We start from the raw sequence: 47619 nt of genomic DNA, 5'->3' as shown, positions 1-47619 counted from the left end.
ATCGGACGGCGTGCGACTGGTCCCGGCGGTCATCGTCGGCACGATCCTGTCGATCGGGCACATCAACCACGCGATCGTTGCATCGCTGGTGTGCTTCGCGGCTCTCGTCGCCGGCGCGCCGTTCGGCTACGCCGACTGGGGAGGGATGGTCGCCCTGGCCATCGCCGGAAACATGGTGGGAGGGTTGGCGCTGGTGACCCTGTTGCGGCTACTGCAGCTCCCGCACAAGGTGAAAGAGGCTCGCGGTTCCTGAGCGCCACGTGTTGCCGGGGGTTCAGGCCGGGTACCGGAACACCGGGCTCGTCATGGATGCATGGTCCCTGTCTGGAACTGCGTGTGTCAGATCACCGTCGAACCGCGAAACAGGACGCGCCCAGTCGCGGCCCATATGATCAGCAACGCAATGGGAGCCATGAGCCGGCGTCTGCCGCCAAGAGCAGCAGCAGCGCTGCGATCTGCCGCCGCCGCGGTTGGATCAACGGTGGCACCTTTCCTGCCGCCGGCAACGCCGCGCTTTCTGCCGGGGCCCGATGACGGGCGCACCCATCGGCTGCTCGCCGCTGCCGCCGTCGGTGTCTGCTTCCTCGCTTTCGGCGGTGCGGCCTCAAGCGTGGACACCGCCGCTGTGGCGAGCAGCCCCGCACCGCCGTCTCGCGGCGCGATGACCCCGCTCGACGGACTGCTGCTCAGCCCATCGGAGATCAACGCCGCGCTGGGCGCCACCGGCATGACCATCGACCACAGCACCGACACACCGTCGGGCGATGAGATCGACGACGGCGACGAGGATTGCCTGGCAATATCGAGCCCCGCGCAGGGCAAGGTCTATGCCGGTAGCGGATGGACCGCCCTTCGCGCTCAACAGCTCAGTGAACCCGGCGCACTCCCCCACTCGGAGCACCTGGCCGTTGAGGCGGTCGTGGGTTTCGGCTCCGCACATGAGGCCGCGGACTTTTTCAGCGCATCGACACGCAGCTGGCCGGCCTGCGCCGAGCAGCCCTTCACTGTGCGGGAAGCCGGCGAGGACGTGGCCTGGAACGCCGAGCCGGCATTGACGGCCGACGGCACCCTGTCAGGGGCGAAAACCCTGGCAGACAACGTAGATTGGATCTGCCAGCGGGCGCTGACCGTTGCCCGTAACGTCGCGGTCGACGTGGAAACGTGCAGTGTGAACCCCACCGACCCGGCGGCGGCGGCGATCGCACACCAAATCGCCGCCAAGGTGGGACATGACACGTATCAGGCGGCAGCGGTCACATGGTCCGGGCTGCCTTTCACGGCCTACCAGATGCCGATTCCGCCGGACTCCTGAGTCGGGCCCATGGGGCGACGTGACCGTGAACGACGCGCTACGCTCGCCGCAAGCCGGGATAGCGGCCCATACAGGAGAGAACGGCACCCACTTATGACTGAGCCGCAGCGCACGGCCCTCATTACTTCAGCGATCCAGGTGGCCAGGATCGCCTTCGCCGGCGCCATCATCGGAGGGTGCGCGGTGGGCCTGGCGGCCCAGGCGGACGCGTCCTCCGGCAGTGACTGCAATCCGTTTTACCTATCAATGACACCACAACCCGTGCTGGGGTGTCCCGGTCCCGATGCGGCGCCGCCGGCCGATGGGCCGCCCGCGCCCGGCCCCCTCAACGACGTCGCCGGCCCACCGACCCCGGGTGCGCTGCCTGCCCCGGGCCAACCGCCAGCCGCCAGCTCGACCGGGTAGACGCGGTGGGTGCCGCTGAATCCCTTCAACTCGACTTCGCGAACCGCTCCGAACGCGAAGTCGTCACCGACGGCGTCGTGCACCGACTCGCTCACCAGGATCTCGCCGCCATGGGCCTCGGTCGCCACGCGGGCGGCCATCGCGACGTTGCGCCCCAACAGGTCCTCACCGCGGCGCACGGACTTGCCCATATGGATGCCAATGCGCACGCGAACGTTCCCGTTGCGCGTGCGGTTCACGCCGCCACTGAGCGCGCGCTGGACGGCGATGCTGCAGCGCACGGCCTCATCCGGGTGCGCGAAGGCGACCATGAACCCGTCACCCTGGCTCTTGACGACGTGACCGGAGTGATCGTTGACTAACTTCCGGATCAGTTTGTCGTGTCGCTCGATCAGCTTCACCCACGCGCGGTCACCCATCCGCTCGTTCAGCGCGGTCGACTCCTCGATGTCGGAGAACAGGATCACCACGTTGCCGTCCGGGGTGAGCCGGGCCAGATCGGCGACCTTGGCCCAGTCCCAAGTGAGCCGGGCCAGATCGGGCCGCTCGACCTTGGCCCACTCCGAGGTGTGCCGGGCCAGATCGGCGACCTTCGCCCAATCCGAGGTGAGCCGGGCCAGATCGGGCCGCTCGACCTCGGCCCAGTCCGCCAGTTCCTCGATAGAGCTGCGCACCGCGGCGCCGAATCCCTCGTTGCGGACCAGGTTTGCGGTCTCCAGCGCCCTTTTGACCGCGGGGGAGGCGGTCAACAGGGTCTCCCACCCTGCGTGTGCGGTACGCACGATGTTGTAGAGGGACGGGTGGAAGGTCCAGCGCAGGTCGGCCGCCGCTTCTTGAAAGCCCGCGCTCGCGATCGCCTCGTTGAATTCCTCAGCGCTACGCCAGTGCGCGATGTTGACGAACTGGAAGTCGGCTGAGTCCGCGATCGCCTGGTGTAGCGCTGTGTCGAGATGGCCCGGGTATTGCTTCAGATAGTCCCGGGTTTTTCCCCACGCCCGGATGAACTCGTCCGCCTCGGCGGCAGGCACCTCAAAAACGTTGATCAACACGACCGGCCCCGCCACAACGCTCCAATCTCGACCGATGTCCACCGTTTCGCTACGAAGCTGACAGACTACGCCTTCCTGACTCGTGATGCGGTGAGGGCTGGCCTGAATCGGCGCCGGCTTTGCAGCCTGGCTGAAAGCCTCCCCGGCGGCGCGCTATATGCCGAGCAAATTGGCGCCTTGATTCGTCATTTGCGGGCCGCATGTCCTCGCGTTGTCCCAAACTGCGCTGTTGTTCCAGGAGCGGTCGTAGAAGGTTGACCGGCACGCTGGGTTTCGACATTGTTTGAGTCGCTGCCATGTCCCGGCGTGCTGACTCAGCAGAACCTCACTCCAGATCGCACTGGAAAACCAGCGCCATCCGTGGCCGGTCGGCATCGTGCAGATGTCGCCGCGGTCGTCAAGCGCGAGCTCGACGGCCCCGACAACGTGGCGCTGCCCCACCACGTGCCCGGTGAGCAGGCCGTCGAGGGTATCGCGTAAGTCCCTGAGTCTGGCCGCATCGTGGTTCGTCAGCGTGGGTGGACTGATGTTTGTCCCTCGCAGCGCCGACCAAGCCGGTGCGACGTGTGCGGCCCACGATTGGGCGCGAGCCCCGTCGCCGAGCAGGTCCGGTCCGTGTTGGGCACTGGTCCTGGTATTGAGAAACTCTCGCACCAGCGCCAGTCCGCCCGGTGCGGGCCGGAACCCATAGCGCTCGGTTGCCGGGCACAACGACCCCGGGTCGCGGGATTGAGATGCTCTGCCCACCGACGGGCCGAGTTTCGACTGCTGTTTCATGTCCGTGCCTTTCTCGTGCTCGCTGCGTTGCGCTGATGTGCCGCGACTGGGGCGTAGATTCTGTCGCCGTGAATCCTGAGCTCGACCAGCCTGTTGATGCCAATCGCTGTGGAAACGGCGCGTTGAGGCCGCTGCGCTAAGAGGCCCGAACGATTGTGCTTTCGACGAGCCGCAGCGACGCCTATTGAACGGCGCTGTCGGGTGCATAGCCGAGAATGCCCTTGATTTCCAGATATTCGTGGAAGCCGAATTCGCTCCACTCGCGGCCATTGCCGCTGCGTTTATAGCCGCCGAATGGCGCGTGGAAGTCGAAGGCATCGTTGATCGCCACCCAGCCCGCGCGAATCCTGCGGGCCACGGCACGTGCCTTTTCCAGGTCGGCCGACGCAACATAGCCGGCCAGACCATATTCGCTGTCGTTGGCTATCTCGACGGCCTGATCGATGTCGTCATAACCCAGCATGCACAGTACCGGCCCGAAGATCTCCTCTCGGGCGATAATCATGTCGTTGGTGACGTCGGCAAAGACCGTCGGCTTGACGTAATAGCCTGTCTCCAGTCCGTCCGGCCGGCCGGTGCCGCCCGTGATCAGGGTGGCGCCCTCGTCGATGCCTTTCTGGATGAGGCGCTGGATCTTGTCGAACTGTGCCTTCGAAACCACGGGCCCGATGGCGACCTCCCCGTTGGGATCTCCTACAGTCACTTGTTCGGCGGCCGCCCGTGCGACGGCGATAGCTTCGTCGACGCGGCTGTTCGGCACGAGCATGCGCGACGGCGCGCTGCAGCTCTGACCAGAATTGCTCATCATGGTGGCCACGCCGGCGCCGACGTTCTTGGCGAAATCCGAATCATCGAGGATGATGTTCGCGCTCTTGCCGCCCAGCTCCTGCGTCACCCGCTTGACGGTGGGAGCGGCATTCTTCGCTATGTCGACGCCGGCTCGAGTCGAACCGGTGAAGGAGACCATGTCGATGTCGGGATGGGTCGAAAGAGTCACGCCCACGGTCGGACCGTCGCCGTACACGAGGTTGTAGACGCCGGCCGGCGCGCCGGCGGCGTGAACGATCTCGGTGAGTATCTGGGCCGAGTACGGCGCGAGCTCCGACGGCTTCAGGACCACGGTGCAGCCGGTCGCCAATGCCGGAAAGACTTTCACGGCGATCTGATTGAGCGGCCAGTTCCAGGGCGTGATCAGGGCGCAGACGCCGACCGGCTCCTTCACCACCAGCGTTGCCCCGTGCTGTTCTTCGAAGTTGAAATTCTTCAGCACGTCGATGGCCGTCGACAGGTGGCCGAGGCCGAGGCCGACCTGCGGGCCCGACGCCAGCGAGGCCGGCGCGCCCATCTCCTCGGTCACCGCCTCGGCGAGGTCACCGGCGCGCCGCTCGTATTCGGCAAGAATCGCCTGCAGCAGGTCCAAGCGCTCCTCCCGGCCGCTCTGCGACCAACTCGCGAATGCCCTTCGTGCCGCTTTGACCGCCTTGTCGACGTCCGCTGCCGAACCCAGCGAGATCTTGCCGGAAACCTGTTCGGTAGCTGGGTTTTCGACATCGAGAGTTCTCGGCTCCACCGGATCGACCCACCGGCCGTCGATGTAGATCTTGAGGTATTCACGCATCACATAACCTCCGCTTACTGTGTGCCTTCGGCGTACCAGGTCCTGAATTCGCCGTAGTTGGGCATTTCCTCCGAGTTCGCTTTCGGATCGATGCAGACATGGATGACAGCGGTCCTGCCGCTGGCGTAGGCGCGCTTGATCGCCGGACCGATCTCTTCTTCCCGTTCGACATATTCGCCATGGCAGCCGAGGCCCTCGGCGATCTTGTCGAAGCGCACATTGTTGCTCCAGTGCACGCCGGTTTCCGCAGACCCTGCACCGAACGTGCGTTTATAGACACCGACTTCGAGTCCCCACTGGTGGTCGACGCCCACGACGCACACCAGCGGCAGTTTCTGACGCGCGGCGGTCTCCAGTTCGGCGATGTGGAACAGGAATGACGAGTCGCTCGTCAGCAGCATGACGGGCCGCTTGCCGCCGTCGGCGACGGAAGCACCGACTGCATAGGGCAAGCCCGTGCCGAGGTGGCCGAAGTTTTGGTTCCAGATGACGTCGCGCGGCTTCGCCTGAGAATAGGTCCACTGGAAGATGACGGTCGCGCCGCCGTCGCGCACCATGATGCCGTCCGCGGGGAACGCCTTGGTCGCCTCCACCACGAACCGGGCGGGATGGACGCGCGCCGTACCGCTGGGTGCTGTCTCCGCCAATTGGGCCAGCTGGTCGGCGTCCTCCTTGATCCAGCGTTCAAGATCAGCCGAGGGCGAACGGGGACTGTCTTTGAGCGCTTCGACGAGTTGCGGCACGACACCACGCAGGTCTCCCACCAACGCCACGTCGACCGGCCGGTTCACACCGATCGCCGCCGGGTCCTGTTCGACATAGATCCACTTGCGGGTTGAGTCGTTCTCGGCCCAGTGCCGGGTCCTGCCATAGTGGACCGGCTCGCCGAGTTCGGTGCCCAGCGCGATGCACAGGTCCGACGTGACGACCGCTTCCACGGCCGCGGACGAGAAGCCGTACGGGAAGGTGCGCTCCTGGAGCCCGGGGATGAACGACGTGCCGCCCGATGTTTGGATCACTGGGCATTGCATCAGCTCAGCCAGCGCCTTGACGGAGTCTGCGGTGCGCGAGGTGTGCACGCCGTGGCCGACCAACAGGATCGGACTGTTCGCCTCGCGGATCAGCGTTGCCGCTTCGGCAATCTCCCGCGCGCCCGCACCCTGGTTGACAAGACGATAGCTGCTGGGTTCGACCGGCGCCGGCACATCCAGTTCTTCGAGGAGCACATGCGCGGGGTACTCGATGTAGGCGGGGCCCGGGGTTCCCGACATCGCGCGCCGGATTGCCTCCCGGACGATTTCGTCGGTCTGATCGGCATATTCGATCGACGCGCTGTACTTTACCGACGGCGCGAACAGCGCTTCCTGGCGGACGAACTGAATGCGCCCGCGCCGCACGCGCCGTTCGGTGATGCGTGCCCGCTGGCCGCCGAGGTAGATGATCGGCGAGTTTTCGACCTTGGCGCACATCATCGCGCCGGCAAGGTTGGCGACGCCGGGGCCAAGCGTGCCGATGCACAGCCCCGGCTTGCCCGTCATCCGCGAAGCCGCCTCTGCCATGAAGCCGGCGCTTTCCTCATGATGCGGCGCCACCACCGTCCAGCCGCGCTTCTCCGCCTCCAGGAACATGTGGACGAAATTCGGGTCCGGGATACCGAAGAGCGTGTTGACGCCCTCGGCCTCGAAGAGTTCCAGAATGCGTTGGTAAACAGGTACGCCCATGTCAAACTCCTGATTCTGATAGGTACCGTTGAGCGAGTTGTTTTCGGTGCGTCGCGGGCGAACCGAAGATCGAACGATTCAACGCGGCGCGTTTGAGATACACGTGAATGCCGCTTTCCCAGGTATATCCGATGCCGCCGTGTAACTGCATGGCCTTGCCGACGACATCAACCGCAGCGCTGCAGGCATACGACTTGGCCATCGCGGCAGCGACATTGGCATCGGATCGGTCTTCGGCGATGGCTTCGACTGCGGCGCTGACGAGCTGGCAGGAGACCGAAATCTGCACGAGCATGTCGGCGCAGGCATGCTTGACGGCCTGGAATGAACCGATTGGCCGACCGAACTGATGACGCGTCGACGCGTACGACACCGTCGCGGAGAGCATCGCCTCGCTGAGCCCCAGGCTGTCGCAGGCAACGGCGACCGCCGCCCGATCGAGCAGGCGACGAACATGCGCGCGCGGTTCGCCGCCGAACCGCCACACCGCCGATTCGTCGATCGCTACGCCGTCGGCAATCACGGCGGCGAACCGACGAGTTTCATCGAGCACCGGCTCTCGGGTGATGGTCAGTCCGGGGGATTGCGCCGCGACGCTGACGATCACCGGTGTTCCGGACGGCTCGTCGGCGAGGAGCAGTATCCGCGTCGCGGCGTCGGCATCCGGCACGAAATCGGCGCGGCCGTGCACGCGCAAACCACCTGCCGACTCGTCGATTGTGAACGGCACCGCGACCGCGCCGATGTCGGCGTCGGCGCCAAGTGCCACCGCAATCGTCACGGCTCCGGTCACCACGTCCTTGAGGAGATCGTCCCGGCAAGCGTTCGCCCCCAGTTGATTCAGCGTGCCGACGCCCAGAACGGCGCCCCCAAGATAGGAGCTTCGGGTGGCGGCACGACCCATCTCCTCGAGGATGACCGCCACCTCTCGGAACGTTGCACCCGCGCCCTCGACGTTTTCGGGTGCCTCGAGCCCCACCCATCCAGCGCGGGTCAGTAGGGACCACCCGATCTCGGTCTCGGCGGGACGATCCTTCGTCAACACATCGCCCGCCACGGACCTGAGTTCGTCGTGGATGTCTTCGTACCCCTGCGCCATCAGATCGCCGCCGGTTCTCGCGGTAGGCCGAGGCCACGCTCGCCGATGATGGTGCGCTGGATCTCACTGGCCCCGCCGGGAATCGTCCATTCCCATGAGGAGATGAAGTCGATCACCCACGCGCCGGACTCCCAGCCGCTGGACATCGGTTTGGTTAATTGGGTGTGAGCGGCAAGTCCACCGATCTGCGCGCCGAAATCCATCATTCTCTGCAGCAACTCGCTGTAGTACAGCTTCACGATCGAGGCGTCGGCCGGCCCGGCCTTGCCGGCATCGGTGTCTTCGGCCAATTTCCGACAAAGCCCCCGCAGGCCGCTGATCTCGATCTCGAACTGCGCCAACCGCTCCTGCACCATCGCATCCTCGATCAAGCGTCGTCCGTCCCGCTGCGATCGACCGCACGATTGCAGCAGCCACCGGAACCCCGCATTGCCAAGGCGCTCCGCCAGTTCAAGCATGGTCAGGCCACGCTCGGCGCCCAACGTTGCCTGAGCCACCTGCCATCCCTGGTTCACCGCTCCGACCAGGTTCGTCGCCGGGATCGCCACGTCATCGAGGAAGATCTCACAGAAGTGCGAGTCGCCGATGGCATTACGGATCGGCCGCACGTCGACGCCCGGTGTTGTCATGTCGAGCAGGAAATACGAAATGCCCTTGCGCTTAGGCGCATCCGGATCGGTGCGGGCCAGCAGCAGGCACCAGTCGGCGTGCATGCCGCCGCTCGCCCAGAGCTTCTGGCCGGTGACGATGTACGAGTCGCCGTCCTTGCGGGCTGACGTCCGCAAGGATGCCAAATCCGACCCCGCCTCCGGCTCAGAGAAACCCTGCACCCAGATTTCGCCGTCAAGGATCGCCGGGAGGTGTCGCCGACGCTGCTCTTCGGTACCCGCGGCGAGCAGTGTCGCTGCGGCATGGTGAATTCCGACGAAGGCCAGCACCAGCCGGGGTGCATCGTGTGCGGCCAGTTCCTGGTACAAGACGATCTGCTCGGCGACCGTCATCCCGCCGCCCCATTCACGTGGCCAGTGCGGAACGGCGAATCCCGCCCTGTGCAGCTCGGCGAACCACCACTTCTGGAAACTCACGAACGTGTCGTCGCCGACGCCGGTTTGCGAGTGACGCCAGTCCGCGGGAATATGCTCCTCGCACCAGGCTCGCACGGTGGCACGGAACTGTCCGAGCTCATCCGCCGACGTCATGTCCGTTTCGACTTCGTCTGGAACTCAAGAAGTCTTTGCCGATGCTCCTCCGTCTGCATCATGACTCGCTCCGCCGCGAAGCCTGGCTGCGGCGGCCCACCGAGCACTTGCGACAAATACCGGTTCAGGGTCACCGTGAGAACCGGGCCGTCGGCGTCGACGGTCAGCTCGTCGGGAAGGTCGCATTTCATCCGAAGAGTCCCGTAAGCCCGTGTCGACCCACCTGGCGGGTCAACGTGTCCCGCGTGGCCGACAGCCCGAGCGGCAGTCGTCGCAGCGGTTGGCTGTAGCGCGACAGCCACGACAGCGTGGTTTCGTCACAGAATCCGACCGCACCGTGTAATTGGTGACACACCCGGAACACGACTTCGGCCGCCTCGATCGCGGCCAGCCGGAGCGCCAGTGCATCGTCGAGCGCATCGTCGCGCGCGGTCCCGACACTCCACAGGGCGTATTTCGCAAGCATGTCAACACCGCTGCGCTCGACTTCGGCATCGGTCAACTGGAACTGGACACCCTGGAACGACGAGAGCGGCTGACCGAACTGCTTGCGCAGGCGCACGTGCGCGATGGTCAGTTCCAGGGCGCGATCGAGCATGCCCAGCAGGGTCCAGCACGGCAACACCAGTCCGAGCGCGACATCGCCGGCTCCGTTGTCGTCGATCTCGGACAGCGTCAATGCGGCCACGAAGGCCGTCCCGGTGGGGGAGTTACCAACCACCTTACTGCGACTACCGTCCAGGCTCACTGTGGCCCAGCGGTTGTCAAGGCCCGCGACAGCAGCTTCGGGCGTGCCGTTCGCGACCACGATCAGGCCGTCGACGTCGAGATCGGTCGGCCGCGCCAGGCGCTCGGCCACCGGGTATGGCAGCGCCCAGTACCCCGCACTGCGGCACAATGCGGCGGCGGCCTCGAGGGCATCAGGATCGGTGCGGGTGTCCAGCTCCCAGGCGCCCAGACCGGCCAGTACCGGCGCGACGAGCGCCTCACGGGCGTCGGGCTTGGCTCCGGCCTGCTGCGCCAACTGATCGCCACCGGCGCTCCCGAACGCGCGAAGGGCCTCCCGTCCGAACTCTTTGGCTTCATCGCCCAGCTCGAGAATCATGACGCCGCCAGCAGCGCCCGCGACAGCAGGATGCGTTGCATTTCAATGCTGCCCGAGGCGACGGTCGATGCCTGCGAATAGCGCCAGTGATCTTCGACTTCGGCACGGAAATACTCAGTTTCCGCATCGCCGCGCGGTACCACCGCGATGATCTCCATCAGCACTTCCGCGCTGTCCTGGTCCAGCTTCGTCACGGCGATCCGGTAGCCCGCCGCATCGGCCGGTTGCACCCGCCCCGCGCTCTGCAGCCCCACCACCCGGTAGGCGAGCAGCCGCGCGCGCCGGCAGTGCGTCAGCATTCGGGCCCACCGTCCCCGCAGTTCCGCGGGCAGATCTTCCCACCGGTCGCCGAGCACGGCCGGCGCGGCGGAAAGCAACCGTTCACAGCGGGCATAGCGCGCGATGCCGACGCGTTCGAAGGACAGCACGTCGGCGACTATCGACCAGCCCCCGTCCACCTGGCCAAGAACGTCTGCCTCGGTGACCTTCAGGCCGTCGAAGAACACCTCATTGAGGTGATGCGGACCCAACATGGCTCGGATCGGCCTGACCCGGATCGCCGGATCGTCCATGGGCACCAGGAAGATCGTCAGGCCGTGTTGTTTCTTCTCCCCCTTGGAGGTTCGGGCGAGCAGGAAGCACCACTGCGCCATCGTCGCGTAGGACGTCCAGATCTTCTGCCCGCTGATCCGCCAGCCGTCACCGTCGCGTCGCGCCGCCGTCCGCAACGACGCGAGATCCGAGCCGGCCTCCGGCTCGGAAAAGCCCTGGCACCAGATCACCTCGCCGCGCGCGATCAGCGGCAGGTGCTTGCGCCGCTGGTCGGGGGTGCCATAGCGCATCAATGTGGGCCCGACCCAGTTGACTCCCATATATTGCGCGCCGCGCGGCTCGTGGTGCGCCCACATCTCCTCGCGCACGACCGTTTGTTCCCACACCGACGCTCCGCCGCCGCCGAACTCCTTCGGCCACGACAGACACAGCAGGCCGCGCTCGGCAAGCAACCGGCAGAACCGCTGTGCCACTTCCAAATCGGCGGGATCATCCGTGAACGCTCCGAGAAAGCCCTCGGGCACATGCGAGCGCACCAACTCCCGCAGCTCGCCGCGCAGTTGCGTTGCCTTTGCCCCCATCTCGAAATCCACGATCGCTCCTATCCAGAGCCCAGCACCGGTTCGGCGTCCGCGACAGTCAGTCCAAGCTCCTCGAGCACCCCTTCTGTGTCGGCACCCAACTCGGGGGCGGGGCCGGCGACCCGGCCCGGTGTGCGGGAGAACCAGGTCGGAACGCCAGGAAATCGCACGGGGCCATGGGGCGTTTGCACGGTCTCGAACAGGCCAACCGCATTCAAATGGGGATTGTCGAACAGCGCATCGGGTGTGTTGATGGCGGCAGCGGGTATCTCGAGCCCGCGGAACAGCGCCAGCCATTCGTCGGTCGTACGCTCTTTCATCGTTTGGGCCACAAGTCCATACACGGTGTCGATCTGGCGTGCTCGCCGCTCGAGTGTGGCGTACAGGTCGCTGGCCCACGGCGGCCGCACGGCGTCGATGAACGCCGACCAGTGCTTGTCGTTGTAGATCAGTGCGGCGATGTAACCGTCGCTGGTGCGGTAAGGCCGGCGGTTGGGGGCCACCGTCCGAGGATAGACGGCCGGACCGAGCGGAGGATCGAACATGGCGCCGTTGGCATGCTCGACCAAGATGAATGACGCCATGGTTTCGAACATGCTGACCTCGACTTCTTGCCCTTCGCCGGTGCGCTCGCGGTGGAACAGCGCCATCATCGTGGCGTAGAGCGCCGTCAATCCGGCGACCTTGTCGGCCAGGATCGTGCCGACATAGTTCGCTTCGCCGGTCAGCTGTTCCTGCACTGCCGGTAATCCGCATTCGGCCTGGATGGTGTCGTCGTATGCGGGACGGTCTCGGTCAGGTCCACGCCGTCCGTATCCGTAGCAGTTCGTGTAGATGATCGCCGGGTTGATCGCGGCGACCTCGTCGTAGCTGAAGCCGAGCTTGGTGATCGCCTTGGACCGCATCGAGTGGATGAAGACGTCGGCGGTTTCAATGAGTCTGCGCAGCGCGGTATTACCGGCTTCGGACCGCAGATCGAGAACGACGCTGCGTTTGCCGCGGTTCACATTCACGAAGACGCCGCTCATCCCCGGCGCAGGGCCGACTGAGATATACCGGGTGTTGTCGCCTTCGGGCGGCTCGATCTTGATCACGTCGGCGCCCATGTCGGCCATGATCTGGGTGCAGTACGGCCCCATCACCATTGCGGTGAGATCGACGACCCGCACGCCGCTCAGCGGGCCAGTCCCGTTGCTACCCATGAAGTGCTCCTTTTTGGGTTGCGCCTCTGGCCATTTCGAAGCTGTAGCGGATGTGTTCGTTATGGCCGTCGGGAACAACCGGAAAGACCAGCGGCCCGGCGGTGTCACGGATCGCGTCGATCTGTTCGCCCACCTCCTCGATCGTCCATGACGGCCGGTAAATGCCAGGTGTTTCGGCAACGACGGCCTTGGCGACCCGGCCGGCGATGGCGACGAGCATCTCGCCGGTGATCGAGCAGGTTTCATGAGCAAGCCAGCCGACCACGGGCGCGACCAGCTCAGCGCCCATCGGGGGATACGTCGACGTGTCAAGGCCCTCCGCCATTCTGGTCACCGCCCCGGGGATGATGACGTTGCACTTCACGCCGTCAGCAACGCCTTCCAGCGCAACGACATTGGACAGGCCGATGATGCCCGCCTTTGCGACGGCGTAGTTCACGACGCCGCGATTTCCGTAGAGCCCGCCAATGGACGAAGTCAGCACGATCCGGCCGTACCGTGCCCGGCACATGAGGGGGAAGGCGGCTCGTACGACATGGAAGCCGCCCCGAAGATGGACGTCGAGCACGTTTTCGAAGTCGTCACAGGCCATGTCTTTCAACGACCCACGCCGGACATTGCCGGCGTTGTGGACGAGGATGTCGATCCGGCCGTACGCGTCGATGGCTGACTGGATGATCGCCTCACCACCCGCTGGCGTCGCCACCGACTCGGTGCACGGGACGGCTGCGCCTCCAGCGGCCCGGATTTCCGCCACTACCTCTTCTGCAGGACCGGCGTCGACACCTTCCCCCGTCAGGCCGCCGCCGGGATCATTGACGACAACTTTCGCCCCGCGCGAGGCGAGTAACAGGGCGTAGCTGCGGCCCAGCCCCCTTCCGGCGCCGGTGACGACGGCGACGCGATCATCGAATCTCAGTTCACCCATTGGTGATTCCCGCGCTCAAGCGAATGTTTCGCCGGCATGGTTGCCACTGAGCAGAGACCGCGTGGCAAGGCGCGCGGTTTCGGGCAACGAATATCGCGAGTGTCATTGCACGGCCTCTCGTCAGGTTCCGAGCACAAGGCCGTTGAGATCACCTTTGTCCCGCCATACCGTCAACAGATCGCCGAAGGCATAAAAGCCTGGCCCGTACGGCTCGCCCAGGTGGGACCGGATCCCTTCTCCCCCGCCACCGCCTTCGTTGTTGTAGTAGCCGGGCGTGCATTCGCGGTCGAACGCCGAGTTGTCGACCGCGGTTTCCCGGATCGTCTTGCACCACTCGTTCTGCGCCCCCAGGCTGGGCTCCACCGTGGTGGCACCCCGCGCCAAAGCTTCGGAGATGATGTAGGCGATGTGCTCACCCTGCAGCTCGTAGTTGGAGGCGATGTTTGCGGAGATACCGACCTGGGTGAAGCCCGTAAAGAACTGGTTCGGGAACCCTCGGCTCGTCATACCGTGGAACGTCTTGTAGCCGTCGTGCCAGTAGTCGAAAAGCGACAACCCGTCGCGGCCCACGATCGAGTCGATCGAATAGCGGCGGCTGATCTCAGTCGTGATCTCGAAGCCGCTGGCATAGATGATGCAGTCGACCTCGTACTCGGCACCGTCGGCGATAAGTCCCTTCTCCGTGGCCCGTTCGACGCCCTTCGATGACGAGACGTCGACCAGGGTGACATTCGGCCGGTTGAACGTGGTCAGATAATCGTCGTTCGAACAGGGCCGCTTGCATAGGAATCGGTAGTAGGGCTTGAGCGCCTCGGCGGTCTGCGGGTCCTTGACGGTGCTGTCGACGCGGCGCCGCAACCGCTCCATCACCTTGTAGTCCTCTTCCTCGCGTATCGCCATGAATTGCTCGGGAGACAGCGACGCGGGATCGTCCAGGGCGAGCACCCTGGCGGCCGTGTTGCGGCCGAGCTCGGTCCAGAAGTCACAGACCAGGTCCGGCTGGCCCAGCGCCATGCCCTCGAATGTCCAGGCGTGGAAGTTGCGCTGCCGTTCTTTCTGCCATCCCGGCTTCAGCGATTTCACCCACTCGGGATCGGTCGGCTTGTTGCCACGCTCGTCGACGGTTGACGGCGTGCGCTGAAACACGTACACGTGCTTGGCATACCGGCCCAGGAAAGGCGCGATCTGAACACCCGTGGCGCCCGTGCCGACGACGGCGACCCGCTTGTCGGCCAGCTTGTCCAGCCCGCCGGTGGCATCACCGCCGGTGTAAGAGTAATCCCACCGCGACGAGTGGAAGCTGTGGCCTTTGAAGTCCCTGATCCCCGGGATGCCGGGCAGCTTTGGCCGGTGGAAGGGTCCCGAGCCCATGACGACGAAACGGGCGCGGATGTCATCGTCGCGGTTCGTGCTGATCCGCCACCGCTTGATTTCCTCGTCCCAGCGCAGGGCCCGGACCTGGGTCGAGAAGATCGACCCGTCGTAGAGGCCGAAATGCTTGCCGATGCGCCGGCAGTGTTCGTAGATCTCCGCGCCGTCGGCGAATTTCTTGCTCGGCATGAAGTCGAGCTCTTCGAGCAGTGGTATGTAGCAGTAGGATTCGTTGTCGCATTGGATGCCGGGATAGCGGTTCCAGTACCAGACACCGCCGAAATCCCCGCCGAGCTCGATGATCCGGACATCGTCGACCCCGGCCTTCTTCAGGTGGGCCGCGGACAGCAGACCCGCGAAGCCGCCACCCAGAACGGCCACGTCGATGTCCTCGGAGATCGGATCGCGGGGCGTTACCGGCGTGTGCGGGTCGGTCTCGTAGTATCCGGCGAAGTCATCCGACAGCTCGACGTACTGCTTCGAGCCCTCTTCACGGAGTCGCTTGGCGCGCTCCCGGCGATACTTCTCCCGCAGCGCCGGGATATCGATGTCGTCGGGTGTCTGCGTGGGTCCGCAGGGTGGGTTGGATGCATCAAACGCGGTCATGCGGTGCCGTCTCCTTACTCAAAGCTCACGTGGTTCGCCGGTACCCATGTACTTCGACAGTTGGTAATGAAGATTGACGGTGCTGCGTTCCCTGTAGGGGTTGGGCTTGGTGCCCGGAAAACCAGCCGATTTCATGCCCTGCTGAACCGCGGCCATGTTGGAGAAGTCCTGCGGCAGCACCGAGCGCCAGTTGGGGTCGCCCGCCGGGGTGTAGACCCATTCCGTCTGTGGCTCTTCACCTTTCGGGAACAGTTCGAGCACGGCGACCTCGAAGATGCACTTGTTGGGGTCGTAGCTGGGGTCGGGGCGGGCGCTGTAGCACAGTGCGCTGGTCAGCCCCTGTCCGATCTGGAAATTCGGGAAGATCTGCCACGCGGTGCCGCTCTGCCCCAGGATCTCGGGCGGAATCGCCGGCCAGATCACCCCGCGGGCGGCGTCGTCGCGACGAGCGGATGTCAGCCAGTGCTCGAGGACCTTGTCGGCCGGGGTGTCTTCGGGCAACTCGTCGACCAGCCGCAGCGCCGCGTTCACCAGCGTCTGAGTCGTCGTCGCGTTGGTCTCCTCCATCGTGTAGACCTGCATCTCAGCGGTCGAGATCCGCGGATCGCCGGTGCCGAGCCGGATCTTCGACTTGGTCTCTTCCAGGTCGTCCGGAGCGTCGTAGCCGATGTTGCTGTGCTTGCCCTGTGCCTTGGCCCAGCCCTTGAATTCACCGAACTTGTTGAACTCCGGGTGGGTCGTATAGACGTGGTAGGTCTCGTTGAAGGCCTCCAATGCGACCTTCCAGTTGCAGTCGAAGTGCAGCCACTTGCGCCACTTGTAGCGCATGTTCTCCAAGCCGAAGGGGTCGAGGATCTTCGCCGCGGGGAAGAGGTAGTCCATCAGCGGCTCGCAGTCGGGATCCATGTTGATCCACAGCCAGCCGCCCCAGGTGTCCACCTTGACAGGGGCGAGGTGCGTGCGCTCGGGGGTCAGTGCGCCCTGCCAGTCGTCCTGCTCACGAATGTGAGTGCATGCGCCGTCCAATCCGTAGGTCCAGCCGTGGAAGCCGCACACGAACGACTTTCTTGTTCGGCCGCAGGCGTTCTTCGCGCCTTCGGGGGTGTCGATCAACCGGCGGCCGCGATGCATGCAGACGTTGTGGTGGGCTTTGAATTCATTGGGCCCGGTGCGCACCACGATGATCGAGTCGTCGAGGATGTCATAGGTGTGGTAACTGCCCACCTCGGCAAGCTCCTCGACACGACCGACCTGCTGCCACACTTTTCGCCACAGCTTGTCGCGCTCGGCGCGGGCATAGTCCTCCGAGATGTAGGCCGCCACGCCGATCGTCACCGGCTCCGAAAGTTCCTCTGCGGGCTGGGCTTCCGGACGGTTGTCGATGTCGGTCATCGGATCCTCGCTTTCCGAATCGGTCGCATATCAGGTTTCGTCCCAGCGTTGTATCGCTGCGCGGAATGTTTCGTCCTTGAGGAACAGTGAGGTGTTGTCCGCGCCGAGATGGCTCCATTTCAGGCTGAGGCCGCCGTCGACCAGCAGAGTCTGGCCGGTGAGGTAGCTCGCCAGGTCGGACAGCAAGAAGAGGATCACGCCCGCCTGCTCCTCGGGTCGCCCGCGCCGCCCCATCGCAATGGCTTGACGATCGCGGTCGGGGTCGTCGTCGACATAGGTGCGCGACGCGGCTGTCTCGGTGACTCCCGGCGCCACGGCGTTCACGCGGATATTGTCCAGCGCCAGTTCGACCGCCATGGTGCGAGTCATCGCCGCGACCGCGGCCTTCGCGGTCCCGTAAGCGATGTGGAACGGCGCGGTGTTCATGCCGCTGATCGAGGAGATCGAGACGATCGAACCGGGCTTGCCCTGGTTCTTGAGCTCCGCGGCGACGGCCTGGCTCATGAAGAAGGTGGTCTCCAGGTTCGCCGCGAACAGCTCACGCCAGTCGTTCCTGCTTACCCGGGTCGACGGCATCCAGGTCGACGGCGCCGCGCCCCCCGCGACATTGACGAGCCCGTACAGGTCGCCGTCGGTGTTCCGCGCCTGGTCGATGACCGCGCCGATCCCGTCGTCGGTCGACGCGTCGGCGGCCACTGGTACGACCGACAGACCTTGCTGCGCCAGCGGAGCGACGTGTTCGTCGAGGTTCTCCTTCGAGCGGCCGACCGCGATGACGGTGGCTCCCGCCTCGGCCGCCATCCGGGTCACCGTGGTGCCGATGCCGCCGCCGCCGGCGCCCGACACGACGACCACGCGGCCGGTCAGCCTCAGGAGATCCCCGGCAGTCATATTATTTTGTCCGGACAGTATATGGTGCTCTGCATATTGCAGAACACTATTCCGCAGCGGGTATCGCGCCGTCAAGGCCACCAGGACTGCCTTCGACGACTATTGTCTGGACTAGCAGCACTTGGTAACGTCCAGCGAAATGGCGGACGGAAGGATTTCAGCAAGACGATGACCACGCCGCTGCGAGAAGCCCGGTACACGGCTGCGCAACCGCCCGGGGTCGCCGAAGGGTGGCGGCTCCAACGGGTGACCGGGCCCAGCCGGTTGTTCGGCGCCAACGGTCTGCGCACCGGTCCCGACGGGCGGGTGTACGTGGCGCAGGTCACCGGCAGTCAGATCAGCGCTCTGGATCTCGAAACCGGGGGCCTGCAGACCGTGAGCCCCAAGGGCGGCGACATCATCGCGCCCGACGACGTCGCGTTCGATCCGGACGGCAACCTGTACGCCACCGAGGTCATGGACGGCCGGGTCAGCGTCCTGGATACAGCCGGCCGGACCCGCGTGCTGCGCGACGACGTCCCGTCCGCGAACGGCATCACGTTCCACCGTGGCCGGCTGTTCATCGGCGAGTGCCGCGAAGGCGGCCGCCTTCTCGAAATGGACCTGAACGGCGGCGTTCCCCGCGTGCTGCTGGACAACGTCCCGTCGCCCAACGCCATGGAGGTCGGTCCCGACGGCCAGCTGTATTTCCCGGTGATGGGTGCGAACGAGGTCTGGCGGATCGACCCCGAAGGCGGTGAACCGCAGCGCGTCGCAGGCGACCTGGGTGTACCGGACTCGGTGAAGTTCGACTCGGAAGGCTTCATCGTTTCCACACAGGTGGCCAGTGGACAGGTGCTGCGCATCGATCCGCGCAGCGGCCAGCGAATGGTCGTCGCCCAACTCACGCCTGGCCTGGACAATCTCACCTTTGCGGGCAATCGGCTGCTCGTCTCCAACTTCACGGGCGAGATCACCGAGATTTTGCGCGGCGGCGAAACCCGAACGGTCTTGCCCGGCGGGTTGAATTGGCCGCTGGATCTGGCGGTCGGCGACGACGGGAATCTCTACGTCGCCGACGGGACCTATTTCTATGTGGTGCGGTCGGACGGGGCATTACAGACGGTCGGCATGCTGTTCTCTCCGGGCTACCCCGGGTTCCTGCGCGGCCTGGCGCCGGCCGGGGCCGGCGAGTTCGTGGTGACGACGTCCGGTGGCCAAGTCACCCGCTACCGACCCGCCGTTAGCGAAAGCGAACTGCTGGCAGACGGCTTCGACCAGCTCTATGGTGTGGCGATCGCACGGCGCGGAGCCGTGGTCGCCGAACTCGGCACCGGACGAGTGCTGTCGGTCAACGCAGGCAATGTCGAAGTGCTGGCGTCCGACCTGCGTGACCCGGTGGGCCTGGCGGCGGCCCCCGACGGCGCCGTGCTTGTTGCCGAATCGGGAGCCGGGCGGGTGGTCCGGGTGACGGGATCGGACGTCGAGACCGTGGTCGACGAATTGCACTGCCCCCAGGGGATTGCGCTGGCCGACGGGCAGCTCTACATCGTCGACGCCGGCGCCAGGGAACTCGTCCAGTTCGACCTGAACAACCGGGTATGCAACAGGATCGCCTCCGGGTTGCCGGTCGGTCCCCCGCCCGGTGTGGTTCCCAAGCCGCTGAAGGGGATGCCACCGTTCTCGGGGCCGCAGGGCCCATTCGCGGGCATCACGGTCGGGTGGGACGGCACCCTGTTCGTTTCGGCCGACGGCGAGGGCAGTGTTCTCGCGTTCCACCGGGTCGGACGGCACGCAGCTCCCGAGGACCGCTCGCAATGACTGTCACCCCCGCCGATCACCTCTACCTTCAGATAGCGCGCACCCTGCGGAAAGAGATTGTCGAGGGCGTGTATCCCGTCGGCTCGCAACTGCCCACCGAACACGAATTGTGTGAGCGATTTGCCGTCAGCCGCTACACCGTTCGGGAAGCTCTGCGCCGGCTGCGAGACGACAACCTCGTCTCGTCACGCCCGCGAGCGGGAACGCTCGTCGTTTCCCGGCCGGCGGCGAACTCATACGCCCGGGACGTGATGTCGATCAACGACCTGTTAGCCTTTGCGGCCGGCGCACAGTTCACCATCGATTCCAATGCCATGGTGACGGTCGACGACGACCTCGCCGCGCGGGCCGGGCTGGCGGTCGGCACGGAATGGCTGGCCGTCCGGGGATACCGGCAGGCCGCGGGCGCTTCGGCGCCGATCTGCCGAACGGAGTACTACATCAACCGCGCCTTCGCGGCGGTCGGCAGGCTTCTACCGCGCCACACCGGCCCGATCTTCCCACTCATTGAGGACTTGTTCGGGGTGAGCATCGTGGAGGTGCATCAGGAGATATCCGCGGTATTGATCTCCCGGGAGTTGGCGGACGGCCTCACGATCGAGTCGGGAACCGCGGCACTGGAGATGCACCGTACGTACAAGACGTCTGATGGGGAGGTTGCGCAGGTCACCATCAATACCCACCCGTCCTCCCGTTTCCGGCACGCGATGACCATGCGCCGGGTCAAGGGTCAGGTCCCGGGGTGAGGGTCCGCCTCGATGCCGACGGCGAAACCGACGCGTACACGCGCGGATTGTGGGTCCGCACGACGCTGGCCGACTCGCTGCGTGAGGCCGCGCTGCTGACGCCGCAGCGAACGGTATTGATCGACGGCCACATTCGCGTGAACTGCCAGCGGCTGAACAGCCAGGGAACGGCGCTGGCCCAGGCACTCATGGCGCGCATGCCACCAGGCAGTGTGGTGTCGTTCATGCTGCCGAACTGGCACGAGGCCGCTGTCATCTACCTTGCGGCAACATTCGCCGGCATGGTGGTGAATCCCATACTGCCCTCGCTGCGGGATCGTGAACTGCGTTTCATCCTCGATGATGCGCAGAGCCGGATGATCTTCGTGCCCTCTCACTTTGGTCGGCAGGACTATGCGTCGATGCTCAGCCGTGTGACGGCACAAATGCATACGCCACCGGAAGTCGTTGTGCTGCGTGGTGAACCCGGTGGTCACACGGCCTACGAGTCGCTGTTCTCGGCTCATCAGGCGGCGAAGCAACTGCCGGCGGTGCTGGATCCGGACGCAGCGCGGATGATTCTCTACACGTCGGGGACGACGGGCCATCCGAAAGGCGTGCTGCACAGCCATAACTCGATCCATGCGCTCATCTGGCAGATTCGCGAGTATTGGCGTGTCGAGCCCGAGGACCGGTTCCTGGTGCCGTCGCCGATCGCCCACATCGGCGGGTCGATCTATGCATTCGAGTGTCCGCTGTTGTTGGGCACAACTGCGGTGCTGATGGACCGGTGGAACGCAGACGATGCCGTCAAGCTGATGACAGCGGAGCGGTGCACCCACATGGCCGGAGCGACGCCGTTTCTGGAGCAGCTGCTCGCCTCCGCCGAGCGGGCGGGCACGCACCTGCCTGACTTGAAGGTGTTCATCTGCGGCGGCGCCTCGGTGTCACCGTCGTTGATCCGCAGCGCAACCTCTTATTTCGAGCGGGCGGTTGTCAGCCGCGTGTACGGCTCCACAGAGGTGCCTGTCACGACCGTGGGCGCGATGCGACGCGGCGACGCCGATCACGCGGCGGAGACGGATGGTCGCGCCGGCATTGCCGACATCAAACTAGTTGGGCACGCGGCCGACACCTCAGGGGTGGGCGAGATCTGTGCCCGCGGGCCGCAGATGCTGATCGGCTACCTGCATGCCGAAGACGAGGCCGAATCCTTCGACGCTCGAGGTTACTTCCGCACCGGAGATCTCGGTCGCTGGGTTGACGGCGAATACCTCGTGGTGACGGGCCGGGCCAAGGACATCATCGTCCGCAATGGCGAGAACATCTCGCCGAAGGAAGTCGAGGACATCCTGGTCGGCCATCCCGGCATCGCCGAGGTGGCGGTCGTAGGTCTGCCCGATGCCCGTACCGGTGAGCGGGCGTGCGCTGCCATCGTGCCCAACGCTTCGCGGGCTCCGGACGTCACCGGGTTGCGCGAGTTTCTCGAGGACCAAGGTGTTGCGAAATTCAAAGCGCCTGAGCAGGTGGTGATCTTGGATGCGTTGCCGAAGAACGACGCCGGAAAAGTCTTGAAGCATCAGATCCGAGCGGAACTCATGAAGGCGGACGGATGACATGCAGGTAGCGATTGTGACAGGGGCCAGCGGTGGTATCGGCTTCGGTTGCGCGACGAAGCTCGCGGACATGGGAATGGCGGTCCTCGGCACGGGGCGGGACGTGGGCAGGCTCGCCGAGTTGGAGAAAGCGATCGACGATCCCGATCGCGTTGCGACGCTCGCCGTCGATCTGACCGATGACGACGCGCCGAAACGAATCGTCGGCACCGCCGTGGATCGATGGGGTCAGATCGACTTCCTGGTCAACAATGCTGGGGTGGGCAGTCCCAAGCCGCTTCACGAGACCGACGACGAGACACTGGATTACTTCCTCGCCGTGATGCTGCGCGCGCCGTTCCGTGTGGCGCGCGAGGCGCTGCCGCACATGAAACCCGGCTCGGCGATCATCAACATGACGTCAACGTTCGCGGTGGTGGGAGGTCTTCGCGGCGGCGCGTACAGTGCGGCAAAAGGCGGCCTGACAGCGCTCACCACCCACATCGCGTGCCAGTACGGGGCACACGGAATACGGTGCAACGCCGTGGCTCCCGGTGTGACGCGAACGCCGATGGTGGAGCAACGCCTGCAGGACGAGCGCTTTCGCAAGATCAACGTGGAGATGACACCGCATCAGCGCCTCGGCACGGTCGACGACATCGCGAGCACCGTGGCGTTCCTGTGTTCGCCCGGCGGAAGTTTCATCAACGGGCAGACGATTGTGGTCGACGGTGGCTGGAGTTCCACCAAGTATCTGTCGGACTTCGCGCTGAATTCTGAGTGGACGGCCCGTTGAACCTGTTCAGCTTCCTCGACCAGGCCGCGGCGCGGTTTGCCGATCGCGGCGCGGTCTTCCACGGGCAGCGTCAGTACTGCACGTGGGCCCAGCTGCGTGAGCGTGCGCTGCGCCTCGCGGCTTCGATTCGGCAGCAGTGCCCTTCGGGGGCGCGGGTCGCGATCGCCAGCGGGAATCGCCCCGAGATCGTCGAGTTGCTGTTCGCGATCTGGGCCGCCGAGTGTGTCGCCGTGCCGATCAACTACAAACTGCATCCCCGGGAGATGGCACAGATACTCGACGATGCCGGTGCATCGCAGGTCTTCGCGTCCAAGAAGATCGCCGACGACCTCGTCCCGCTCGTCGGCGTTCCGATCGAAACGCCTGGCGCCGAGGGATACGCATCCCGGCTCGCCGTCGCACCCGCAGTTCCACCGTGCACCGATCCGTCGACGCTGGCCTGGTTGTTCTACACCAGCGGGACGACCGGCCGGTCGAAGGGCGCGATGCTCACCCATCGCAACCTGACGGCAATGACGGTTGCCCACCTGGCCGACATCGACAACCCCGACGAGGACTGCAGCCTCATCCACGGCGCTCCGATGTCTCACGGCTCGGGGCTGTACATCGCGCCGTACGTGCTGCGCGGCGCCCGCCAGGTGGTGCCCGAATCAGGCGCATTCGATCCGGTTGAATTCCTGGGTCTCTGCGAGCACCATCCAGGCGCCAGCGCCTTCCTAGCCCCGACGATGGTGCAGCGGCTGGTTGACACCCGCCGCGGCCGGCCGCGCAACTTGCGTGCGATCATTTACGGCGGCGGCCCAATGTATGTCGAAAGCCTCAAGAAGGCCATGGCGGCGTTCGGCACGCTGTTCGCCCAGATCTACGGCCAGGGCGAATCCCCCATGACGATCACCGGATTGCGGCGCGCCGACCATGAACTGGCCGACGACGCGATACTCGGGTCCGTCGGCTATGCGCGTTCGGGCATGGAGGTCGCCGTGCTGCGCGACGACGGCAGTCGCGCGGACACTGGCGAGGTCGGTGAAATCGTTTGCCGCGGCGATGTCGTCATGTCGGGGTACTGGAACAACCCCGGCGCCACCGCCGACACCTTCAAGAACGGCTGGATGTACACCGGCGACATGGGGTCGTTCGACGCGCGTGGCTACCTCACGCTGCGGGACCGCTCAAAGGACGTGGTGATCAGCGGCGGCAGCAACATCTACCCCCGTGAGGTCGAGGAAGCGTTGCTCGGGCACCCGGGTGTCTCGGAGGCCTGCGTCGTGGGCGCGCCCGATGCGCAGTGGGGTGAGGTGGTGGTCGCGTTCGTCGTCGGCTCCGCCGACGAGGACGAGCTGGACGAGCATCTGCTGCAACGCATTGCCCGGTTCAAACGCCCCAAACGCTACGAGTTCATCGACGAGTTGCCGAAGAACAGCTACGGCAAGGTGCTGAAGCGCGAGCTGCGCAATCGGCTGGTGGATGCTACTCCTGCATCCGCTTGGTGGCCAACTGCCGAAGATCGCCGGATTTGATCTTTGCGTTGCCCGTCAGAACGAGTTCATCCTCGCGAAAGAAAAGCACATGGCGCGGCACCTTGTAACTCGCCAATCGTTTCCGCAGGAATGTCCGAATCTCCTCAGCTTCGAGGCTCATGCCTTCGTGTGGCACGACGCAGGCGACGACGACTTCGCCGAGCGTTTCGTGCGGTACGCCGACGGTGTGCGTCACCTTGACGCCCGAATGGTTGCCGAGCGCCTCATCGACCTCCAGCGGCGAGACGTTCGCGCCACCTGTCTTGATGATGTCTGTGAGCCTGCCCTCCCAGAACAGCCGCCCTGCGTCGTCGAGATAGCCGCCGTCGCCGGTGCGGAAAAAGCCGTCGGCGTCGAGCGTCTCATCCAGTGGCGTGCCGATGTAGCCGAGCATGAGCGTGGGACCTTTGACGCAGATCTCGCCCCGCTCGCCGCGCGGAACGACCACTCCCGTGAGCGGATCCACAATCTTGAGCGTCACACCCGGCAGCGCCTCCCCGCTGCTGTCCGCGTGGATTTCGGGTGGTGTATTGGCTGGGAAGCACGTCGTGATCGTGAAGGTTTCCGTGTTGCCATAGGCGTGGCCCGGCTCGAACCATTTGGTCGATACCGTGGGATGGCGCGCGACGGGTGTCTTGAAATCCACGAACCGCATGCTGCTCAAATCCACACGACTCCAATTGGGTGCGCTTTCGAGCTGCGCCCACTGGTGCGGCCACGCGAACGGAAAGTTCACGCGCTCGGCAGCCATCAGCTCGAGCGCCTCGGCGGCGTGGAAGGTCGGTTGCAGCACGAGGGCACCGCCGGCGGCAAGCGTCGAACCAAGCGACATGGCGAAATTGCCGGACCAGAAGAAGCCGTTCGCTGACCAACAGCGGACGTTGTCCTCGGGACCAAATCGGTACATACGCCGGAAGCGCCACAGTTGGATGCAGACGCCGCGGTGCGCGCTGAGGATGCCCTTCGGCCTACTCGTCGAGCCCGATGAGAAGAACAGCACGGCGGGATCACTCGGATGCACCGCCGCAGCCGTCGCCTCGACCAGTTCGCGCGGTTCATTGTGACCACGGGCCAGGAAGTCATCCCAGGTCTCGATGCCGGGCGCAGCCTCCCCGATCGTTGCGAAGCTGCACAGGAACGGATACTTCGCCGATTGCAGCGCGCCGGGTGCCGCCTCAGCGATTTCCGGCGCCAACTCGGTCAGAATGGCCGCGAAGTCCTTTGTCAGCACCCTTCGCTCGAACAACAGCACCCCAACCCCGGAGGCCCGGAGCAGGTAATCGAGCTCAGCCGGTGTCGAGAAGGTGCTGAGTGTAACTGCCACGCCCCCGGCCAGCGTTGTGCCGAACACCGCCGCGATCCATTCGGGGCGGTTCGTCATCAACACGCCCACTCGGCCGTCCTTGGCCACGCCGCACGCCCGCACCGCACGCGCCACTTCGATTGCGCGCTCCCACAGCTCGGCGTACGTCCAGCGCGTCACCCCTTCGGGAGCGTGCAGCACGAGCGCTTCGCGTTCGCTGTACGTCGCCGTCACCTCGCGCAGGAACCCGGGGAGGGTCAGCGCCCCGAGCCCGGGCTCCGTGTTGAGCGGAGGGCCCGAGACGATCGAAATCCCTTGCTCGTGATCAGGGTTCCTCTCGGCCGCCATCGCTCACCTGCCCGTCGCTTCGCGGCGCACTACAGCGGCAGCTCGACCTCGGCGGTGCAGTCCACCAGCCTCTCGCCGTCCTGGTTGGTGAGTCGCAGCTTGACCTGGACGAGCGGCACACCCCACGTCGACTCTGCCTCCTTGCCAATGACTTCGGCGTCGAAATATGTCACGTCGCCCTCGAAGGCGGGTCCGCGGAAGTCTGCCTTGGAGTGGCGCACGATGCCGTCGTGGCCGGCCCAATACGCGAGATAGTCGGTGCACCACGCGCCCATCGTCGCGCCGTAACCGTAGGCGCGCGCCATGCCGACTTCACTGGCCCTGTCGGCATCGATATGGCCGCGGGACGGGCCCACATAGAGCCCGTCGCGCTTGCGCGGATCGATCTTCGCGTCCTCCTCGTCGAAGGCGAAGTCTTTCCCCCAGCCGGGATCCTGGTAGATCCAGGGATCGTCGACTCCGGACGGCGCAACCCAGTGGAAGGTGCCCCAGATGTTGAAAAGAAACGCCCGGTATTCGGTGGTGAAGCTGGCGATGGTGTGCGGGCCGATCACCCGACGCGGCAGCGTGTCGCCGACCTTGATTTCCCCGAAATGCGGTGAGACGCCCATTCGATTGGACTCGAGCCAGTCACGGCGTAGTTCCTCGATCCCGGCCAGCTCGGTATCCGTCCAGCGTTTGACATCGCCGAGCTGGCTTTCGAACATGCCGCGTTTCTTGGCCTCCGCGAAGAGATAGCGGATCGCGGTCGAACGCTCGCGAGCGACGAGGGCGCCGTGTTGATTCGTGTGGGTGGTGTCTCCGCGCGAAAACATGGTGGGCCCGGCGAATTTCGTTTCCACCACTTTGTAGTCGTGGAAGCGTCGCTCCTGGAACAGCTGATCGCCGGGCCGCACGGGACAGCCGTAGAACCACCATTCCTCGCCGCCGAAGATCAAGTGGCTGTCGGGGATATGCCCCACGCACGCGGGCGCTGCGCCGTGCCCGTAGTCCAGGGCCACCGCAATGGACTGCGGAGCGACGATGCCGCCGAATTTGGAATCGCGCGCGAACTGCTCGTCCCAGTGCAATGGGTTGGGATAGTCCATCGCCATCACCCACCGCCGGATGTCGGAGCCGCTGCATGGATCCCACAGCTGCCCGCCGCCGATCAGCTCGCCCACGCGGTGATCGACGTCGGAGAGATCGAGCCGGGTGACCTCTTCCTTGGTGGACTTCCTACTCATTCGTGCTCCGATCAGCGGTTGACGTCGACCACGATGCGGCCGCGCACCTTGCCGTCCAGGAGTTGACCCGCCGCGGCGATCGCGTCTCCCAGGGCGATCTCCTCGGCGATCAAGTCGAGCGCGCGGAGATCCAGATCGCGTGACAGGCGTGTCCAGGCGGCCATGCGGCGCTCCTTAGGCGCCATCACGCTGTCGATGCCGAGCAGGGAAACGCCGCGCAGAATGAACGGAGCAACCGAGGCCGGAAAATCCATGCCCTGGGCCAGGCCGCACGCGGCGACCGCGCCGCCATAGCGTGTCTGAGCACAGGCGTTCGCCAGTGTGTGGCTGCCGACGGTGTCGATAACGCCCGCCCAGCGTTCCTTCTGCAGGGGCTTGCCGGCCTGGGCAAACCCGGCGCGGTCCAACACCGTGACGGCGCCAAGTCGCTGGAGATACTCTGCCTCCGACGGCTTGCCGGTCGCGGCGGCCACTTTGAACCCTGCCCTGGCCAACAGCGCGATCGCGACGCTTCCGACACCGCCTGTCGCCCCCGTCACGAGCACCTCACCCTGGTCGGGTGATACACCCTGGTCGAGGAGTGCGCCCACGCACAGGCTCGCTGTATAGCCCGCGGTTCCGATCGCCATCGCCTGCCGAGTCGTGAAATTGACGGGCAGAGGCACGAGCCAGTCGCCGTTGACGCGTGCCCGTTGAGCGAGGCCGCCCCAATGGGTTTCGCCCACGCCCCAGCCGTTGAGCACGACCCGGTCGCCCTTGTTCCAATCCGCGTGCGTACTGTCCATGACGACGCCCGCGAGGTCGATCCCGGGCACCATCGGAAACGTGCGAACCACAGGTGACTTGCCGGTGATCGCGAGGCCGTCCTTGTAATTCAGGGTGGAATATTCCACGTCGACGAGGACATCGCCGTCCGGCAACTGTGCCTCGTCCAGGTTCGTGACGGCAACCGCCTGACCCTCCTCACCCTTCTCGATCAGGATTGCCGAAAACATCGGTGAACCCATCCCCTCTCAACCTTTTTCAATGCGCCGGGAGCTCCTGAGATCTCTTGCACAAGTGATCGCAGGGTTTGGGCGAACGCTCAACAACTAGTATGGCGCTATGTCTAGCAGTCGTACAGCGGCCGGTCAAGAGTCGACCGCGTTGGACGTATGAGTGGGCGCCTAAGGCATGTTGAACAGGACGGGGTGATATGACGTCTCCTAAGTCGGGCACACGCGACTCGACAACCCGACTAGCGCTGATACGGGCGACTGCCCAAATCATGATTGAGGAGGGCTATGCCGGGGCGACATCAAGACGGGTGGCGGCCAGGGCCGGGGTCAAGTCGGCGCTGGTGCACTACTACTTCCCGACCATGGACGACCTGTTCCTGGCCGTGTTTCAGGCCGGGGCGGAATCCAACCTGCAACGCCAGCGTCGTGCGCTGGGTGAAACCGAACCGCTGCATGCACTGTGGCAGCTCAACAGCGCCCAGGGAGCCCAACTGTGGATGGAGTTCATGGCGCTGGCGAATCACCGCAAGGCGATCCGCAGTGAGATCGCCGCCTACGCCGAGCGCTTCCGGGACCTGGAGGAGGCCGCCCTGATGTTGGTGCTCCGCTCACACGGCGTCGATGTGCAGGCGTTCCCCCCGGTGGTCATGTCGATGATCGTGGCGAGTGTCGCGCGCAACCTGGTGCTCGAACGAGGCCTCGGCATCACCCGCGGACACGCCGAGGCGCTGGCTTTCATCGATCGTTACCTCGACCGCTTTGAAATGCGCCCATGGCAAGGTGACGGATCGCCGGATGATGGAAGGCAATGACGCAGGCTCAAACGGACCCATCGATCGGCCAAATATATGCTGCGTTGCCGCGGAATTGCGCTGACTCTCAAGTCGCCCCGGTTTTCTCCCTGTACCCCTCCCTCCCCTGCGCGGGCAGAACGTCAGCCCTGAGCGAACAAAGCAGAAAATGGGAAAAGAATGAGGGGAAAATCCGGGGGTTGCTCAACCCCCCGGCTACAAGGAGCCCCTGAGGACCAATGAGCCCGAACAACCCCTGGCGGCACCCCTTCCGCGTGCCCCGCATCGAAAAGCCGCGCGCCGAAGGGCGCTTCCATCTCACAGGTGGCCGCCGGCTCGGCTACGCCGAGTACGGGGACCCCTCCGGCCCGGTGGTGCTGTGGTTCCATGGCACCCCCGGCGGGCGGCGCCAGTACCCGCTGCTCGGCCGCCGCGCCGCCGAGCAGCTCGGCCTGCGCGTCGTACTGGTGGAACGGCCGGGGTCGGGACTGTCCGACCCGCACCCCTACAACGCGGTGGCCGACTGGGCCGCCGACGCCGCCCAGGTGGCCGACGTCCTCGACGCCGAGCGGGTCGGCGTCATCGGGCTCTCCGGCGGCGGCCCCTACGCCCTGTCCTGCGCCGGGACGTCCGCGCTCGCCGGTCGCGTCGCGGCCGTGGCCGTGGTGGGCGGCGTGACGCCGTCGGTCGGCCCGGACGCCACCGGCGCCGGCCCCGTCGACCTGACCCGCCGCTTCGCCCCGATGCTGTCGGGCCTGCGCCGACCCTTAGCGGCGCTGGTGGCCGGGGGGTTGCTGCCCATCGTCCCGCTCGGACACTGGGCCTACCGGGGCGTGTCCAGGATTATGCCCGAGGCCGACCGACGGGTTTTCGCCGACGACGAGATCCAGGCGATGTTCATCGACGACATCGCCCTCACCTCCCGGGGCCGCTTCCAGGCCCTCGTCGACGACCTCCGCCTGTTCGGGCGGGACTGGGGCTTCCGGCTGGCCGACGTGAAGGCGCCGGTGCGGTGGTGGCACGGCGACGCCGACCCTCTCGTGTCCTTCGAGGCCGCCAAGGTCGCGGCCTCCTACCTGCCCGACGTCGAGGTCATCCTGCGCCCCGGCGAGAGCCACCTCGGCGGCTTCGCCGCTGTCGACGAGATCCTCGGCTTCATGCGCTCGTTCCTCTGAGCCGAACCGTCGGCACGTTCCACCCCCACGCCGTGCGGCCATCACGGTGCGCAACATTCCCACGCACATTCGGGACGAACTGGCCCCACGGCGCGGGCCGGTAAGTCGTTGCGCGTGAGGTGTCGTCAGATTCGCCCTGGGTCCGACCGCGGCTACTGGTGATGGCGCGACGCTTCAGGAGGGGCACCCTTCGTCGAGTGGCCGTGAGATCTTGAGTCCCAGATCAAGGTTACTCATTCGAGCCCGAAAAGAGACGGCCATGAGTAATAATTGCGGGTCCAACGGAGACGAGGTCACCATGGACCAGTTCCTCAAGGCGCCGATAACAGTGCCCCGTTCGGCCGCTACGACTGTGCGCCTAGAGCGACGGTTCGGCCGCAGTGGTGTTCGCCGCCGGACTTCGAACAGCGGCGCGGCAGCGCCTGCAATCAGGTCGAGGGCGCTCGAATCAGCTTGGCGCACAACCTCGGTGGCGCGGCCGCGGTGGCAGCGGTGACGATTCTGGAAGGACCTGGGGCCAATGGCGAGTAAACAATCGGACCGCTGGCCCCGGGGTCTCATATCAGGGCGAGACATGTCCAGGCCGATGCAGGGCGTCGGAGGATTGTTCTTGATGTCGTTCGATGCGCTGAGGTTCGTCTTCCGCCGGCCGTTTGAGTGGCGCGAGTTCCTGGACCAGTCGTGGTTCGTGGCCCGAGTCTCGATGGCTCCTACGCTGCTGGTCGCAATACCACTCACGGTGCTGGTCAGCTTTACGCTCAACATCCTGCTGCGCGAGCTCGGTGCTGCCGACTTGAGCGGTGCCGGTGCGGCGTTCGGTGCGGTCACGCAGGTTGGGCCGCTGGTGACGGTCCTGGTCATCGCGGGAGCAGGCGCCACGGCGATGTGCGCGGATCTGGGTTCGCGCACGATTCGCGAAGAGATCGATGCGATGGAGGTTTTGGGCATCAATCCGGTGCAGCGTTTGGTGACTCCCCGCATGCTGGCATCCACGCTGATAGCCCTGCTGTTGAACAGCCTGGTGGTCATTGTCGGCGTCGTGGGCGGCTACGTCTTTTCGGTCTTCGTCCAAGACGTCAACCCGGGCGCGTTCGTCGCGGGCATCACCCTCTTGACCGGTATCCCTGAGTTGATCATTTCCGGGGTGAAAGCCGCATTCTTCGGCATGATCGCCGGCCTGGTGGCCTGCTACCGCGGCCTGATCATATCCGGCGGGGGCGCCAAGGCCGTGGGCAACGCCGTGAACGAAACCGTGGTGTACGCGTTCATGTTGCTGTTCGTCGTCAACGTGGTTATCACCGCCGTCGGCATCAAGATGACGGCCAAGTGAGGAAGGGCATCCTGTGACGCTGCGACCTGTCTATCCGCGGCTTGCGCGGCAAGCCGAGAAGCCGATCCGCGCGCTGAGCAAACCCGGCAACCAAACAATTTTTTTCGGCAGGGCGATTCGTGGGGTGCCATACGCGGCCGTTCACTTTCGGAGTGAGATCACCCGGCTCGTCGCCGAAATCAGCATGGGTGCAGGCACCTTGGCGATGATCGGCGGAACGGTGGTGATCGTTGGGTTTTTGACCCTGGCAGCGGGCGGCACGCTGGCGGTCCAAGGGTATAGCTCGCTGGGCAACATCGGCATCGAGGCGTTGACGGGGTTCTTGGCGGCATTCATCAACGTCCGCATCTCGGCACCCGTGGTCGCGGGAATCGGCTTGGCGGCCACGTTCGGAGCCGGCGTGACCGCACAACTCGGCGCCATGCGAATCGCCGAAGAGATCGACGCGCTGGAAGCCATGGCTATCCGCTCCGTTGAGTTCTTGGTCAGCACCAGGATCGTTGCCGGGCTGATCGCGATCACGCCGTTGTACGCGATCGCCGTCATCCTCTCGTTCGTCGCCAGCCGAGGTGTGACTGTGATCCTCTTCGGGCAGTCCGCCGGCCTCTACGACCACTACTTCCGGACATTCTTGAACCCGATCGACTTGCTGTGGTCGTTCCTGCAGGCCATATTGATGGCGCTGGCCGTCCTGATGGTGCACACCTACCACGGCTATTACGCCAGTGGCGGACCCTCCGGCGTCGGTGTCGCGGTGGGCAATGCGGTGCGGACCTCACTCGTCGTCGTGGTCTCGGTAACTTTGCTTATTTCGCTTGTCGTCTACGGCACCAACGGCAACTTCCACCTGTCGGGCTAGGGGGAGAGCCGATGAGACCTGGTATCGGGCCCGCGCTGGCGGGTCTGGCGACGATTATCACGATCGCGGCAATAATCGCCCTTGCCGTCGGTGCGTTCCGGGGCAGTTTCACCCCAACCGCGCCGGTGACCGTGTTGTCGCCGCGGGCCGGCCTGGTGATGAACACAAACGCCCGGGTGACGATGCGCGGTGTCGAGGTGGGCAAGGTCGCCTCGATCGACGCGCTGCCCGACGGGCAAGCCGCCCTCCACCTGGCGATGGATCCGTCCCAGTTACACCTCATTCCCGCCAATGTGCTCGTGGAAATCACATCGCCGACGGTGTTCGGCGCCAAGTACGTGCAGCTGATGCCTCCCGCCAACCCCGCGCCGCAGCCGATACACGCCGGACAGGTGCTCGACGCCCAACACGTCACCGTCGAAATCAACACGGTGTTCGAGCAACTCTCGTCGGTGCTGTCGAAGATCGACCCCGCAAAGCTGAATGAGACCCTCGGTGCGATCGCGACGGCGCTGAACGGCCGTGGCCACAGGCTCGGCCAGACACTCGGTGACCTGGACGATTTTCTCGCCACCGTGGACCCGAGTCTTCCGGCGCTCAGCCACGACCTCGCCGTGGCGCCCGACGTGTTCAACGCGTACGCCGATGCGGCGCCGGACCTCATCCGAACCGCCGCCAATGCGACGCGGGTGAGCCAGACGATCGTCGATGAGCAACGCAACCTCGACGCGTTGCTGGTCAGTCTCATCGGCCTGGCCGACATCGGTAACGACGTGCTCGGAACCAACCGGCAGGCGCTGACTGATGTCCTGCATCTGCTGGTACCGACGACCGATCTCACCAACCGGTACAACCAAGCGCTGAACTGCGGGCTCGCCGGCCTTGTGCCGCTGGCCAAGGCGCCGCCGTTGCCGTTGCCGGGTGTGGTCGTGTCGGTCAGTTTCACGCTGGGCATCGACCGGTATCGGTACCCGCGGGACCTGCCGAAGGTCGCGGCGACGGGCGGTCCGCAGTGCCAGGACCTTCCGAAGGTGCCCATGGAGGCGCATCCGCCGTTCGTCGTCATGGACGTGGGCGCCAACCCCACGCAGTACGGAAACCAGGGCATTCTGCTCAACTCCGACGCCCTCAAGCAGTGGCTGTTCGGGCCGATCCCCGGGCCACCACGCAACAGCGCACAGATCGGGCAACCAGGATGACCGGCGCACGGCGAACGGTCATCAAGTTGGGGGCCTTCGGGGTCGTGATGGCGGTGTTGACTACCTTCCTGTTCTTCATCTTCGGCCAGTACCGCACCGGTTCCACCAACGGATATTCGGCGGTGTTCGCCGACGTGTCGCGCCTCAAGGGCGGAGACACGGTGCGGGTCGCCGGCATCCGGGTGGGCACGGTCGACAGCCTGTCGCTGCGCCCGGACAAGACGGTGCTGGTGAAGTTCGACGCCGACCGCGACATCGTGCTCACCACCGGCACCAAAGCAGCGGTGCGCTACCTCAACCTGACCGGCGATCGCTATCTCGAACTCGTCGACGGTCCGGGATCGACCACGGTGTTGCCGGCCGGGTCGCAGATCCCGGTCGACCGAACGGCCCCGGCACTGGACCTCGACCTGCTGCTGGGCGGACTGAAACCGGTGATCCAGGGCCTGAACCCGCAAGACGTGAATGCGCTCACCTCGTCGCTGCTGCAGATATTTCAGGGCGAAGGCGGCACCCTGGAGTCTCTGTTGTCGCGAACATCGTCGTTCTCGAACACCTTGGCCGACAACAACCAAGTCGTCGAGCAACTGATCGACAATCTCAACACGGTGGTGGCCACGATCGCCCGGGACGGAGATAAGTTCTCGCAGACGGTCGACCGCCTCGAGCGCCTTATCACCCAGCTGTCGGCCGACCGCGATCCGATCGGCGCCGCGATCGACTCCCTCAACAACGCGACCGCCTCGTTGGCGGACCTGTTGACCAATGCCCGCCCGCCGCTGGCCGGCACGGTGGACCAGCTGAATCGGATCGCGCCGCTGCTCGTTCAGGACAAGGATCGCATCGACGTTCAGCTGCAGAAGACACCGGAGAACCTCCGGAAACTCGTCCGGCTCGGCTCGTACGGCAGCTGGATCAATTACTACGTCTGTGGAATATCCTTCCGGGCCACCGATCTTCAGGGCCGGACCGTCGTCTTTCCCTGGACCAAGCAAGAGGGCGGGAGGTGCGCGGAACCCTGATGCTTAGATACCGCGGAGCCAACCTCGTTCGACCGGGATTCATCGGCGTAGTCCTGGCGGTGCTCGTCATTTTGGTCGGTCTATCGCCCGACCGGCTGGTGTCGCTGGCGACGGCGATCAGATACCAGGCGCTGTTCGACGAAGCCGGCGGCCTCGCCGTGGGAAACGACGTGACGATTTCGGGCATGAAAGTCGGCACCGTGTCGCACACTTCGCTGCAAAACGGTTATGCGCTGGTAACGTTCACCGTCCGTGCGAAGATTCAGCTCGGGTCGGACAGTTCCGCGCACATCCGCACCGGGACGCTACTGGGCCAGCGGGTACTCACCGTGGAATCCGCGGGCACGGGCACACTGCGCCCAAACGACGTGATACCGCTCTCGCGCACATCGTCCCCGTACTCGCTGACCGAGGCGCTCAGCGACCTCACGACGAACGTCGCCGGCACCGATACCCAAACGCTCAACCAGTCCCTTGACACCCTGTCGGCCACCATCGATCAGATCGCACCGCAACTCGGTCCGACCTTTGATGGGCTGACCCGGTTATCGCGGTCCCTCAACAGCAGGAACCAACCACTGCGCGATCTTCTCAAGAATGCCGGCGATGTCACGGGGATCCTGTCGGAACGCAGCCAGCAGGTCAACACGCTGATCCTCAACGCCAACGATCTGCTCGGGGTGCTGGCTGCCCGGCGGTACACGATCGTCCAGCTGCTGGCCAACACGTCTGCGCTGGCCAAACAGCTGTCCGGGTTGGTGGCCGACAACGAACAGAAGCTGGCACCCACGCTGGAGAAGCTGAATTCGGTGATAGCGATGCTGGAAAAGAACCGCGACAATATCGGCAAGCTCCTGCCACGCTTAGCGAAATTCGAGGGCACCCAGGGCGAGACGGTGGCTAGCGGCCCGTACTACCAGGCGTACGTGCCGAATCTGCAGCCTGCGCAGTTATTTCAGCCGTTCCTGGATTATGCGTTCGGGTTCAGAAGGGGCGTCAACGCGGGGCAACCACCCGACAACGCCGGGCCACGGGCAGAGCTCCCGTTCCCCTACAACGGAATTCCGCAGCCCGGAGACCGTCCATGGTTCGACCACCCAGGGGGCCAGCCATGATGTCTCGCAACCGACTGCTGGCCGCCGTGGCGGTCGTCTTGGCAGGCCTGATCGTGGCGGCGGCGATCTTCGTCGTCCACCAGACGTTTTTCCGGCCGAAGACGATCACCGCCTATTTCACCACCGCCACCGCGATCTATCCCGGCGATGACGTGCGCGTCTCCGGCATCAAGGCCGGCAGGATCGCTTCCATCCAGCCTGAGGGCACTCAGGCCAAGCTGACCATGAAAGTGGACCGCGACGTGCCGATTCCGGCCGATGCGAAAGCGGTGATCGTGGCTCAGAATCTCGTCGCGTCGCGCTACGTCCAGCTCACGCCGTACCGGTCGGGCGGCCCCACGATGCGCGACGGCGCGGTGATTCCGGTCGAGCGTACGGCGGTGCCCGTCGAGTGGGATGAGGTGAAAGCTCAACTCGCCCGGCTGGCAACGGATTTGGGACCAACCGGCAATGTGTCGACCAGTTCGGTCGGTCGGTTCATCGAGAGCTCCGCCGACGCGCTCCAGGGCAATGGCGACAAGCTCAGGCAAACACTGGCCCAGCTGTCCGGGGTGGGCCGGATCCTGGCCGACGGCAGCGGCAACATTGTCGACATCATCAAAAACCTGCAGACCTTCGTCACGGCACTTCGCGACAGCAACCAACAGATCGTGCAGTTCCAAAACCGGCTCGCCACGCTCACCAGCGTGCTGAACGACAATAGGTCCGATCTGGACGCGGCGCTGACGGATCTGTCGGTTGCGGTTGGGGAGGTTCAGCGGTTCATCGCAGGAAGCCGCGACCAGACCAGCGAGTCGATTCAGCGGTTGGCCAACGTCACACAGACCGTGGCCGATCACAAGATCGATCTCGAGAACGTACTTCACGTTGCGGCGAACGCGTTTGCGAACTACTACAATTTCTACAACGCCGACACGGGAGATGACGTGGGAGCGTTCGTGTTCAACAACTTCTCGAGTCCCCTGCAGTTCCTGTGTTCGGCGATCGGCGCCGTCGAAAACGCCACTGCGCCCGAAACGGCGAAGCTGTGTGCGCAGTACCTCGGGCCCGCGTTGCGGCTGCTCAACTTCAATTACGTTCCGCTTCCGGTCAGCCCGTACCTGATGCCGTCGATGGACCCGCAGGACATCGTGTACTCCGAGCCCAATCTGGCGCCCGGCAGTGCGGGGCCGAAGCCTCGGCCACCCGAGATTCCTCCTGCCGTGTCGGCTTACACCGGGCTGAACGGCGATGTGCCGCCGCCGCCGGGGTGGGGTGGTGCGGGCCTGCCTCCGATGGCCCCCGGCCTGTATGCACCTTTGCCCGCGTCTCCGTCACCGGCGTTGTACCCGGGAGCACCGGTGCCTACCGCGGCCAACCTGCCGGACATGCTGCTGCCGGCGGAAAGGCCGCCATCGTGACCGGCCGGGTCAAAGCACGTGGGCTGCTGGTCATCGGCTCCTGCGTCATACTGACCGCGACCGGATGCGCCTTTCACGGCCTGAACTCGCTACCGCTGCCCGGTGCGGTGGGACGCGGCCCGGGGGCGAGCATCTACCACGTCGAGATCGCGAATGTCGTCAGGCTGGAGTCGAATTCGCCGGTGATGATCGACGACGTCGTAGTCGGCAGCGTCGGCAATATGACGGTGAAGGGCTGGCACGCCGACGTTGAAGTGTCGGTGAAGCCCGATGTCGTGGTACCGGCCAACGCGGTGGCCACGGTCGGGCAGACCAGTCTGCTGGGATCCATGCATGTGCAGCTCAATCCCCCGCTCGGCGAGGCGCCGCGCGGGCGGCTCGAGCCTGGTGCCACGATCCCGCTGGACCAGTCGTCGACCTACCCGTCCACGGAGCAGACCCTGGCATTGCTGTCGGTCGTGATCAATTCCGGCGGGCTCGCGCAGATCGGCGACATCATCCACAACGTCAACGCCGCGTTGTCCGGGCGCGAAGGGCAGATCCGGGATCTGCTGACTCGCCTGGACACCTTCGTCGGCACGCTGGACCAACAGCGCGACAACATCGTCGCCTCCATCCAGGGCTTGAACCGGCTGGCCGGCACGTTCGCCGCACAGCGCGACGTCATCACGCAGGCGCTGCGCAAGATACCGCCCGCGCTGGAGGTGCTGATCAGAGAGCGGCCACGCATCACGGAGGCACTCGACAAGCTGCGCGTCTTCGGCGACACCGCCACCGGGCTTGTCAACGACACCCAGGCCGACCTGGTAAAAAACCTGCAGAACCTGGAGCCGACGATCCGTGCGCTGGCAGACGTCGGACCGGATCTCGACACCGCCATCGCGTACGCGCTTACCCCGTTCCCCTACAGCCAAAACCTGATCGACCGAGGCGTCAAAGGGGACTACCTGAACCTGTACGCCGTGGCCGATTTGACGGTTCCCCGACTCAAGCGAACACTCTTCCTGGGCACCCGCTGGGGTCAACTGCATGCGCCGCTGGTGCCGGCGCCGGGGGAACCGTTTTATCAGCAGTACACCTACGATCCGCTCGCAGTTGGCGTGCCGCCCCCGCCGCCCGGCGGTCCCCCGCCTGACGGGGCGCCGCCTGCCGCTACGACGCCGCCGCCACCCACTGCGGGCGCTGCGCCGACCGGCGCGTTGCCGCCACTGGCTCCACTGGACACCGGGGGCGGCTGATGCTGACGCGTTTCGTCAAGGTCCAGCTGACGATCTTCACGATCGTGGGGACCATCGGTGTGCTCGTGATGATCTTCGTCTACATGCAGGTGCCGACCCTGCTGGGCGTCGGCCGGATGACCGTCACATTGCAACTGCCCGCCGCCGGTGGCCTGTACCGGTTCAGCAATGTCACCTACCGGGGCGTGCAGGTCGGCGAGGTCACCAGGCTGAAGCTCACGCCCAACGACGCGCAGGCGACGCTCTCCCTTGGCACGTCGCCCAAGATCCCGGCGAACCTACAAGCGGAGGTGCGCAGCGTCTCCGCAGTAGGCGAACAGTACGTGGATCTAAGGCCGCGCACCGACTCGCCGCCCTACCTTCACGACGGCTCGGTCATCGCCATGCGGGACACCACCATCCCGCAACCGGTGGGGCCGATGCTGGACCGGGTCAGCGCGCTGATCGGCAGCATTCCGCAGGACAAGCTCAGCGCCTTGCTCGATGAGTCGTTCAAGGGCTTCAACGGGGCCGGCTACGACCTCGGGTCGCTGCTCGACTCGGCGGCCACGGTCTCCGGCGACCTCAAACCCGTCGCCGGTCGCACCCGGACCCTTTTCGAGGACCTCGGGCCGCTTCTGGACTCACAAGAGCAGACCACCGACGCGATCAGGACCTGGGCCCGCAGCCTCGCCGGGGTCACCGGGCAGCTGGTGACGAACGACCCGCAGGTGCGTACCTTGCTCCAAACCGGGCCCGGGTTCGCCCAAGAGGTCTCGCGTCTGCTCAACCAGGTCAAACCCACGCTGCCGGTGTTGCTCGCCAACCTCACCACCATCGGCCAGGTCGCCGTGACCTACAACGCGTCGCTGGAGCAACTACTGATGCTGTTACCGCCGTCTATTTCGAGTACTCAGTCATATTCCAGTACCAGCAACCCAACCGGTCTTCCCATCGGCGAGTTCGCTCTCACGTTGGGTGATCCGCCGGGGTGTTCGGTCGGCTTCCTGCCGCCGTCGCAGTGGCGATCTCCGGCCGATACCACCACGATCGACACGCCCGACGGGCTCTACTGCAAATTGCCGCAGGATTCACCCGTCGTGGTGCGCGGCGCGCGGAACTACCCCTGCATGGGGCAGCCCGGCAAGCGTGCGCCGACCGTCCAAATCTGCGAAAGCGACAAGCCGTACGAACCGTTGGCCATGAGGCAACATGCGCTCGGTCCCTACCCGCTGGATCCGAACCTCATCGCGCAGGGCATCCCGCCCGACGACCGCGTCACCTTTGGTGACCATGAATATGCCCCGGTGGAAGGAACGCCTATGGGACCGCCTCCGGGGCCGGGGACGCCGCTGGGCGCACCTCCCGCGCCGCAAGCACCCCCGCCGCCGGGACCACAGGGATCACCTCCGGCGCCAGAAGCACCCGGAAGCGCCGAAAGTGTTCCACCGCCGACGGCCACCGTGCCGCCACCGCCGGACGGTGCCGCGGGTCCCCCGCCACCGCCGGCGCCGGCGCCGGCGCCGGCGAACGGTCCGCCGCCGCCGACCGATATGCAAAGCGGCGTGCCGCCGGCGGCTCCGAGTTCGTTCGAGGTCGGCGGGTCTGGACCCGGACCATCGGTCACCGTCGCCCACTACGACCCGCGCACCGGTCAGTATTTCGGTCCGGACGGCCAAATCTATCGGCAGACAAACCTGGTTACGTCGGGGCCGCCCAAGACGTGGCAGGACCTGCTGGCCAAATAGCCCCGAGCATCGGGCAGGCGTGGCGCCCACGTTCGTGAGGAATTGAACCCGTCACGCGATCTTGACCAGCTTGAACGGCATCCGTACGGTAAGCCACTGATTCCTGCCGCAGGCGCCGCTCGGGCCGGTCGTCTTGTCCTCGCCGATCAAAGTTGTCGAGCCCAGAGAAGTCTGGCCGCCGCTCGCATCCGCTGAATAGAATCTATAAACCTGAGCCCCGGTGTACGCGGTGCCGTCGGCACACGGCTCCCAGTTCGGGATATCTCGCTTGACGGTCCACTCTACGTTCGACCTGCGCAGGTCGGCGCTCCACCCCGCGTCGCTGGTGACCCGTCCGGCGCAGTCCTGCGGAGTTGTACACGTCGAGGTGATGGTCCATGTGCTCCTGACGGTCGCCTCGTCGTGATAGCTGTCGTTCGTTTGGGCCCACTCGCCGTTCGAAGTGGCCAGGTATGTCCCGTTCAGGGCACCATCATCGGTTGCGGTTGCTGACGATGCTGTGCCCAGGCCGCCGACTACGGCGGCAGCCAACAGAGTTGGCCCCGCTATCGCACCGACCGAGCGCATTACCTGGTCCTCAAAACGCTCCGGTGTCGACGAGGTTCATCCTGCAATTACCCTTGTCGTGGTAGCAGCATCCTCAGGGTTGGAGAATAACACCGTCGCCGTCGACCCAGCACCGGTTCGAGCACCAGCTACCGAAACGTTCTCGGGGTCGTCAACGGGATCGTCGTCGACTGTCACTAGACGAACTCGACTTTCGATATCTTCAGTTGGCCGCCGTCCCTCTTGAGGGTGATGCTGATTCGCCACGACCCCGGATCCCGCTTTGTGTGTTCAGAATCTGTCAGATCGGATTTCGCTGCGACAAGCACAACCGCCGAGTCGTCGGTCATGGATTCGACAGCCACCGCATCGACGTTGACCCTTGTGCTGGCCTTTGACTGCTCCATCGTCCTGGTCAAATCGTCTGCGGTCGCTTGCAAGTCCTCCTTGAAATTACCCGTGGAGTTGTCGATGACACGCTGCACGTATTCCCTGGCCTTATCGGGATCAACCGACATCAGCGTCACGACGCTTTGCCGGGCCGCGGCGGAGAACTCTGCGGCGAGGTGTCGTTCCCGCAAGACGGTCCGGTGGTGCCAAACCATATAGCCACTCGCCCCGAGCGATGCGCAAATGAGCACGATGGCGGCGCCGACAGCCACGGCTTTCCATCGCGGGCGACGCAGCCCCGCTTGTTCGAGCGAAGCCGGCGCTTCGCCCGTTGGCTCCGAGGACGGTTGTCCGCCATCGGAATCGGTGACCTCCCGCGGGGCATCACCGTGGTGGGCGGCGAGCGCCTCGGATGGACGCTTCCGCGACGGCATGACGGCCTCCTTGTCGCTTCATATCGTGGCAGAGGGAGAGCTCTGCGTTGCGCTCCCTGACCTACAAACGCGACAGCGTGAACGGGTATGTGTAGGTCCCGGCTGGCGCACCATCGCAGCCCGTTGCGAATGAGGAGTCCAGGGAACCAGCCAGCGTCGCGGCATCCCATGAGTAGACGTCGTGCGTGGGAATGACGGGGCCATAGTAGATGTCACCGCAGCGCAGACCATCTGGAACATCGACGGTCAATGTGTACCGGCCATTGGCGAGCCACACATCCCCTTGGTAGTTGAACGCCTTCGCTATGGGTCTGGCTATAGCGAGCACGTGGACACATCCCTCAGGCGATTTGAGCGAGCCACCGCATGGACTCATAGCCCACACCCAGGTGTGGAAGTCGTACCTGCCCTCGATCTGGAGTTCGTAGTTGCCAAGCGACTCGGCTCGGGCAACCGGCGCGACCGCGACCGCAGCCACCGTGAGCGCAACGCCGAGTGTCAGCGTCTTCACGCTCCCCTCCGCTCGCCAACGAACCCATCGATCGGCCAAATATATGCTGCGTTGCCGCGGAATTGCGCTGAATTCTCAGGTCGCCGCGATTTCTCCCGATAACCCTCTCCCCGGCGCGGGCAGAACATCAGCCCCGGGCGAGCTGGGCCGGTTTCCGGCCCGGTTCCAACGCGGTCGAGCTGGCCTGCCCTGGCGCGGCCAACCGCACCACTTAACCCGTAGAGAACAGTTACCGGGCAGAAAACCACGTGAACTGATCCTGGCCCCGCTACCATCAGGCAAGCCGCAGTCCGCGAACAGGGGTAGCCGTGAGCGAGACCGACATCGACGGTGTGGAAATCCCAAAATGGGACCCTGGCATGACCAAGATCGCGGTTGGTCTGCTCCGGCCGATCGTTAAGCGGTATTACCGCTCAGAGGTTCATGGCCTCGAGAACATTCCGCCCGGGGGGTGTCTCCTCGTGTCGAACCACTCCGGCGGCGAATTCGCGATGGATTGGCAGGTGTTCGTTGTCGACTTCTACGACAAGTTCGGTTACGACCGGCCGATCTACTCCTTAGCCCACGACGCCATATTCCACGGCCCGCAAGGTGACCTGTTGCTGCGCCTCGGCGTCATCCACGCCGCCCCCGGCAACGCCGAGAAGGCGCTGGCGGCCGGCCACTTAGTCCTCGTCTTCCCAGGCGGTGACTACGACGTCTACCGGCCGAGCCGGTCTGAGAACGTCATCGACTTCGGCGGCCACACCGGATACGCCCGCACGGCCATCGCGGCTCGAGTTCCAATCTTGCCGGTGGTGTCCATCGGCGGCCAGGAGAACGAGATTTACCTGTCTCGCGGCACCCGGCTGCTGCACGCACTTCGGTTGAACAAGCTGTGGCACAAAGTGACCCGAACCGACGTCATGCCGATCACCTTCGGTTTCCCGTTCGGGCTCAACTTCGTGGTATCGGTTAACGTGCCGTTGCCGACCAAGATCGTGACCCAGTTGCTCCCGCCTATCGACATCGCCGGAGAGTTCAATGATCATCCCGACGTCGATGGCGTCGACAAGTATGTGCGTCAAGTGATGCAAGAGGCGCTCGACGAACTGGCCGCCAAGCGCCGCTTCCCGATACTGGGCTGACTGCGTCGACCGAACCCCGCCCGGTTGAGGCACACTCGGTGCGCCCACCGCGTCTCGCCCGTGCACCTTGAGCACAGCGGGATTCGAGCGCCAGCCGAGGCGGTAGCGTGACGGCTATGCCGCGTACAGTCAGCTGGTCAGCCGAATCCCCGTTCGGATGCGAACAATTTCATTCGGCGTTGCGCGATGAGGATTATTGGCTGGCGCGGCTGGGTCAATACGACGTCGGCACTGACATCCCGGATTCGCCGATCGTAGAGGGCGACGGCACCGTGACCGTGGCCACCACGCTTAGCGTTTTTGGTGATCGGCTGCCCAAGATGGTCACCCAGTTGCGCCGCGGCGATGTGAAAATGGTGCGCCACGAGAAGTGGACTCCGGTTGAAGGTGGCCCGGTTCGCGGCCAGACCAGCACTACGGCGCCGGGCGTGCCGCTATCGGTGCTCACCGAGGCTCTGCTAACGCCGGCTCGAGACGGTTCAAGGTTGGAGTACACCACGACGGTGGAGATCAGAGTCCCTTTTATCGGCGGCAAGATCGAGAGCCACATCGGCAGCAAGGTGCCCGAGCATATCGCCGAGACGCACCGCTTCACGATGGCGTGGATCAACGGGAATGCCTGACTCCGGCGGGGGAACTCGCGGCCCGTGGGCCACGTCGCCCCTTCGCGAGTTGTGGCGCAGCAATACCCGCAAAGACGTCCGCAACACGCTGCAAGCAGTACCGGGGCGATGGGAACTAGGGTGAGGCTGCGGCAGCGCCGCCCGCTCGTGCGTGCGGCAGTCGAGTTGGTTCATGCGCTCAACGCATTTCGGCCACTCGGACGCAAGGGCTACGCCACCTTCCTGGCTTTCTGGTTCGGCTGGCGTACCACCGAGGTGCCCCACCTGTTCATGACCGCCTCGATGATCGACGCCGTACGCCGCGCACGCCGCGGCGACTTCACCGGTCGCCGCGGCCAGGCCGCGCTGGCCCTGACCGCCGCGAGCTGGGCCATCCTGGCGGCGATTTACCGGCGCGGCGTGGCCTCACGCCCAGAATGGCTCGACGCGCTAGGCGAGGAACTCGGCGTTGATTACACCGACTTACTGGCGACCCTTCCGGTCACACCTTCCCAGAGGCGGCCCAGCGCGGTGCATACCACACTGATGCGCCGCCGCTACGTCGAGAAGGACTCCGTTGTGCGCTACGGACCTTACAGCCGGGCCAACCTGGCCGACGTATGGCGCCGCGTTGACCTGCCGCGCGACGGGAAAGCGCCTGTGGTGGTGCAGGTGCCGGGCGGCGGGTGGGTGATCGGTTGGCGCCGCCCCCAGGCCTACCCGCTGATGGGCCACCTGGCCGACCGCGGCTGGATCTGCGTGTCGCTGAACTACCGCGTCAGCCCGCTGCACACCTGGCCTGACCACATCATCGACGTCAAGCGCGCACTGGCATGGGTGAAGGAGAACATCGCATCGTTCGGCGGCGACCCCGACTTCGTCGCGATCACCGGTGGCTCAGCCGGCGGCCATCTGGCTGCACTCGCCGCGTTGACCCCGGACGACCCGCGGTTTCAGCCCGGATTCGAAGATTCCGACACGTCGGTGGTGGCGGCTATCTCGATGTACGGCCGCTACGACTGGGTCAGCACCCACGGAGACGGCCGCCGGGAGTTCATCGCGTTCCTGGAGAAATTTGTGGTGAAGAAGCCCTTCCGCCAGCACCAGGACATCTACGTCGACGCATCACCGATCCGGCGGGTGAGGCCTGACGCGCCGCCGTTTTTCGTGGCGCACGGCCGGGATGATTCGATCATCCCGGTCGGCGAAGCGCGCGAGTTCGTCGCCGCGCTGCGCGCCGTCTCGAAATCCCCCGTCGTTTACGCGGAGTTGCGAAACGCGCAGCACGGCTTTGACTTCATGGGCTCGGCGCGCGCACATTACGCCGCTGACGCGGTCGCTCGGTTCCTGTCCTCGGTGTACGCGACGAAACGATAGCTTGCCAACGATAGCAGGGGCGGCCGCGCTGTCGTCGGCAGTCAGCCCACCGGAAAGTGGCCGACGTTGGCCCTGAGGTGCGAAAGGAAGAGCCGTGGCGACAGATAGGGCCGAAGGTCTCCTCGGCTAGGGACCCACCGGAGTCGGGCGCTCCTGCCAGTTGCAGCCAGTCAGCTCGGCGGAGAGGTCCCACAACCGACGCGCCATGGCTGCGTCGCGGGCCTTCTTACGTGGTGTTGTCACCTTGGGCTTGCCACGAAATTTGAATGTGGGTGCGAGATAGGTTCCGCTGGGCAGCTCCGTCGTGACCGCCTGGATGCTGGCCCGCGCCGCGCTGGCAGCGGTCTGCGCCAGGAACGGCAGCGCGCGGTGCTCGGCCGACCAGCGCAGCACACCGGTGCTGTACCGGGCGATGTTGGTATCTGCGCCACCGGGATCGCACGCATAGGCTCGGATGCCTCGCCTCGCCAACTCGTTGACGAAGAGCATGATGGCCAGCTTGGACTCCGCATAAGCAGCCCACATCGCGTACTCGCGGGTGTGCCAGTTCAGATCATCGAGGTGGATCTGGCCGAAGACGTACGCCGCGCTGCTCACTGCGACAACCCGGTCCTTGATCTTGTCCCCGAGCAGGCACGTCAAGGCAAAATGGCCGAGGTAATTGATGCCCATGTGCGCCTCGAAACCATCAGTGGTGCGGGTCAGCGGCAGACCTAGCACGCCGGCGTTGTTAACCAGTACGTCAACGCTTTTAACGGAGTCGGCGAACTTTCGCACACTGGGCAGCTCGGCGAGATCGAGGTGACCCACTTTGACGTCGCCCGCCATTTCTGCGGCGGCCTGCTCGGCCTTCGGGATCGTCCGGCAAGCAATTACCACGCTGTGACCGGCGGCGGCCAGCGCCGCAGCGGTCGCTTTGCCGACGCCGCTGTCACCGCCAGTAACGATGACCCGCATCAGACGACTACCCGGTCCGTGATAGCTCCGACGCCGACGCTAGGGATCGGGAGTGGTAGCACGGTCATGGGCGGCGTGTCCGCGTGTACATCACGACAGCAGCTTATTGGAACGCGCACTCCTAGTTAGGGCGGAACTCCCGCACTGCAATGAACACTGGGGGCTCGCAGTGGGCCAGCGTCCGCCCGCGAAACCAGGCCCACGACGTTTCACGGTGCTCCAGGGAACTCCAGGGAAGTTGTGGCTGCGCGTGGGCCGCTGGCAGTAAGGCCGTCAGCGCCGGGTGGCAACGGGTGGCGGCGCGGGTTATCTGTTCGACATGTAGTGCTGTTGTGCTCGCCAAACGAGGGCCAAAGACCCTCCGTGGCGCACATTAAGAGGGGGCACACTCGGGGCGTGGGTCCGAGCGGTCGTGACCACCAGGCCACGGGGCACATGCAACTAGACATGTCCAACCCGATCGCCGGCGCGGTCACTATTCGGGCGGCGTCAAGGCGATACCGCCGTCTGGAGGTTGCACTCGGCGCGGAAGATCAACTGCGACGAACCCGGCGGCATGCCCTGATCCCCGCCGTGATTGACGAAATCGCCACGCGCATGGGCTGAGTCGGCATGGAAGGGAGGAAGCAATGACCACGAACGTCGGGCTGGACCCGGACAGCCTGGACATGATGCTGTCCTCGTTGGACGACTTCATCGCCGAGACCCTCCCGGACCAGCGCCGACTCGACCTCGACCGCGAAGACGTCTGTCCAGAAGAGACCATCCGCGCGATGTGCGGCGACGAGCTTGGCGTGCACCTGGTGTTCATCCCCGAGGAGTACGGCGGCCTGGGCGGCGGCGCATTCGACTCCTACCGGGTATGCGAAAGGCTCGCCCGCGTCGATATCGGCGTCGCGACCTCGGTCTTCGCGACGTTCCTCGGTACCGACCCGATCCTGGTCGGCGCGACATCAGAGCAGCGCAAGGAATGGCTCGGGCGCATCGCCGAAGAGGGCATCCTGTTCGCCTACGGCGCCACCGAGCCCGAGGCGGGCAGCGACCTGGGCGCCATGACGACGACAGCCACCCCGGTCGAGACCGACGGCGAGGTGACCGCATACCGGCTCAACGGGCGCAAGCAGTGGATCAGCAACGGCTCCATCGCCGATGTCTACTCCGTTCTGGCACTGGCCCCCGGCGGCCCGTCCTGGTTCATCGTGGAGAAGGGCACCGCCGGCTTCTCAACGGGGCCACCAGAAGACAAGCACGGTATCCGCCTGTCCAACACCGCCGCGCTGTTCCTCGACGACGTGGTGGTGCCGGCGGAGAACCTGATCGGCCGGGAAGAAGGCCACGGTCTCCTTCAGGCCCAGCAGGTCTTCGGATACACCAGGGTGATGGTCGCTGCGTTCGGCTTGGGCGGCGGCTGGGAGGCCCTGGACCGGGCGATCGCCTACTCGCAGACCCGCGTGCAGGGCGGTGCTCCGCTGTCGGCCAAGCAGGGCTTCACCCACAAGCTGATCGTGCCGCACGCGGTGCGGCTAGAGGCGGCGCGGGCGTTTCTGGAGGACACCGCGACACGCATCGACGCTGGTGAGGGCGCTGGCGGCGCGCTGAACACCGAAGGGGCAATCGCGAAGTACATGGCCACCGAGGCCGGCAACGCCGCTGCGGAGGCAGCGATCCAGGCCCACGGCGGCTACGGCTACACCCGGCCCTAC

Annotated in this window: 41 protein-coding genes and 4 pseudogenes; 22 read left to right on the top strand and 23 right to left on the bottom strand. The window is 65.2% G+C overall.

Annotated features, from left to right (window positions below):
• Positions 1–253: pseudogene (locus tag VKI00_RS16375) on the top strand (formate/nitrite transporter family protein); the annotation flags it as partial.
• A 159-nt stretch (positions 254–412) separates the two neighbouring features.
• Complete coding sequence (locus VKI00_RS16370) at positions 413–1312, top strand: sensor domain-containing protein (protein WP_324439122.1); 900 nt, start codon at positions 413–415, stop codon at positions 1310–1312.
• A gap of 395 nt (positions 1313–1707) precedes the next feature.
• Here VKI00_RS16370 and VKI00_RS16365 read toward each other — a convergent pair.
• From VKI00_RS16365 to VKI00_RS16290, 16 genes and pseudogenes are all read right to left on the bottom strand, one after another.
• Positions 1708–2217, bottom strand: a pseudogene (locus VKI00_RS16365) (adenylate/guanylate cyclase domain-containing protein); the annotation flags it as partial.
• A 123-nt stretch (positions 2218–2340) separates the two neighbouring features.
• Positions 2341–2451, bottom strand: a pseudogene (locus VKI00_RS16360) (adenylate/guanylate cyclase domain-containing protein); the annotation flags it as partial.
• A gap of 99 nt (positions 2452–2550) precedes the next feature.
• Positions 2551–2766: pseudogene (locus tag VKI00_RS16355) on the bottom strand (antibiotic biosynthesis monooxygenase family protein); the annotation flags it as partial.
• 153 nt (positions 2767–2919) lie between these two features.
• Positions 2920–3543 (bottom strand): CGNR zinc finger domain-containing protein, encoded by a 624-nt coding sequence (locus VKI00_RS16350; protein ID WP_324439120.1) that lies wholly within the window; start codon positions 3541–3543, stop codon positions 2920–2922.
• A 181-nt stretch (positions 3544–3724) separates the two neighbouring features.
• The gene (locus VKI00_RS16345) at positions 3725–5161 is read right to left on the bottom strand and encodes an aldehyde dehydrogenase family protein (RefSeq protein WP_324439118.1); all 1437 of its coding nucleotides are present in this window, start codon (positions 5159–5161) and stop codon (positions 3725–3727) included.
• Positions 5162–5175: 14 nt separating this feature from the next.
• Positions 5176–6882 (bottom strand): thiamine pyrophosphate-binding protein, encoded by a 1707-nt coding sequence (locus VKI00_RS16340; RefSeq protein WP_324439116.1) that lies wholly within the window; start codon positions 6880–6882, stop codon positions 5176–5178.
• A gap of 1 nt (position 6883) precedes the next feature.
• Positions 6884–7981, bottom strand: a complete 1098-nt coding sequence (locus tag VKI00_RS16335; RefSeq protein WP_324439114.1) for an acyl-CoA dehydrogenase — start codon at positions 7979–7981, stop codon at positions 6884–6886.
• Positions 7981–9180, bottom strand: coding sequence for an acyl-CoA dehydrogenase family protein (locus VKI00_RS16330; RefSeq protein WP_324439112.1), 1200 nt, complete (start codon positions 9178–9180; stop codon positions 7981–7983). The genes VKI00_RS16335 and VKI00_RS16330 overlap by 1 nt, the downstream gene beginning before the upstream one ends.
• A complete protein-coding gene (locus VKI00_RS16325) occupies positions 9177–9371 on the bottom strand; it encodes a hypothetical protein (RefSeq protein WP_324439110.1) in 195 nt (64 codons plus the stop codon). The genes VKI00_RS16330 and VKI00_RS16325 overlap by 4 nt, the downstream gene beginning before the upstream one ends.
• Entirely contained in the window at positions 9368–10285 is a 918-nt protein-coding gene (locus tag VKI00_RS16320; protein ID WP_324439108.1) for an acyl-CoA dehydrogenase family protein, read from the bottom strand. Before VKI00_RS16320 ends, VKI00_RS16325 begins: the two co-directional genes overlap by 4 nt.
• Positions 10282–11418 carry an acyl-CoA dehydrogenase family protein gene (locus VKI00_RS16315; RefSeq protein ID WP_324439131.1) on the bottom strand — a complete coding sequence of 379 codons (1137 nt, stop codon included), beginning with the start codon at positions 11416–11418 and terminating at the stop codon, positions 10282–10284. Before VKI00_RS16315 ends, VKI00_RS16320 begins: the two co-directional genes overlap by 4 nt.
• Positions 11419–11438: 20 nt before the next feature.
• Positions 11439–12620: a CoA transferase gene (locus VKI00_RS16310; RefSeq protein ID WP_324439106.1), complete on the bottom strand. Its 1182-nt coding sequence runs from the start codon at positions 12618–12620 to the stop codon at positions 11439–11441.
• The gene (locus VKI00_RS16305; protein WP_324439104.1) at positions 12613–13548 is read right to left on the bottom strand and encodes an SDR family NAD(P)-dependent oxidoreductase; all 936 of its coding nucleotides are present in this window, start codon (positions 13546–13548) and stop codon (positions 12613–12615) included. Before VKI00_RS16305 ends, VKI00_RS16310 begins: the two co-directional genes overlap by 8 nt.
• Positions 13549–13668: 120 nt before the next feature.
• Positions 13669–15525 (bottom strand): NAD(P)/FAD-dependent oxidoreductase, encoded by a 1857-nt coding sequence (locus tag VKI00_RS16300; RefSeq protein WP_324439102.1) that lies wholly within the window; start codon positions 15523–15525, stop codon positions 13669–13671.
• 18 nt (positions 15526–15543) lie between these two features.
• Positions 15544–16917 carry an aromatic ring-hydroxylating dioxygenase subunit alpha gene (locus tag VKI00_RS16295; protein ID WP_324439100.1) on the bottom strand — a complete coding sequence of 458 codons (1374 nt, stop codon included), beginning with the start codon at positions 16915–16917 and terminating at the stop codon, positions 15544–15546.
• Between the two features lie 30 nt (positions 16918–16947).
• Positions 16948–17808 carry an SDR family oxidoreductase gene (locus VKI00_RS16290; RefSeq protein ID WP_324439098.1) on the bottom strand — a complete coding sequence of 287 codons (861 nt, stop codon included), beginning with the start codon at positions 17806–17808 and terminating at the stop codon, positions 16948–16950.
• Between the two features lie 168 nt (positions 17809–17976).
• Here VKI00_RS16290 and VKI00_RS16285 point away from each other — a divergent pair, with 168 nt between their 5' ends.
• Genes VKI00_RS16285 through VKI00_RS16265 form a run of 5 tightly spaced genes read left to right on the top strand, consistent with a single transcriptional unit; the run spans position 17977 to position 24241 of the window.
• Positions 17977–19608, top strand: a complete 1632-nt coding sequence (locus tag VKI00_RS16285) for an SMP-30/gluconolactonase/LRE family protein (protein ID WP_324439096.1) — start codon at positions 17977–17979, stop codon at positions 19606–19608.
• Positions 19605–20354 carry a GntR family transcriptional regulator gene (locus tag VKI00_RS16280; protein WP_324439094.1) on the top strand — a complete coding sequence of 250 codons (750 nt, stop codon included), beginning with the start codon at positions 19605–19607 and terminating at the stop codon, positions 20352–20354. The genes VKI00_RS16285 and VKI00_RS16280 overlap by 4 nt, the downstream gene beginning before the upstream one ends.
• Positions 20351–21949 carry an AMP-binding protein gene (locus VKI00_RS16275; RefSeq protein ID WP_324439092.1) on the top strand — a complete coding sequence of 533 codons (1599 nt, stop codon included), beginning with the start codon at positions 20351–20353 and terminating at the stop codon, positions 21947–21949. The genes VKI00_RS16280 and VKI00_RS16275 overlap by 4 nt, the downstream gene beginning before the upstream one ends.
• A gap of 1 nt (position 21950) precedes the next feature.
• Positions 21951–22724, top strand: a complete 774-nt coding sequence (locus tag VKI00_RS16270) for an SDR family oxidoreductase (RefSeq protein WP_324439088.1) — start codon at positions 21951–21953, stop codon at positions 22722–22724.
• The gene (locus tag VKI00_RS16265) at positions 22709–24241 is read left to right on the top strand and encodes a long-chain fatty acid--CoA ligase (RefSeq protein WP_324439086.1); all 1533 of its coding nucleotides are present in this window, start codon (positions 22709–22711) and stop codon (positions 24239–24241) included. The genes VKI00_RS16270 and VKI00_RS16265 overlap by 16 nt, the downstream gene beginning before the upstream one ends.
• On the opposite strand, the gene VKI00_RS16260 is transcribed toward VKI00_RS16265, so the two are convergent.
• From VKI00_RS16260 to VKI00_RS16250, 3 genes are read right to left on the bottom strand one after another with little or no spacing between them, the layout of a single operon-like run.
• Positions 24192–25892, bottom strand: a complete 1701-nt coding sequence (locus VKI00_RS16260) for a class I adenylate-forming enzyme family protein (protein ID WP_324439084.1) — start codon at positions 25890–25892, stop codon at positions 24192–24194. The genes VKI00_RS16265 and VKI00_RS16260 overlap by 50 nt on opposite strands.
• 29 nt (positions 25893–25921) lie before the next feature.
• Entirely contained in the window at positions 25922–27118 is a 1197-nt protein-coding gene (locus tag VKI00_RS16255; RefSeq protein WP_324439082.1) for an FAS1-like dehydratase domain-containing protein, read from the bottom strand.
• 11 nt (positions 27119–27129) lie between these two features.
• A complete protein-coding gene (locus VKI00_RS16250) occupies positions 27130–28125 on the bottom strand; it encodes an MDR family oxidoreductase (protein WP_324439080.1) in 996 nt (331 codons plus the stop codon).
• Between the two features lie 188 nt (positions 28126–28313).
• On the opposite strand from VKI00_RS16250, the gene VKI00_RS16245 reads away from it, so the two are divergent.
• The 10 genes from VKI00_RS16245 (at position 28314) to VKI00_RS16195 (ending at position 39972) form a co-directional block, all read left to right on the top strand.
• Positions 28314–28928, top strand: a complete 615-nt coding sequence (locus VKI00_RS16245) for a TetR/AcrR family transcriptional regulator (protein ID WP_324439078.1) — start codon at positions 28314–28316, stop codon at positions 28926–28928.
• Positions 28929–29146: 218 nt separating this feature from the next.
• Positions 29147–30082: an alpha/beta hydrolase gene (locus VKI00_RS16240; protein ID WP_324439076.1), complete on the top strand. Its 936-nt coding sequence runs from the start codon at positions 29147–29149 to the stop codon at positions 30080–30082.
• Positions 30083–30602: 520 nt separating this feature from the next.
• A complete protein-coding gene (locus tag VKI00_RS16230; protein ID WP_324439074.1) occupies positions 30603–31412 on the top strand; it encodes an ABC transporter permease in 810 nt (269 codons plus the stop codon).
• 13 nt (positions 31413–31425) lie between these two features.
• A complete protein-coding gene (locus VKI00_RS16225; protein ID WP_324439072.1) occupies positions 31426–32271 on the top strand; it encodes an ABC transporter permease in 846 nt (281 codons plus the stop codon).
• Between the two features lie 11 nt (positions 32272–32282).
• The gene (locus VKI00_RS16220; RefSeq protein ID WP_324439070.1) at positions 32283–33470 is read left to right on the top strand and encodes an MCE family protein; all 1188 of its coding nucleotides are present in this window, start codon (positions 32283–32285) and stop codon (positions 33468–33470) included.
• The gene (locus tag VKI00_RS16215; protein ID WP_324439068.1) at positions 33467–34492 is read left to right on the top strand and encodes an MCE family protein; all 1026 of its coding nucleotides are present in this window, start codon (positions 33467–33469) and stop codon (positions 34490–34492) included. The genes VKI00_RS16220 and VKI00_RS16215 overlap by 4 nt, the downstream gene beginning before the upstream one ends.
• Entirely contained in the window at positions 34492–35607 is a 1116-nt protein-coding gene (locus VKI00_RS16210; RefSeq protein ID WP_324439066.1) for an MCE family protein, read from the top strand. The genes VKI00_RS16215 and VKI00_RS16210 overlap by 1 nt, the downstream gene beginning before the upstream one ends.
• Positions 35607–37007, top strand: coding sequence for an MCE family protein (locus tag VKI00_RS16205; RefSeq protein ID WP_324439129.1), 1401 nt, complete (start codon positions 35607–35609; stop codon positions 37005–37007). Before VKI00_RS16210 ends, VKI00_RS16205 begins: the two co-directional genes overlap by 1 nt.
• Before the next feature lie 23 nt (positions 37008–37030).
• Positions 37031–38245: an MCE family protein gene (locus VKI00_RS16200; RefSeq protein WP_324439127.1), complete on the top strand. Its 1215-nt coding sequence runs from the start codon at positions 37031–37033 to the stop codon at positions 38243–38245.
• Complete coding sequence (locus tag VKI00_RS16195; protein ID WP_324439064.1) at positions 38245–39972, top strand: MlaD family protein; 1728 nt, start codon at positions 38245–38247, stop codon at positions 39970–39972. The genes VKI00_RS16200 and VKI00_RS16195 overlap by 1 nt, the downstream gene beginning before the upstream one ends.
• Before the next feature lie 51 nt (positions 39973–40023).
• Here the strand turns inward: VKI00_RS16195 and VKI00_RS16190 are convergent, their stop codons facing one another.
• The 3 genes from VKI00_RS16190 to VKI00_RS16180 form a co-directional block, all read right to left on the bottom strand.
• Positions 40024–40539, bottom strand: coding sequence for a hypothetical protein (locus VKI00_RS16190; RefSeq protein ID WP_324439063.1), 516 nt, complete (start codon positions 40537–40539; stop codon positions 40024–40026).
• 176 nt (positions 40540–40715) lie between these two features.
• Positions 40716–41342 carry a hypothetical protein gene (locus tag VKI00_RS16185; RefSeq protein WP_324439061.1) on the bottom strand — a complete coding sequence of 209 codons (627 nt, stop codon included), beginning with the start codon at positions 41340–41342 and terminating at the stop codon, positions 40716–40718.
• Positions 41343–41403: 61 nt separating this feature from the next.
• Positions 41404–41820, bottom strand: coding sequence for a hypothetical protein (locus tag VKI00_RS16180; protein ID WP_324439125.1), 417 nt, complete (start codon positions 41818–41820; stop codon positions 41404–41406).
• 341 nt (positions 41821–42161) lie between these two features.
• Here VKI00_RS16180 and VKI00_RS16175 point away from each other — a divergent pair, with 341 nt between their 5' ends.
• The 3 genes from VKI00_RS16175 to VKI00_RS16165 all read left to right on the top strand — a co-directional run bounded on the left by VKI00_RS16175 (position 42162) and on the right by VKI00_RS16165 (position 44959).
• Positions 42162–42980 carry a lysophospholipid acyltransferase family protein gene (locus tag VKI00_RS16175; protein WP_414687218.1) on the top strand — a complete coding sequence of 273 codons (819 nt, stop codon included), beginning with the start codon at positions 42162–42164 and terminating at the stop codon, positions 42978–42980.
• A 116-nt stretch (positions 42981–43096) separates the two neighbouring features.
• Positions 43097–43603 (top strand): DUF2505 domain-containing protein, encoded by a 507-nt coding sequence (locus VKI00_RS16170; protein WP_324439059.1) that lies wholly within the window; start codon positions 43097–43099, stop codon positions 43601–43603.
• A 108-nt stretch (positions 43604–43711) separates the two neighbouring features.
• Complete coding sequence (locus VKI00_RS16165) at positions 43712–44959, top strand: alpha/beta hydrolase (protein ID WP_324439057.1); 1248 nt, start codon at positions 43712–43714, stop codon at positions 44957–44959.
• 126 nt (positions 44960–45085) lie between these two features.
• Here the strand turns inward: VKI00_RS16165 and VKI00_RS16160 are convergent, their stop codons facing one another.
• Entirely contained in the window at positions 45086–45916 is an 831-nt protein-coding gene (locus tag VKI00_RS16160) for an SDR family NAD(P)-dependent oxidoreductase (RefSeq protein WP_324439055.1), read from the bottom strand.
• Positions 45917–46363: 447 nt separating this feature from the next.
• Between VKI00_RS16160 and VKI00_RS16155 the strand changes: the two genes are divergently transcribed.
• Together VKI00_RS16155 and VKI00_RS16150 are read left to right on the top strand one after the other, a co-directional pair.
• Positions 46364–46522, top strand: coding sequence for a hypothetical protein (locus tag VKI00_RS16155; RefSeq protein ID WP_324439053.1), 159 nt, complete (start codon positions 46364–46366; stop codon positions 46520–46522).
• A 23-nt stretch (positions 46523–46545) separates the two neighbouring features.
• On the top strand, positions 46546–47619 hold a 1074-nt coding region (locus tag VKI00_RS16150; protein WP_324439051.1), incomplete at its 3' end, for an acyl-CoA dehydrogenase family protein.

This window comes from Mycobacterium sp., assembly GCF_035314665.1.
In the GTDB taxonomy this organism is placed as follows: domain Bacteria; phylum Actinomycetota; class Actinomycetes; order Mycobacteriales; family Mycobacteriaceae; genus Mycobacterium.
The sequence above is the reverse complement of the archived record's forward strand: the minus strand, read 5'-3'. Positions and strand labels throughout refer to the sequence as shown.

What these genes read in the sequence shown, in the direction of transcription:
- VKI00_RS16370 (WP_324439122.1), top strand. Translation starts at nt 413, where the DNA reads ATGAGCCGGCGTCTGCCGCCAAGAGCAGCAGCAGCGCTGCGATCTGCC.
- VKI00_RS16350 (WP_324439120.1), bottom strand. Translation starts at nt 3,543, where the DNA reads ATGAAACAGCAGTCGAAACTCGGCCCGTCGGTGGGCAGAGCATCTCAA.
- VKI00_RS16345 (WP_324439118.1), bottom strand. Translation starts at nt 5,161, where the DNA reads ATGCGTGAATACCTCAAGATCTACATCGACGGCCGGTGGGTCGATCCG.
- VKI00_RS16340 (WP_324439116.1), bottom strand. Translation starts at nt 6,882, where the DNA reads ATGGGCGTACCTGTTTACCAACGCATTCTGGAACTCTTCGAGGCCGAG.
- VKI00_RS16335 (WP_324439114.1), bottom strand. Translation starts at nt 7,981, where the DNA reads ATGGCGCAGGGGTACGAAGACATCCACGACGAACTCAGGTCCGTGGCG.
- VKI00_RS16330 (WP_324439112.1), bottom strand. Translation starts at nt 9,180, where the DNA reads ATGACGTCGGCGGATGAGCTCGGACAGTTCCGTGCCACCGTGCGAGCC.
- VKI00_RS16325 (WP_324439110.1), bottom strand. Translation starts at nt 9,371, where the DNA reads ATGAAATGCGACCTTCCCGACGAGCTGACCGTCGACGCCGACGGCCCG.
- VKI00_RS16320 (WP_324439108.1), bottom strand. Translation starts at nt 10,285, where the DNA reads ATGATTCTCGAGCTGGGCGATGAAGCCAAAGAGTTCGGACGGGAGGCC.
- VKI00_RS16315 (WP_324439131.1), bottom strand. Translation starts at nt 11,418, where the DNA reads ATGGGGGCAAAGGCAACGCAACTGCGCGGCGAGCTGCGGGAGTTGGTG.
- VKI00_RS16310 (WP_324439106.1), bottom strand. Translation starts at nt 12,620, where the DNA reads ATGGGTAGCAACGGGACTGGCCCGCTGAGCGGCGTGCGGGTCGTCGAT.
- VKI00_RS16305 (WP_324439104.1), bottom strand. Translation starts at nt 13,548, where the DNA reads ATGGGTGAACTGAGATTCGATGATCGCGTCGCCGTCGTCACCGGCGCC.
- VKI00_RS16300 (WP_324439102.1), bottom strand. Translation starts at nt 15,525, where the DNA reads ATGACCGCGTTTGATGCATCCAACCCACCCTGCGGACCCACGCAGACA.
- VKI00_RS16295 (WP_324439100.1), bottom strand. Translation starts at nt 16,917, where the DNA reads ATGACCGACATCGACAACCGTCCGGAAGCCCAGCCCGCAGAGGAACTT.
- VKI00_RS16290 (WP_324439098.1), bottom strand. Translation starts at nt 17,808, where the DNA reads ATGACTGCCGGGGATCTCCTGAGGCTGACCGGCCGCGTGGTCGTCGTG.
- VKI00_RS16285 (WP_324439096.1), top strand. Translation starts at nt 17,977, where the DNA reads ATGACCACGCCGCTGCGAGAAGCCCGGTACACGGCTGCGCAACCGCCC.
- VKI00_RS16280 (WP_324439094.1), top strand. Translation starts at nt 19,605, where the DNA reads ATGACTGTCACCCCCGCCGATCACCTCTACCTTCAGATAGCGCGCACC.
- VKI00_RS16270 (WP_324439088.1), top strand. Translation starts at nt 21,951, where the DNA reads ATGCAGGTAGCGATTGTGACAGGGGCCAGCGGTGGTATCGGCTTCGGT.
- VKI00_RS16260 (WP_324439084.1), bottom strand. Translation starts at nt 25,892, where the DNA reads ATGGCGGCCGAGAGGAACCCTGATCACGAGCAAGGGATTTCGATCGTC.
- VKI00_RS16255 (WP_324439082.1), bottom strand. Translation starts at nt 27,118, where the DNA reads ATGAGTAGGAAGTCCACCAAGGAAGAGGTCACCCGGCTCGATCTCTCC.
- VKI00_RS16250 (WP_324439080.1), bottom strand. Translation starts at nt 28,125, where the DNA reads ATGGGTTCACCGATGTTTTCGGCAATCCTGATCGAGAAGGGTGAGGAG.
- VKI00_RS16245 (WP_324439078.1), top strand. Translation starts at nt 28,314, where the DNA reads ATGACGTCTCCTAAGTCGGGCACACGCGACTCGACAACCCGACTAGCG.
- VKI00_RS16240 (WP_324439076.1), top strand. Translation starts at nt 29,147, where the DNA reads ATGAGCCCGAACAACCCCTGGCGGCACCCCTTCCGCGTGCCCCGCATC.
- VKI00_RS16230 (WP_324439074.1), top strand. Translation starts at nt 30,603, where the DNA reads ATGGCGAGTAAACAATCGGACCGCTGGCCCCGGGGTCTCATATCAGGG.
- VKI00_RS16220 (WP_324439070.1), top strand. Translation starts at nt 32,283, where the DNA reads ATGAGACCTGGTATCGGGCCCGCGCTGGCGGGTCTGGCGACGATTATC.
- VKI00_RS16215 (WP_324439068.1), top strand. Translation starts at nt 33,467, where the DNA reads ATGACCGGCGCACGGCGAACGGTCATCAAGTTGGGGGCCTTCGGGGTC.
- VKI00_RS16210 (WP_324439066.1), top strand. Translation starts at nt 34,492, where the DNA reads ATGCTTAGATACCGCGGAGCCAACCTCGTTCGACCGGGATTCATCGGC.
- VKI00_RS16205 (WP_324439129.1), top strand. Translation starts at nt 35,607, where the DNA reads ATGTCTCGCAACCGACTGCTGGCCGCCGTGGCGGTCGTCTTGGCAGGC.
- VKI00_RS16195 (WP_324439064.1), top strand. Translation starts at nt 38,245, where the DNA reads ATGCTGACGCGTTTCGTCAAGGTCCAGCTGACGATCTTCACGATCGTG.
- VKI00_RS16190 (WP_324439063.1), bottom strand. Translation starts at nt 40,539, where the DNA reads ATGCGCTCGGTCGGTGCGATAGCGGGGCCAACTCTGTTGGCTGCCGCC.
- VKI00_RS16185 (WP_324439061.1), bottom strand. Translation starts at nt 41,342, where the DNA reads ATGCCGTCGCGGAAGCGTCCATCCGAGGCGCTCGCCGCCCACCACGGT.
- VKI00_RS16170 (WP_324439059.1), top strand. Translation starts at nt 43,097, where the DNA reads ATGCCGCGTACAGTCAGCTGGTCAGCCGAATCCCCGTTCGGATGCGAA.
- VKI00_RS16165 (WP_324439057.1), top strand. Translation starts at nt 43,712, where the DNA reads ATGGGAACTAGGGTGAGGCTGCGGCAGCGCCGCCCGCTCGTGCGTGCG.
- VKI00_RS16160 (WP_324439055.1), bottom strand. Translation starts at nt 45,916, where the DNA reads ATGCGGGTCATCGTTACTGGCGGTGACAGCGGCGTCGGCAAAGCGACC.
- VKI00_RS16155 (WP_324439053.1), top strand. Translation starts at nt 46,364, where the DNA reads ATGTCCAACCCGATCGCCGGCGCGGTCACTATTCGGGCGGCGTCAAGG.